This is a genomic window from Parasphingorhabdus sp. (assembly GCF_036568145.1).
Lineage (GTDB): Bacteria > Pseudomonadota > Alphaproteobacteria > Sphingomonadales > Sphingomonadaceae > Parasphingorhabdus.
Genome location: NZ_DATCTC010000039.1, coordinates 115,344 through 173,014 on the forward strand (window position 1 = coordinate 115,344; position 57,671 = coordinate 173,014).

The 57,671-nt window shown below is 53.0% G+C and carries 52 protein-coding genes (2 of these 52 cut by a window edge); 30 read left to right on the plus strand and 22 right to left on the minus strand.

Going from position 1 to position 57,671, the window contains the following annotated elements; all coding sequences use genetic code 11:
- The 3 genes from VIN76_RS15800 to VIN76_RS15810 all read left to right on the plus strand — a co-directional run.
- Nucleotides 1–509, plus strand: the 3' end of a protein-coding gene (locus VIN76_RS15800) for a hypothetical protein (protein WP_332042827.1). 691 nt of this gene lie to the left of the window's left edge; only the last 509 of its 1,200 coding nucleotides appear in the window; its start codon lies off the left edge, out of view; it ends in the stop codon at nt 507–509.
- Between the two features lie 75 nt (nt 510–584).
- The gene (locus VIN76_RS15805) at nt 585–1,634 is read left to right on the plus strand and encodes a hypothetical protein (protein ID WP_332042828.1); all 1,050 of its coding nucleotides are present in this window, start codon (nt 585–587) and stop codon (nt 1,632–1,634) included.
- Entirely contained in the window at nt 1,631–3,031 is a 1,401-nt protein-coding gene (locus VIN76_RS15810) for a HAMP domain-containing sensor histidine kinase (RefSeq protein WP_332042829.1), read from the plus strand. Before VIN76_RS15805 ends, VIN76_RS15810 begins: the two co-directional genes overlap by 4 nt.
- Before the next feature lie 120 nt (nt 3,032–3,151).
- Here VIN76_RS15810 and VIN76_RS15815 read toward each other — a convergent pair whose 3' ends face one another.
- Both VIN76_RS15815 and gltX read right to left on the minus strand, forming a co-directional pair.
- Nucleotides 3,152–4,438: a citrate synthase gene (locus VIN76_RS15815; protein ID WP_332042830.1), complete on the minus strand. Its 1,287-nt coding sequence runs from the start codon at nt 4,436–4,438 to the stop codon at nt 3,152–3,154.
- Between the two features lie 31 nt (nt 4,439–4,469).
- Nucleotides 4,470–5,888 (minus strand): glutamate--tRNA ligase, encoded by a 1,419-nt coding sequence (gene gltX / locus VIN76_RS15820; protein ID WP_332042831.1) that lies wholly within the window; start codon nt 5,886–5,888, stop codon nt 4,470–4,472.
- Between the two features lie 31 nt (nt 5,889–5,919).
- On the opposite strand from gltX, the gene VIN76_RS15825 reads away from it, so the two are divergent.
- A complete protein-coding gene (locus tag VIN76_RS15825; RefSeq protein WP_332042832.1) occupies nt 5,920–8,229 on the plus strand; it encodes a ComEC/Rec2 family competence protein in 2,310 nt (769 codons plus the stop codon).
- A gap of 6 nt (nt 8,230–8,235) precedes the next feature.
- On the opposite strand, the gene lexA is transcribed toward VIN76_RS15825, so the two are convergent.
- The 6 genes from lexA to VIN76_RS15855 form a co-directional block, all read right to left on the minus strand.
- On the minus strand, nt 8,236–8,940 hold the full coding sequence (gene lexA, locus VIN76_RS15830; RefSeq protein ID WP_332042833.1) for a transcriptional repressor LexA: 705 nt from the start codon (nt 8,938–8,940) through the stop codon (nt 8,236–8,238).
- A gap of 80 nt (nt 8,941–9,020) precedes the next feature.
- Complete coding sequence (locus VIN76_RS15835; protein ID WP_332042834.1) at nt 9,021–10,205, minus strand: molybdopterin molybdotransferase MoeA; 1,185 nt, start codon at nt 10,203–10,205, stop codon at nt 9,021–9,023.
- The gene (moaC, locus tag VIN76_RS15840; RefSeq protein ID WP_332042835.1) at nt 10,202–10,684 is read right to left on the minus strand and encodes a cyclic pyranopterin monophosphate synthase MoaC; all 483 of its coding nucleotides are present in this window, start codon (nt 10,682–10,684) and stop codon (nt 10,202–10,204) included. The genes VIN76_RS15835 and moaC overlap by 4 nt, the downstream gene beginning before the upstream one ends.
- Nucleotides 10,684–11,481: an indole-3-glycerol phosphate synthase TrpC gene (trpC, locus tag VIN76_RS15845; protein WP_332042836.1), complete on the minus strand. Its 798-nt coding sequence runs from the start codon at nt 11,479–11,481 to the stop codon at nt 10,684–10,686. The genes moaC and trpC overlap by 1 nt, the downstream gene beginning before the upstream one ends.
- Nucleotides 11,482–11,484: 3 nt before the next feature.
- The gene (trpD, locus tag VIN76_RS15850; RefSeq protein WP_332042837.1) at nt 11,485–12,492 is read right to left on the minus strand and encodes an anthranilate phosphoribosyltransferase; all 1,008 of its coding nucleotides are present in this window, start codon (nt 12,490–12,492) and stop codon (nt 11,485–11,487) included.
- Nucleotides 12,493–12,592: 100 nt separating this feature from the next.
- The gene (locus VIN76_RS15855) at nt 12,593–13,186 is read right to left on the minus strand and encodes an aminodeoxychorismate/anthranilate synthase component II (RefSeq protein WP_332042838.1); all 594 of its coding nucleotides are present in this window, start codon (nt 13,184–13,186) and stop codon (nt 12,593–12,595) included.
- A 114-nt stretch (nt 13,187–13,300) separates the two neighbouring features.
- Between VIN76_RS15855 and VIN76_RS15860 the strand changes: the two genes are divergently transcribed.
- The gene (locus tag VIN76_RS15860; protein ID WP_332042839.1) at nt 13,301–13,603 is read left to right on the plus strand and encodes a polyhydroxyalkanoic acid system family protein; all 303 of its coding nucleotides are present in this window, start codon (nt 13,301–13,303) and stop codon (nt 13,601–13,603) included.
- 35 nt (nt 13,604–13,638) lie between these two features.
- On the opposite strand, the gene trpE is transcribed toward VIN76_RS15860, so the two are convergent.
- Nucleotides 13,639–15,156, minus strand: a complete 1,518-nt coding sequence (gene trpE, locus VIN76_RS15865) for an anthranilate synthase component I (RefSeq protein WP_332042912.1) — start codon at nt 15,154–15,156, stop codon at nt 13,639–13,641.
- Nucleotides 15,157–15,189: 33 nt separating this feature from the next.
- On the minus strand, nt 15,190–17,133 hold the full coding sequence (locus VIN76_RS15870) for a peptidylprolyl isomerase (RefSeq protein ID WP_332042840.1): 1,944 nt from the start codon (nt 17,131–17,133) through the stop codon (nt 15,190–15,192).
- Between the two features lie 297 nt (nt 17,134–17,430).
- On the opposite strand from VIN76_RS15870, the gene tpiA reads away from it, so the two are divergent.
- The 4 genes from tpiA (at nt 17,431) to VIN76_RS15890 (ending at nt 21,273) form a co-directional block, all read left to right on the plus strand.
- Nucleotides 17,431–18,177, plus strand: a complete 747-nt coding sequence (gene tpiA, locus VIN76_RS15875) for a triose-phosphate isomerase (RefSeq protein ID WP_332042841.1) — start codon at nt 17,431–17,433, stop codon at nt 18,175–18,177.
- Nucleotides 18,178–18,308: 131 nt separating this feature from the next.
- Entirely contained in the window at nt 18,309–18,710 is a 402-nt protein-coding gene (gene secG, locus VIN76_RS15880) for a preprotein translocase subunit SecG (RefSeq protein ID WP_332042842.1), read from the plus strand.
- A 139-nt stretch (nt 18,711–18,849) separates the two neighbouring features.
- Nucleotides 18,850–20,481, plus strand: coding sequence for a CTP synthase (locus VIN76_RS15885; RefSeq protein WP_332042843.1), 1,632 nt, complete (start codon nt 18,850–18,852; stop codon nt 20,479–20,481).
- Between the two features lie 105 nt (nt 20,482–20,586).
- Nucleotides 20,587–21,273 carry a Crp/Fnr family transcriptional regulator gene (locus tag VIN76_RS15890; RefSeq protein ID WP_332042844.1) on the plus strand — a complete coding sequence of 229 codons (687 nt, stop codon included), beginning with the start codon at nt 20,587–20,589 and terminating at the stop codon, nt 21,271–21,273.
- A gap of 171 nt (nt 21,274–21,444) precedes the next feature.
- Here the strand turns inward: VIN76_RS15890 and VIN76_RS15895 are convergent, their stop codons facing one another.
- Nucleotides 21,445–21,927: an Hsp20 family protein gene (locus tag VIN76_RS15895; RefSeq protein WP_332042845.1), complete on the minus strand. Its 483-nt coding sequence runs from the start codon at nt 21,925–21,927 to the stop codon at nt 21,445–21,447.
- A 485-nt stretch (nt 21,928–22,412) separates the two neighbouring features.
- Here VIN76_RS15895 and VIN76_RS15900 point away from each other — a divergent pair, with 485 nt between their 5' ends.
- From VIN76_RS15900 to trxB, 6 genes are all read left to right on the plus strand, one after another.
- Nucleotides 22,413–23,663, plus strand: coding sequence for a lipoprotein-releasing ABC transporter permease subunit (locus VIN76_RS15900; RefSeq protein WP_332042846.1), 1,251 nt, complete (start codon nt 22,413–22,415; stop codon nt 23,661–23,663).
- A complete protein-coding gene (locus VIN76_RS15905; RefSeq protein ID WP_332042847.1) occupies nt 23,656–24,339 on the plus strand; it encodes an ABC transporter ATP-binding protein in 684 nt (227 codons plus the stop codon). Before VIN76_RS15900 ends, VIN76_RS15905 begins: the two co-directional genes overlap by 8 nt.
- Before the next feature lie 97 nt (nt 24,340–24,436).
- On the plus strand, nt 24,437–24,910 hold the full coding sequence (locus tag VIN76_RS15910; RefSeq protein ID WP_332042848.1) for a glutathione peroxidase: 474 nt from the start codon (nt 24,437–24,439) through the stop codon (nt 24,908–24,910).
- A 95-nt stretch (nt 24,911–25,005) separates the two neighbouring features.
- The gene (gene dnaE, locus VIN76_RS15915) at nt 25,006–28,515 is read left to right on the plus strand and encodes a DNA polymerase III subunit alpha (RefSeq protein WP_332042849.1); all 3,510 of its coding nucleotides are present in this window, start codon (nt 25,006–25,008) and stop codon (nt 28,513–28,515) included.
- Between the two features lie 44 nt (nt 28,516–28,559).
- Nucleotides 28,560–30,167, plus strand: coding sequence for a long-chain fatty acid--CoA ligase (locus VIN76_RS15920; RefSeq protein WP_332042850.1), 1,608 nt, complete (start codon nt 28,560–28,562; stop codon nt 30,165–30,167).
- A 151-nt stretch (nt 30,168–30,318) separates the two neighbouring features.
- Nucleotides 30,319–31,284 carry a thioredoxin-disulfide reductase gene (trxB, locus tag VIN76_RS15925; RefSeq protein WP_332042851.1) on the plus strand — a complete coding sequence of 322 codons (966 nt, stop codon included), beginning with the start codon at nt 30,319–30,321 and terminating at the stop codon, nt 31,282–31,284.
- 13 nt (nt 31,285–31,297) lie between these two features.
- Here the strand turns inward: trxB and VIN76_RS15930 are convergent, their stop codons facing one another.
- Genes VIN76_RS15930 through VIN76_RS15945 form a run of 4 tightly spaced genes read right to left on the minus strand, consistent with a single transcriptional unit; the run spans nt 31,298 to nt 34,248 of the window.
- Complete coding sequence (locus VIN76_RS15930) at nt 31,298–32,137, minus strand: hydrolase 1, exosortase A system-associated (protein WP_332042852.1); 840 nt, start codon at nt 32,135–32,137, stop codon at nt 31,298–31,300.
- Complete coding sequence (locus VIN76_RS15935; protein ID WP_332042853.1) at nt 32,134–32,853, minus strand: hypothetical protein; 720 nt, start codon at nt 32,851–32,853, stop codon at nt 32,134–32,136. Before VIN76_RS15935 ends, VIN76_RS15930 begins: the two co-directional genes overlap by 4 nt.
- Nucleotides 32,850–33,122, minus strand: coding sequence for an acyl carrier protein (locus tag VIN76_RS15940; RefSeq protein WP_332042854.1), 273 nt, complete (start codon nt 33,120–33,122; stop codon nt 32,850–32,852). The genes VIN76_RS15935 and VIN76_RS15940 overlap by 4 nt, the downstream gene beginning before the upstream one ends.
- 43 nt (nt 33,123–33,165) lie before the next feature.
- Nucleotides 33,166–34,248, minus strand: coding sequence for a GNAT family N-acetyltransferase (locus VIN76_RS15945; RefSeq protein ID WP_332042855.1), 1,083 nt, complete (start codon nt 34,246–34,248; stop codon nt 33,166–33,168).
- Between VIN76_RS15945 and VIN76_RS15950 the strand changes: the two genes are divergently transcribed.
- From VIN76_RS15950 to VIN76_RS16005, 12 genes are all read left to right on the plus strand, one after another.
- Entirely contained in the window at nt 34,249–35,802 is a 1,554-nt protein-coding gene (locus tag VIN76_RS15950; protein ID WP_414696387.1) for an acyl-CoA ligase (AMP-forming), exosortase A system-associated, read from the plus strand.
- On the plus strand, nt 35,799–37,034 hold the full coding sequence (locus tag VIN76_RS15955) for a pyridoxal-dependent decarboxylase, exosortase A system-associated (RefSeq protein WP_332042856.1): 1,236 nt from the start codon (nt 35,799–35,801) through the stop codon (nt 37,032–37,034). The genes VIN76_RS15950 and VIN76_RS15955 overlap by 4 nt, the downstream gene beginning before the upstream one ends.
- A gap of 190 nt (nt 37,035–37,224) precedes the next feature.
- Nucleotides 37,225–37,845: an XrtA/PEP-CTERM system exopolysaccharide export protein gene (locus VIN76_RS15960; protein WP_414696389.1), complete on the plus strand. Its 621-nt coding sequence runs from the start codon at nt 37,225–37,227 to the stop codon at nt 37,843–37,845.
- Nucleotides 37,846–37,863: 18 nt separating this feature from the next.
- A complete protein-coding gene (locus tag VIN76_RS15965) occupies nt 37,864–39,393 on the plus strand; it encodes an XrtA system polysaccharide chain length determinant (protein ID WP_332042858.1) in 1,530 nt (509 codons plus the stop codon).
- A 9-nt stretch (nt 39,394–39,402) separates the two neighbouring features.
- Nucleotides 39,403–40,311 carry an AAA family ATPase gene (locus tag VIN76_RS15970; protein ID WP_332042859.1) on the plus strand — a complete coding sequence of 303 codons (909 nt, stop codon included), beginning with the start codon at nt 39,403–39,405 and terminating at the stop codon, nt 40,309–40,311.
- Nucleotides 40,308–41,930: a hypothetical protein gene (locus VIN76_RS15975; RefSeq protein ID WP_332042860.1), complete on the plus strand. Its 1,623-nt coding sequence runs from the start codon at nt 40,308–40,310 to the stop codon at nt 41,928–41,930. The genes VIN76_RS15970 and VIN76_RS15975 overlap by 4 nt, the downstream gene beginning before the upstream one ends.
- Nucleotides 41,931–41,965: 35 nt before the next feature.
- Nucleotides 41,966–43,135 (plus strand): XrtA/PEP-CTERM system-associated ATPase, encoded by a 1,170-nt coding sequence (locus tag VIN76_RS15980; protein WP_332042861.1) that lies wholly within the window; start codon nt 41,966–41,968, stop codon nt 43,133–43,135.
- The gene (locus VIN76_RS15985) at nt 43,116–44,012 is read left to right on the plus strand and encodes an XrtA system polysaccharide deacetylase (RefSeq protein ID WP_414696390.1); all 897 of its coding nucleotides are present in this window, start codon (nt 43,116–43,118) and stop codon (nt 44,010–44,012) included. Before VIN76_RS15980 ends, VIN76_RS15985 begins: the two co-directional genes overlap by 20 nt.
- Nucleotides 44,009–45,082, plus strand: a complete 1,074-nt coding sequence (locus tag VIN76_RS15990; protein WP_332042863.1) for a FemAB family XrtA/PEP-CTERM system-associated protein — start codon at nt 44,009–44,011, stop codon at nt 45,080–45,082. The genes VIN76_RS15985 and VIN76_RS15990 overlap by 4 nt, the downstream gene beginning before the upstream one ends.
- Entirely contained in the window at nt 45,082–46,305 is a 1,224-nt protein-coding gene (locus VIN76_RS15995; RefSeq protein ID WP_332042864.1) for a TIGR03087 family PEP-CTERM/XrtA system glycosyltransferase, read from the plus strand. The genes VIN76_RS15990 and VIN76_RS15995 overlap by 1 nt, the downstream gene beginning before the upstream one ends.
- Nucleotides 46,302–47,867, plus strand: coding sequence for an exosortase A (gene xrtA, locus VIN76_RS16000; RefSeq protein WP_332042865.1), 1,566 nt, complete (start codon nt 46,302–46,304; stop codon nt 47,865–47,867). The genes VIN76_RS15995 and xrtA overlap by 4 nt, the downstream gene beginning before the upstream one ends.
- A gap of 10 nt (nt 47,868–47,877) precedes the next feature.
- The gene (locus VIN76_RS16005) at nt 47,878–49,773 is read left to right on the plus strand and encodes an XrtA/PEP-CTERM system amidotransferase (protein WP_332042866.1); all 1,896 of its coding nucleotides are present in this window, start codon (nt 47,878–47,880) and stop codon (nt 49,771–49,773) included.
- On the opposite strand, the gene truA is transcribed toward VIN76_RS16005, so the two are convergent.
- Together truA and fmt are read right to left on the minus strand one after the other, a co-directional pair.
- Nucleotides 49,770–50,513, minus strand: a complete 744-nt coding sequence (truA, locus tag VIN76_RS16010) for a tRNA pseudouridine(38-40) synthase TruA (RefSeq protein ID WP_332042867.1) — start codon at nt 50,511–50,513, stop codon at nt 49,770–49,772. The genes VIN76_RS16005 and truA overlap by 4 nt on opposite strands.
- 132 nt (nt 50,514–50,645) lie before the next feature.
- Nucleotides 50,646–51,587 (minus strand): methionyl-tRNA formyltransferase, encoded by a 942-nt coding sequence (gene fmt, locus VIN76_RS16015; RefSeq protein WP_332042914.1) that lies wholly within the window; start codon nt 51,585–51,587, stop codon nt 50,646–50,648.
- Between the two features lie 276 nt (nt 51,588–51,863).
- Here fmt and recR point away from each other — a divergent pair, with 276 nt between their 5' ends.
- The 3 genes from recR to rmuC all read left to right on the plus strand — a co-directional run bounded on the left by recR (nt 51,864) and on the right by rmuC (nt 54,772).
- Nucleotides 51,864–52,469, plus strand: a complete 606-nt coding sequence (gene recR / locus VIN76_RS16020) for a recombination mediator RecR (protein WP_332042868.1) — start codon at nt 51,864–51,866, stop codon at nt 52,467–52,469.
- Nucleotides 52,470–52,514: 45 nt separating this feature from the next.
- Nucleotides 52,515–53,072: a peptide deformylase gene (def, locus tag VIN76_RS16025; RefSeq protein WP_332042869.1), complete on the plus strand. Its 558-nt coding sequence runs from the start codon at nt 52,515–52,517 to the stop codon at nt 53,070–53,072.
- Between the two features lie 179 nt (nt 53,073–53,251).
- On the plus strand, nt 53,252–54,772 hold the full coding sequence (rmuC, locus tag VIN76_RS16030) for a DNA recombination protein RmuC (RefSeq protein ID WP_332042870.1): 1,521 nt from the start codon (nt 53,252–53,254) through the stop codon (nt 54,770–54,772).
- Nucleotides 54,773–54,781: 9 nt separating this feature from the next.
- On the opposite strand, the gene VIN76_RS16035 is transcribed toward rmuC, so the two are convergent.
- The 5 genes in view from VIN76_RS16035 to rapZ are tightly spaced (at most 53 nt apart) and all read right to left on the minus strand, a layout consistent with a single transcriptional unit that may run on beyond the window.
- Nucleotides 54,782–55,243 carry a hypothetical protein gene (locus VIN76_RS16035; RefSeq protein WP_332042871.1) on the minus strand — a complete coding sequence of 154 codons (462 nt, stop codon included), beginning with the start codon at nt 55,241–55,243 and terminating at the stop codon, nt 54,782–54,784.
- Between the two features lie 53 nt (nt 55,244–55,296).
- Entirely contained in the window at nt 55,297–56,121 is an 825-nt protein-coding gene (locus VIN76_RS16040; RefSeq protein ID WP_332042872.1) for an RNA methyltransferase, read from the minus strand.
- A gap of 5 nt (nt 56,122–56,126) precedes the next feature.
- The gene (locus VIN76_RS16045; protein WP_332042873.1) at nt 56,127–56,405 is read right to left on the minus strand and encodes an HPr family phosphocarrier protein; all 279 of its coding nucleotides are present in this window, start codon (nt 56,403–56,405) and stop codon (nt 56,127–56,129) included.
- Nucleotides 56,402–56,806: a PTS sugar transporter subunit IIA gene (locus tag VIN76_RS16050; protein ID WP_332042874.1), complete on the minus strand. Its 405-nt coding sequence runs from the start codon at nt 56,804–56,806 to the stop codon at nt 56,402–56,404. Before VIN76_RS16050 ends, VIN76_RS16045 begins: the two co-directional genes overlap by 4 nt.
- 5 nt (nt 56,807–56,811) lie before the next feature.
- A protein-coding gene (gene rapZ / locus VIN76_RS16055) for an RNase adapter RapZ (protein ID WP_332042915.1) crosses the window boundary here: on the minus strand, nt 56,812–57,671 show its 3' portion. It continues 79 nt past the right edge of the window; only the last 860 of its 939 coding nucleotides appear in the window; the start codon falls outside the window, past its right edge — the gene reads right to left on this strand; its stop codon occupies nt 56,812–56,814.

Consider the following 57,671-nt stretch of genomic DNA (forward strand, 5'->3'; position numbering starts at 1 on the left):
GGGAGGCTCCCGAGGCGAAAAAATATATCAGCGTGGCCAGCCTTGCCTGCGCTGCGATTGCTGTAGGCTTTTCTCTGATTGCCTGGCCAGTCGCCTCGCTGGCCTTTCTGTTCCTCGGCGCGCTGACCTTGCTGCTCCATAGCCGGATTTCCATTTTTTCCTTCGGTAATGGCAAATCCCGTCTGACCGGGCCCATCTTTTATCTGTTGGGGGCGGCTGCACTGGCAGTGACAGTTTACCGGAGCGCGCATTCGGAGGCTTTGGTCGCAGAGATGACGATACTGGCGATCCTGTTTTGCCTGCTATGGGCCATCCGCACGGTGCCCGACATAGCTGCGCTGAATTGGATAAAACCTGATGCCGTCCTGATTTCGGGCATTTTGCTGGCCGCCGGGATTACGGGATATCTTGCGATGGGCTTCTATGCCTCTGCATTATTCTGTGCGGCCTATCTGGCCATTGCCCATAGCCGCCGATTTGCGGCAGATTCACATGTTTTACATCCATAGCATGCGATAAGCCGGTTAGTCAGATATTAACCATCTCAACCTACGACAATTGCTATGGTAAACCGAGAATTTCTATTGCATCAGAATCCGGGCGTTGGTCTTGTCCAGCAAGCTGCTGCGATAGGGGCATCCAGCGCCCATATATCTGACGATTTTGCAGCCGCGCTGTTTCCTAAATCGGAAATAATTTTGTCGGACCGTATCGTTTCCCATGGCCGCCAGTATTTAAAGACTATTGTCCAGCAAATCGAGACTGAAATCTGTGTGATAGCGGCCAAGGATTATGGTCTGACGCACGATATAATCATAGAAATCGGGAATAGTGACAGGGGGCATTGCTATCCACTTCTGCAAAATGCTGGCTTGCTTGAAACCAAAATGCTGCTCGACCATGTCTTCACCTGTTCGCAGCGGGTTGAGCTAGGCGCACGTCTTTTGCGGAAAATATCGCAAACGGATCTGGAATCGGCTCTCATCCGGCATTTGGATAATGAGGATCGGGCCATCGCCGATGCCGCTATGGCGTTGCTTGTGGCGCAAAGCCGCGATATTTCTGCAGGAGCAGGCAGCGGCTCAGGCGCAATAAATGCCCATATCGACAACCTGCCAGCGGAAATATTATTTGCACTGGTCTGGCCCGTTGTCGCCGCAATCCAGAAATTGTCGAGCTATGACGGATCGGAACTTACGAAAGCTGCAGAAAAGCTGCTTGGCCGGCATGACGAAGGGGCAGGAACCCAAAGCCGCGCCCAGCGTCTGGCCCAGCTTGTAGACCAACAGACAGATAGTGAAAATCTTCACCCTCTGCATGACGGTCTGGACCTGTTTCTAGCCCGCTTGGCCAAGCGCTCGGGGCTTACGGTTGACCAGTTGATTCTGTTCACGGCAGAACCGAATATGATGCGGTTTGTTCTGGCTATGCGTGCAATTAACCTGCCCGCCCAGCAGGCGCTGTCAATATTCGCTGTGCTGGAGGGCGGCGGAAAGTTGCTGACGCCCGCATCCTATAACGAGATTGATCACAGGCAAGCAGTGGCCTTAGTCAAAAAATGGTCGAGCAATGCACTGTATCAGGATGCCTTGCATCAGCTCAAAGTTCATTATGCAGGCTTGTCAGAGGAATGATGGCCCCCGGGAATCTGGCCGAGCCGGTTCGCGGGCAATTGGATGCCGATGGTCGTCTGATCTCGGCTGACCCGCCGTTGCTGCACCTGCATTTGCAGGCTGGCGGTTACGAAAAAGGTCCGCTGGCTTTGCCGCAACTGGCTAGTCTATGCCGGTTGTGCCGTAAGCTGGATATGGTGCTGTCACGCCCGGTGCAGGCGGCGGATGATGATTATCTGATCAGCATGTGGGTTGAAATCCGCCCGCAATCCGGTGAGGATCAGGGCGGCGTTGGAATCAGCATCATCGACTGGAAAGAAACCCCCGTGCCCGGAGCCAATATTACATCATTGGACCGGCAACGTGATTTTGGACGGCTAAGCGGGCGGGCATCCATCCGGACGGACGCATCCTTGCGGATCATGGGGCTGGCTTTGCCGGGGGACCTGGCAGCGGTTGAAAAATATATCGGGCAATCCCTACTCGACGTTTTCGACTTTGTGGCCCCGTCCAAACAGACCGTGCTGGTTGAATCCATATCCGAGCGTCAGCCGGTGCGGGCCCAGCATGTCCGTCAGAAATACGGTAAGAAATCCTCCTATATATTGTCGGGTCAGCCCTTAATCGACAATGACGGCCTGTTTTCAGGCTATCGCTTCACGCTTGAACCGGATGAGGATCAAGAGGTGAGGGGCAAGATTAACGAAGTGGAATGTAGCGGGGGGAAAAGCGACCTGATTAGTGACTCCCTCTTCGGGTCGCATTTAGGGCCGGCCTTGCGTCAGCCTTTGGGCAAGATCATCGCCAATGCCGAAACAATTGGCAGCCGCCTGGAAGGACCTTTGCGCGGGGATTATTCCAATTATGCCAAGGATATTGCCTCCGCAGGCCGTCACCTTATGGATCTTGTCAACGACCTGTCTGACTTGGAAGCAATTCAGCGTTCCAGTTTTACGGTTGCCGCAGATGACATTGATCTGGTGGACATGGCGCATCGGGCTGCCGGTTTGCTGGCAGTAAAGGCTGCAGATCATCAGATACGCATTGACCTGCCCGGCAAAGACACAAAAGTACCCGCAAAAGGTGAGTTTCGCAGGGTTTTACAGATATTGGTCAACCTGATCGGCAACGCGATCCGTTATTCTCCCGATGGGTCGGTGATAAAGTTGCAGGTGAAGCAGGAAGGTGAGTTTTCCACGATCACTGTCCGTGATCAAGGGGACGGGATTGCACCCGAGGACCAGCAGAAGATTTTTGAAAAATTTGAAAGGCTGGGCCGTTCCGGTGATGGTGGCAGCGGATTGGGTCTGTTCATATCCCGCCGCCTGGCCGACGCGATGGAAGGTAGCCTGACAGTTGAAAGCGCCGTGGGCAAGGGCGCAAAGTTCAAGCTCACCCTGCCATCACGGGAGTTATAGGGGCGGCTTCAACGCTAAAAGCATTCCTCAATGGGCTTAGTATCAACGGTATTTTTGATAAGCCTCCCGCATAAAAAAGGGAGCATTTAAGCCCCCTTTTTCAACTTATTTCCTACACGCTCACCGTTTGCCGATTTCGACATAATCACGTTGCGTGGGGCCAGTGTAAAGCTGGCGAGGGCGGCCGATACGCTGGCCGGGATCGGAAATCATCTCGTTCCACTGTGCCACCCAGCCAACGGTCCGGGCAAGAGCGAATAGCGCGGTGAACATTGATGTAGGGAAGCCAATGGCCGACAATATGATACCGGAATAGAAATCGACATTCGGGAAGAGTTTCTTTTCGATGAAATACGGATCGTTGAGCGCCATATCTTCCAGTTGCAGCGCAACATCAAAGACCGGATCAGATACTTTCAGCGATTCAAAGACTTCGCGGACGGTTTTCTGCATAACGGTCGCACGCGGGTCGTAATTTTTATAAACGCGGTGGCCAAAGCCCATCAGGCGGAATGGATCGTCTTTGTCTTTTGCACGCTTGATATATTCGGGGATCCGGTCCGGATGGCCGATTTCATGGAGCATATTGAGTGCCGCTTCGTTGGCGCCGCCGTGGGCAGGGCCCCACAGGCACGCGATACCGGCAGCGATACAGGCAAATGGGTTCGCACCCGATGAGCCGGCCAGACGTACGGTTGATGTCGAAGCGTTCTGTTCATGATCGGCATGGAGGATGAATATCCGGTCCATGGCTTTTTCAATAACCGGGTTCACTTCATATGGTTCTGCCGGAACACCAAAGGTCATCCGCAGGAAATTACCTGTATAGCTTAGATTATTGTCTGGATAGAGCGGGGGCTGACCAACCGCATATTTATAGGCCATGGCAGCAATGGTCGGCATTTTTGCGATCAACCGGTGGCTGGCAATCATCCGTTGCTGCGGGTCGTTAATATCGGTGCTGTCATGGTAAAACGCGGAAAGCGCCCCGACTACGCCGCACATAATGGCCATCGGGTGGGCATCCCGGCGGAAACCGTTGTAAAAGCCTCGCAACTGGTCATGCAGCATGGTGTGACGAGTTATCGTATTCGTAAAGTCGTCATATTCTTCCGACGTGGGCAATTCGCCGCGAAGCAGCAAATGGGCAACTTCCATAAAGCTGCTATGTTCGGCCAGCTGCTCGATCGGATAACCGCGGTGCAGCAATACACCCTGGTCGCCGTCAATATAGGTAAGTTCCGATTCGCAGCTTGCTGTGGATGTAAAGCCGGGATCATAGGTGAACGCACCAGTTTGCGCGTAAAGCTTCCGGATATCAATAACATCCGGTCCGACGGTTCCCTTCTTAACTGTAAATTCGTGATCTTTTCCGTTAAAATTCAATCCTGCGCTATTGTTGCCCACAATATTGTCCTTTCTGCCCTGATTGTTCAGGTTATTTTGTCTGGTCTGCTAGACGATTTAATGACTCTTCCTTACCCAAGAGTATCAGCACGTCAAAAATTCCGGGTGAACTGGTGCTACCGGTTAAGGCAGCCCGCATAGGTTGTGCAAGCTTTCCTAACCCCAATTCCGCAGCTTCTGCTATAGCTTTCACCTTTTCTTCTGTTGCCTCGATGGTCCAGTCGTCAAGATCAATCAAAGCAGAATGAATCGATGCAAGCAGTTGCCTTGCGTCAGCATCTAGCAGAGCCTGTGCCTTCTCGTCGAGGTCAAGTGGTCGGTTTTTATACAGAAAAAGGCTATTACTGGCCAATTCGATAAGGTTTTTTGCCCGGCTTTTCAAAACCGGCATGGCCTTGGCCAACAAATCGCGCTGTGCAGTCGATAATTCTTCGTCCAGATCTTTCTCTATCCACGGAGTGGTCAAATCTACCAGCACATTGTCATCGGCTTCGCGAATATATTGGCCGTTCAGATTCTGTAGCTTTTTTGCGTCAAAGCGGGATGGGGATTTGCCCACCCCGGACAGATCAAACCATTCAATAGCCTGCGCGCGCGAAATAATCTCGTCATCGCCGTGGCCCCAGCCAAGCCGCAAGAGATAGTTGAACATCGCATCTGCCATGATCCCCATATCGCGATAGGCATCTACACCCAATGCCCCATGACGTTTGGACAGCTTTGCACCATCATTGCCGTGGATCAGGGGGATATGCGCGTAAACCGGCTCTTTCCAGCCCATTGCGCGGATCATCGCCAGTTGCCGAAAGGCGTTGTTGAGATGATCGTCACCGCGAATCAAGTGGGTGACGCCCATGTCATGGTCATCTACTACCACCGCAAGCATATAGGTTGGTGTGCCGTCGGAGCGCAGAAGGATAAAGTCATCAATCTCGCTATTCTGTACAGAAACTTCACCTTGCACGGCATCGGCAATCGTCATTTTGCCGCTGGTTTCCGTTTTCAGGCGGATAACAAAAGGTGCGCCTTCCGGTGCTTCGGAGGGGTCACGATCCCGCCAGCGGCCATCATAGCGCATCGGCTTTTTCTCTGCCTTTTGCTGCTCGCGCATGGCGGCCAGTTCTTCAGGGGTCGCGAAACATTTATATGCATTGCCGGAAGCGAGTAGTTGATACGCGACCTCTGCATGGCGGGCGGCGCGTTCCGATTGGAAAACCGTTTCGCCGTCCCAGTCCAGGCCGAGCCAGTCCAGTCCTTCGATGATCGCATCAATCGCTTCCTGAGTGGAGCGCGCTTTATCGGTATCTTCGATCCTCAGCAGCGCTTTGCCGCCATGGTGACGGGCGAACAGCCAGTTGAACATTGCCGTACGCGCGCCGCCAATATGCAAAAAGCCGGTGGGTGACGGCGCGAACCGCGTGACGACATGTTCTGTTTCATTAAGAGTCACGCCTGAAATTTTCCTGTGTTAAGTGAATGGGATGCACAGCGGTCTTGACCCGAACAGCCTTGGCACGACTACCGATTCTAACGGCAATACCACCATTTCTGGTTCGGTTGGCAAGGCCCTTAGCACGCTGTTTCATGGACGACAATTCCCCGATTTTATTAGCGATTGGCAAAGTCTACCCTACTGGCTGCGCGGCACTCTTCCCCGGCTTGAGATGCAGTTGGAAAAAGAGCGTGACCGGCTGGCTTTATGGGTACCGGTTGGCGTAGGCATGGGCATCGCTGCATGGTTTTGGCTTGCTAATTCCGCATTCTGGATAGGATTTATCGCTCTGTGTGCGGGTTTGGCCCTATTTGTCAAATCACTGGACCGGGGCGGCAGGGCCAGCAATGCGTTGATCTGGTACCTGATGCTTATGGCTATCGGTTGCGCGGTGATGTGGATGCGCTGCTGGGCCGTTGCCGCACCGGTTTTGGAGCGACCAATGGTGCTATCCTTTTACGCGGAAGTTGAAAAGACAGAGTTGGTGAGCGCACGGGAGGTTGTCCGGTTGACCTTGGCAACGCACGAGAAGCAGGATTTGCCATCGCTGGTGCGTATTAATGTGCCGATAGATAATGCCGTGACTGGCTTGCAATCTACTAATTTGCGGGTGGGAGATTTACGGGCTGGCACGGTCATACAGTTACGCGCTCGGTTAATGCCGCCGTCCATGCCAAGCCTGCCCGGAGCTTATGATTTTTCACGACGCGCGTGGTTCATGGGGCTGGGGGCTACCGGGCGATTATTGGGGGACATACGAATCGTACAAGCACCGCCGCCGCCGTTATGGGGGCCGCTTTCATCCATGCCGCAATATCGACAGATGCTTTCCAGTCATGTCCAAGCGCGGATGACGGGCGGAGCAGGGGCCATAGGCGCGACGCTGGCAACCGGAGATCGCGGTGCGATAAGTGATGAAGATGCGGAAGCCATGCGCCGCAGCGGATTGGCGCATCTTTTGTCGATAAGCGGACTGCACGTCACCGCCATTGTCGGAGCGATCTATCTTCTGGTGTTGCGCGCGCTGGCGCTTTTTCCGCCGCTGGCACTGCGCTTTCGATTGCCGTTATTTGCTGCGGGTTGTGCGGCTGTCGGGGCGCTGGGTTATACATTGCTGACGGGGGCTGAAGTGCCGACTATCCGTTCGTGTGCAGCAGCGCTGCTGGTGCTTGCAGCGTTAATCATGGGGCGCAGCGCGATTACATTGCGTATGGTTGCGGCGGGGGCATTGTTCGTACTCATCCTGTGGCCGGAATCGCTGGTGGGGCCGAGTTTCCAGCTTAGTTTTGCCGCAGTGACCGCGATCATTGCATTGCACGAACATCCCAAGGTGCAGGCTTTGCTGGCCCGGCGGGAGGAAAAGTGGCTCAAGCGCCTTTGCCGGGTGATAGCAGGACTGTTCCTGACCGGTCTGGTCGTTGAATTGGCGCTGATACCAATTGCCTTATTCCATTTTCACAAAACAGGCATCTACGGCGCTTTCGCAAATATCATTGCCATCCCACTGACAACATTTGTGATTATGCCATTGGAGGCATTGGCTCTGTTGCTCGATAGTGTCGGCCTTGGCGCACCTGTCTGGTGGCTATGTGAAAAGGCGCTCAGCTTTCTTCTAGTCATTGCTCATTATGTCTCCAATCGCCCCGGATCTGTGACCATGATTCCAACCATGCCGCAGGCGGCGTTCGGGTTGCTCGTTATCGGGGGATTGTGGCTATGCATATGGAGCCAGCGTTGGCGTATCTGGGGTCTTGTCCCCGTAATCATTGGCATAGTGGTAATCGGCTCGATCCGCGCCCCCGATCTTTATATCACGGGGGATGGCCGCCATGTTGCAATTCGTGATGAAGGGGGAGAGCTTGCGATGCTACGCACCCGCAGCGGGGATTTTATCCGTACCATGATTACGGAAAATGCCGGTATCGAGGGGGAGACAATGCCTCTGGAGCATTGGCGCGGTGCGGATTGCAACGTGGATAGCTGTTCGGTCACAATAGAAACAGCCGGCCGGAGCTGGGTAATCCTCGCCACGCGCAGTTCTTATTATATCCCGGCGCTTGCTCTGTCCGCAGCTTGCCGCCGCGCCGATATAGTCATCAGCGAACGCCGCCTGCCGCATAGTTGCCAGCCGCGATGGATCAAAGCGGACCGCACTTTGTTAAACCAGACGGGGGGCATGACGATAGATCTGGAAAACCAGCGGGTCGAGACGGTGTTGGATCGCTCCGGACGGCATCACTGGACACGCTTTACCCTGCCAGAAAGGCAGGAAAACCAGCGAATCCAAAAGCTGAACTAGAAGATATTAGTTATAACGCCGCAAAAGCCCGGCCATTTTACCCTGTATTTGCACTTCATCAGGACCGAATATCTGTGGTTCATAGGCACTATTGGCCGGATCAAGACGAACCGAAGAGCCTTCCTTGAACAGATATTTGAGAGTTGCCTCTTCATTATGGACCAGTGCCACAACAATTTCGCCGTTTCGTGCGGTTTCTGTGCGCTGTATCAGGGCATAGTCGCCGTCCAATATGCCGGCCTCAATCATGGAATCGCCGGATACTTCCAACGCATAATGTTCGCCGGGGCCAAGCAAAGCTGCTGGCACACTAAGCGCTGTCTGGCCTTCCAGGGCTTCAATCGGCGCTCCGGCCGCAATGCGACCATGGAGCGGGATTTCGATCACGTCATTAGCGACGACCGAAAGCTCTTTCACACGCTTTGGCCTTGAGGAGCCGGAGCCAATATTGACTACATTGGATGCCGTTTCGGCATGTTGCGGTGTCAGATTTCCGCCTTCAGGCAATTTGGTCACTTCCAAGGCGCGGGCCCGGTTGGGGAGCCGCCGCAAAAAGCCGCGTTCTTCCAAAGCGCTAATCAGCCTATGGATGCCGGATTTGGATTTCAGTCCCAAAGCGTCTTTCATCTCTTCAAAAGAAGGGGATACGCCGCTTTCCTCCAAACGATTATGAATGAAGCATAGCAGTTCATGTTGTTTAGGGGTCAGCATATTCCATGTCCTTATCGGGAACGAATAAAGAACAATTATGAAACATATGAAAGCGAGTCAAGCATTATTCATATGAGAATTCATATGGCAATGTAGGAAACTGACGCGCCTTTGGGTTGTTCGGGACTGTGGGGCGGGCGAAAAAGCAGGGCGTTGGCGGCGGACAAAATTGAAAGTTTAGCGCTATCCTGACTGTCGAAAACGGATATCCCGCTTTCATCGACTTTTGCGCGCAGCCATTCTGCGCGCTGCGTTGTCGGGGGCAGGAGGCTGCGCGTTTTTGCGACCTGCATGACGGGCATGGGCGAGCGGGCACCAGCTAGATGGCGGACCAGAGGCAGCAGGAATAATGTCGCGGTAACAAAGGCGGACACCGGATTGCCGGGCAGCGCAAGAACGATACTGTCGCCCAGCCTTCCGGCCATTAAGGGCTTTCCCGGCTTCATCGCGATTTTCCAGAAATCTATCTGACCACCCAAACGTTCAAAAGCGGGGGCGACCAGATCGTGATCGCCAACCGATGCACCGCCGATAGTCACGATGACATCGCAGTCGGCGGCGCTTTCTAGCGCTTCACACAGACTATCCATATTGTCTTTTATTCTGCTTATAGAGCGGGTTATAGCAGGTAGTTGTAAAAGCATTGAAAGAATCATGAGGTCATTGCTGGCCGGTATCTGGTGCGGCAATGCCTCTGTGCCAGGGGCGACCAGTTCATCGCCGGTGGAGAGGATCGCCACCTTTGGTCGCTGACCCGTGTTGAGACTACCCAGACCTGCCATAACGCCGTGGGCCAATGCTGGGGGGTTGAGGTAGGTCCCGGCCTGAACTGTTATATCGCCAGCCTCAAAATCACCACCCTTGTGGCGGACATGATGGCCTTTGGAGGGAGGAGGGTCGCCAATAAGCCGGATGCTGTCGCCATCGCACGAGATATTTTCCTGCATCACCACAGTATCCGCCCCGTCCGGCATCAGCGCACCCGTAAAAATCCGAGCCGCTTGCCCGGCTTTGATCGGTGGGCAGGGTGGGCTTCCGGCTTTGCATTCTCCGGCAATTTGCCAAGGCCCGCGGCGGTCTTCAAAGCAGATTGAATAGCCGTCCATAGCTGACATATCTGCCGCCGGTTGGCTGCGTCTGGCGATCATATCTTCGGCAAGATAACGGCCCAGTGCATCGCCGATAGGAAGCGTCTCTGACGGTAAGGGCCGGGCCATGGAAATCAGACGCTGCTGTGCGTCTTCCAAAGGCAATAACGGTGTCAAGCCAGGCTTTCGGCTGCGGTCCAGTGCCCTGACTTGCCGCCTGTTTTGGATAGCAGTCGTATATCGCGAATGACCATATCTTTCTGCATAGCCTTGGACATATCGTAAATCGTTAAAAGAGCTATGGAAACTGCTGTTAATGCTTCCATTTCTACGCCAGTTTTTCCAGTTAAACGGGCCGTTGACTGCACCCTGATACCGTCATCCCGAAACTCGAAATCCACCGCTACTTTGCTAAGTGCCAAAGGGTGACACAGCGGAATCATGTCGCTGGTTTTTTTGGCCGCCATGATCCCGGCAATGCGGGCGGTGGCAAGCACATCACCCTTTTTCATGCTATTGGCTTTGATCGCTTCCAGAACGTCCGGTCCCATGCCGATATACCCTTCGGCTTTTGCCTCCCGCACGCTATTTTCCTTGGCCGATATATCAACCATATGTGCGGCGCCTTTGCCATCAATATGGGTGAGTTTGCTCATCAGCCTTCCGACCTGCCGGTCAACAGCAAACGGGTTGCGGTCTCTATGTCATTTTGGCTCATCAACGACTCTCCGACCAGAAATGCGCGGGCGCCCGACTGCGACAGTCTCTGGCAATCATCATGCGTAAAAATTCCGCTTTCCGATACCATGACCCGGTCATCGGGGACAAGTTTTGACAGCCGCTCGGTTTGCTCAAGGCTGGTTTCGAACGTCTTCAGGTCGCGGTTATTGATCCCCAAAAGCCGGGACTTAAGTGCCAGTGCACGTTCCAGTTCTGTTTCGTCATGAACCTCGACCAGGACATCCATTCCCAGTTCCATCGCCGCCGCCTCAATCTCCATGGCAAGGGCATCGTCCAGAGCGGCCATGATGATTAGAACCGCATCTGCGCCTAGCGCACGCGATTCGGTGACCTGCCACGGATCAACCATGAAATCCTTGCGCAAACAGGGCAGGTTGCAGGCTGCGCGCGCCGCAACAAGAAATTCGTCCGCACCCTGAAAATAGGGCGTATCGGTAAGGACTGACAGACACGCCGCTCCCCCGGCTTCATAGGACCGGGCATGGGTGGGCGGACCAAAATCCTTTCGAATCAATCCCTTAGACGGACTTGCTTTCTTAATTTCTGCAATAAGGGCAAATCCGCTCGCTGATTTCTGTTCGATAGCGCGGATAAAGCCCCGTGGAGGAGATTGCTGCTGCGCCTGATCTTGCAGGGCAGAAGAGGAAACAGCGGACCGGCGTTCGCGGACATGCTCGCGCTTTGCCTCACAAATTTCGGTGAGTTTATTCATTTCCTATTCGGCCATCTCTTGTTGGTTAGCGATCCAGCAATCCAGTATGGCATTGGCCAATCCCTTGTCCAGCGCTTCGGCTGCTTCTTCGACGCCTTCTTCCCAGCTTTCGGCCGCACCTGCGACCATCAAGGCCGCAGCGCTATTGAGCAGGACCGCATCGCGGTAAGCGGATTTTTCGCCCTGTAACAATCTTCTGAGTGCCGCGGCGTTAAATTCAGCGTCTCCCCCCTCGACCGCACCGGCATTATGTATGGGCAGGCCGATATCTTCGGGGGTAATCCGGCTGTAGGTAATTGTTTGCCCTTCGACCACGGCTACTTTGGACGGGCCGGAAATGCTTAACTCATCCAACCCCTCTTCGCCCGAAACAATCATGATCTTCTCATAATCGAGTTGGGCCGCCGCTTCGGCAAAGGTTTCCACAAGGCCGGGGGTGGAAACGCCGATTAATTGCCGCCGGACCCGTGCGGGATTACAGAGCGGGCCAAGCAGATTAAAGATCGTCCTGCGGCCAATATCCTTGCGAATGGCGGCAATCGGCCCGAGCGCGGGATGATGATGGGGCGCAAAGAAAAACGCGATGCCAATCTCGCGCAGGGATTGCTCTCCGCCCTCCGATGCCTTGGCAAGATCAAGGCCTAGGGCTTCCAGCGTGTCAGCCGCCCCAGATTTGCTGGATGCGGCGCGGTTGCCGTGCTTGGCCATTGGTATATCACATGCGGCTATAATCAACGATGTTGCGGTTGATATATTCAGGCTGTTGCTCCCGTCGCCGCCGGTTCCGCATACGTCAATGGCTCCGGCAGGGGCTTCGACAGGGACCATACGCGCGCGCATTTCCTTTGCCGCCGCCGCAATTTCGGTAGGAGTCTCGCCGCGATCGGCCAGCGCGATCAAAAAGGATTTGATATTGCTGGCATCAACCTTGCCATCCAATATGGCAGCAAAGGCCGTCCGGGCCTCTTCGGCGGATAGCGGAGCGACCGGATCGGGAAGGGTTTTTGTCATCGTCTTTCTCCTGGCGCTACGACGGGGTGAAGCGGCCGTTTCAGTTCGTCCATAGCGGAGCGGGGCCCCTCCATGCCGGGTATAATGACCAGTATCTGTATCATGCGAGTTCTTTGAGAGCTTTTGGTGTCAATCCAGCCACACGCATGAAGTTGGCGAGCAGATCATGGCCATATTCGGTGGCTATGCTTTCGGGGTGAAACTGGACCCCGTGGATGGGCAGGCTTTGGTGGCGGAAACCCATGACAGAACCATCCCCGGCAGTGGCGTTGACGATCAGGCAGTCGGGAATATCCTCAACAATCAAGGAGTGGTAGCGGGTGGCATTATAGGGTGAGGGGATCCCTTGAAACACACCGCTATTATCGTGGGTTATCGGGGATGTTTTTCCGTGCATCAGCCCGCCGCGCACAACGGTTCCGCCAAAATACTGGCCAATGCTTTGATGGCCCAGACAAACGCCAAGCAGCGGTTTTTCTGCATCCGCGCAGGCGGCGACCAGGTCAATCGAAATGCCTGCCTGATCGGGTGTGCAGGGGCCGGGAGAGATAAGGAATGCATCCGCTCCGCTGGCCAATGCCTCCCCCGCGCTCAGCGCATCGTTGCGTTCAACACGGACCTCTGCACCCAATTCCATAAGATAATGGACGAGGTTGAAGGTAAAGCTGTCATAATTGTCGATAACCAGGATCATGAAGTGCTGCCTAATCATAAAATCATCACAGGCCAAGTGTTTCTGCTGTCTGCTGAGCAGATCGTTTGACGAAGAGAATCGGGGTGATATTGAAAGGAGCAAGGAGTTTAGAACATGGGTGAACCGGTTACCATTACCATTCCGCATAAATTGGGCCTGTCAGAAGCCCGCCGCCGTATCGCGAGCGGTATCCACACGCTAAGCGACGCCGTGCCGGGAGCGACCCTGACAGAGCATCATTGGGAAGGCGACACGATATTCTGCACATTGGAAGCGCTGGGTCAGCGGATTGGCGGCGAAATGCATGTGCGCGAGGACGAAGTACAGGCCACTTTCGATCTGCCACCCATGCTCGCGATGTTTGCGAACAAGATTAAGGAAAAGCTCCAGCAAAAAGCACCGAAAATGCTGGAATAGAGCTGGTCTTTATTAACCGAACCTAATGTCCGGAGCTATTGCCCGAAACCCGCTTCTTGCGCTCTTCGTACAGCTTCTTTCGCAGCGGCTAATAACGCACCCGATTTCGCTTCGCACTCACGCTGTTCATTCAGCGGGATGCTGTCGGCGACGATACCGGCCCCGGCTTGAACATGAAGCGTTCCGTCTTTTACGATACCGGTGCGTAGAACGATACAACTGTCCATGCTGCCGTCGGGGGAGAAATAGCCAACGCCGCCAGCATAAGCGCCGCGCGTTTCCGGCTCCAGTTCGGCTATGATCTGGCAAGCGCGTACTTTTGGCGCGCCGCTTACGGTTCCTGCGGGAAAGCCCGCGAACAGAGCATCAAGGGCGTCTTTATCTGGGGCCAGCGTACCGACAACATTAGAAACAATGTGCATGACATGGCTGTATAATTCGATTGTATAGCTGTCGGTGACTTCCACGCTACCGGCTGTGCTGACCCGGCCCACATCGTTGCGGCCGAGGTCAAGCAACATCAAATGCTCCGCTCGCTCTTTGGGATCTGCGAGAAGGCTTTCGCGATTGGCTTTGTCTTCCGCCGCATTGGCCCCGCGGGGGCGGGTTCCGGCAATGGGACGGATTGTGACCTCACCACCGCGCGCGCGGACCAGAATCTCCGGACTTGAGCCGATGACCGCAAATCCCGGCAGGTCGAGGAAAAACAGAAAGGGTGAGGGGTTTATCCGGCGCAGCGCCCGGTACAGTTCCACCGGGGGCAGGGCAAAAGGCGCGGTGAAGCGCTGTGCCAGCACCACCTGAAAAATATCACCCGCCTCGATATAATCCTTGGCGCGCAGCACCATATCTTCATATTGGCCGGGTTTCAGTTTAGATTCAAAAACAATATCGTCCGGGTCGAGGTCAGCCGCCTGGAGGCTTTGCGCAGGGACTTTTGCGGCTATATGCCTCTCCACTTCGTCCAGTCTTTCTTCCGCCGCTACTATCTTGCTCTGTGCATCACCGGTCGTTTCGGGCCAGATCGGAGCGACAAGAAACATCTCGTCCGCCAATCGGTCAAATATCACGATTACGGTGGGCCGAACAAACAGCATGTCCGGCAAATCTAGTTCGGATTGCGGAGCTCTTGGCAGCTTTTCGACAAGACCGATGGTTTCATAACCAAAATAACCGACAAGACAGGCAAGCGCTCCGGGCAAGCCTTCGGGAACATCCATCTGGCAACGCTTGACCAACTGCCGCAAGGCATCAAGGCTTCCTGTTTGCTCTGGTTCGAATGCCTCTCGATCGATCAGCCAGCGCGGATTGATAGACGCCCCGTGGCCATCGGCCCGAAACACAAGGTCAGGGGCCAATCCAATATAGCTATAGCGCCCGCGTGTTTCGCCGCCTTCGACGGATTCGAGTAAAAAGTCACCGCGCCCCGCATCCATCAGTTTCAGTGCAGCAGATACCGGCGTTTCGGTATCTGCGACCTGTTTGCGCCAGATGAGTGACGGTTTCCCGTCAGTAAGGGTTTCATGTGCCGACCGCACGTCAAAGCTTCGCATCATTTATCCCGAATGGATTGAAACAGGATCATATTACTGCTGACCCATTAACTGGTTTCGCAGCGCAGTAAGCGCTTTATCGTTTTTCTTGACGCCGACATCAGCTTTCATAGCGTTGATAAACTGATCGGTATATTCGTTACCAAAGACGTTTTTGAATTGCGTGCTTGTCGCTTTCAGTAAATCGGTCTGGTCCGAAGCATCTCCGGGATCGATGTTAGTCAGGCTAACGACAAACCAACCCTGATTCTGAGGGGCTTTCAAAGTTTTTGCACTGCCTTCCGCCATGCTGAACATAAGTGTCAGCGGCGGCGGAACCTGTCCTTTTTGGCTTTGTGTGGCTAGATTGGCCCGCGTACTGTTAATAGATTCAACTGCTGGCAGCCTCACATTCGTATCGGCAAGCGCCTTGGAAAGGGCGACACCGCTACTGACCTGCTTGGCTATTTTGTCGGCCACGGTTTTGGCCTTCTTGGAGCCTTGTTCGAGGATATAATCGCGGGCCACTGCCTGTTTGATGGACTTGAGCGGCGGCGGAGCTGCTGCTGCAATCTGGTTCACAGCCATGATCGCATATTGCTGGCCGGGAATAATCTCTACCACTTGGGGATCGGAATCTTCCTCTAATGAAAAGGCGATGGGAAGTATGCGTTCCATTTCCGGTATGGGTTGATAGTTCGGATCTTCCGGATTTTGCCCATTGGCGAGCAGCATCGGGGTTGCCTGAATCGTAAGCTGTTCAGCTTTCGCGACATCTTCCAATGTGGATCCGGAAGCAAATTCATCTTCCATTTCCATGGTTAATTCCGCCATCGCATCGGCGACCTTGTCGCGAGTCAGCTCGGCAATGATAGCAGGGCGGACCTGCTCCAAAGTCTGCGCCGGGACACTTGTAATGTCTTTGACGATGGCGATATGCCAGCCTAGCGCGCTTTGTGCCGGCGCTGAGATTCCACCGGATGGAGCCGCGAAAACGGCATCGGCAACCGCTTGGGAAGCTGTGTTTGCAAGGGTGCTTTTGCTTACCGATCCAACTTCCGCAACGGAGAGACCGACCGATTGCGCGGCCGCTGCAATGGTTGTGCCGCTTTTTATTTTATCAGCTAGTGCCTTGGCCGCGGCCTGAGTTGGTACGATGACCTGATCGATATTGCGGGTTTCGCTGGCCGCATATTTGGCTTTATCGAGATTATATTTACCCTGAATTTCCTTTTCCGTGGGTTTGATTGTCTCGTTAAACCTGTCTTTTGAGAACAGAGCATAGCTGATCATCCGGCGTTCCGGGATCGTGTAGCGTGACCCGTTTTTGCTATAATAGGCAGAAAGGGCCGCATCACTTGGCTCTACATTTTCTACAAAAGCCGCAGAAGGAATGATGGCGACCTGTCCCTGCCGCGATTCCAGAAGTAGCGATGCATAAGGCATGACCAGCTTTTGCGGAACAAATGCGCCAAAGCCGCTAACCGGAAGCAATTGATCGGCGATCAGGTTGCGGGAAAAGTCTTCGCGAAGCTGCTTTTCCTTAATTCCTTGCTGTTGAAGCGCCCGGCGGAAATTTTCTTCGCTGAAGCGACCGTCAGCCCCCTGGAAAGAGGGGATGCTCGCAATCTCGCTATCAACAAGGCGTTTGCCAGCAGCCATCCCGTATTTATCACCAAATTCGGCAATCGAGAAACTGTTGATCAGGCGCTCCAATATACCGTCAAATCCGCCGCCCTCGACAAAGCTTTTCAGATCCAGCCCCGTATTTTCACGCTGTTCCGCCCGGAAGGCGTTGTTGATCGACATATTGAGGTCGGATGTCGTGATTTTTGAATCCCCGACCTTAACCGCCGTGCCAGAACTTGTCACACCGCCAAACGCACCGCTGCCGGTCACGTCAGCAGAGGCAAAGGCAATCGCGATCAGGCCGACAAAACACATGGTTAGGAAAAGGCCAAGTTTCGACGAAAAGATTTTGCGGAAAAATGAGATCATGAAAATGCTGCAATTCTGTTGGAATAAAGATTAATCACAGGCTTTAGGCGGCTTGCGTTTTTCGTTCAAGCAAAAGGGAGCGGCAGGGTCTAAAGTGTATAATGATTATGGCTTTGTTACCCATTACATTGGCGCACATTCTACATGCCGTCATCCTCATATAGGCAGGAATGAGGTTCAGTTTGATTTGAAAACCCTCATCACAACCCGCATGAACAAACTTGTTTGGCAGGCGCGAACTTATTTGATAGCGCGAGATCAAATCCAGACACAATCCATATAAGAGGCAGAATCACTATGGCTAATCGCAAATATATTGTCGGCAATTGGAAAATGAATGGACTGCGCGCGCAGCTATCCGATATCGCTGACATTGCCGCACTGGCCGAAACGCATGAAGGCGTAGATGTCGCAATATGCCCACCCGTAACGCTCATCGCGCAGGCCGCCGAAAACACGCAGGGCTTCAAGATCGGAGCGCAGGACTGCCATTTTGCTATCAGCGGCGCACACACAGGCTGCTTGTCCGCCGAAATGATCCGGGAGGCTGGGGCGACATTGACGATATTGGGTCATAGCGAACGCCGCACCGACCAGCATGAAACAGATGCCGAGGTAAAGGCAAAGGCGCAGGCCGCGCATTCAGCTGGGCTGGGGGCCATTATCTGTGTAGGGGAAACTGAACAGGAACGCGATGCCGGAAAGGCCATAGATATTGTTTGCGGTCAGTTGGCTGGCTCATTCCCCGAGGGTGCAGATGCGGACTGGCTGACCATTGCCTATGAACCCGTATGGGCAATCGGAACTGGCCGGGTGCCCGAAGTATCGGATGTCGAGGAGATGCACGCAGCCATTCGCAGCCAGCTGGCCCAGCTGATGGGGGACGGTGCAGGGGCAGTGCGTATCCTTTACGGCGGGTCAATGAACGGCTCAAATGCTGCGCAATTGCTTGCCGTTGCCAATGTCGATGGCGGCCTTGTCGGCGGGGCCAGCCTGACAGCAGAAAAGTTCGGCCCGATCATCAAGGCTGCTGCCGAAGCCTGAGAGTGAACTTTAGCCATGTATTTCCTTTCCACATAGAGAGGGGGTATTGGGGCGTTTCACCGCTTGAACTCGCGGCATCCAATCGCTATGTGCGCTGCTCATAAGTAAATTATCAGGTTCGGACCTTTTGCATGTTTCTATTTCTCACCGTTGTTCAGGCGATTGTCGCAGCCGCTCTTGTTGGCGTTATACTAATGCAGCGGTCGGAAGGCGGCGGACTGGGCGTCGGTGGAAGTGCTTCGGGAATGATGTCCGCACGCGGTGCAGCTGATCTGCTGACTCGCACGACCACGGTCTTGGCTGTCCTGTTTGTTATATTGTCGATTTCACTGGCATTTCTGGCGGCATCCGAAGGGCAGCCGACAACAATTGACCAATCGCTGGACCGCAATGCTGGCGCAGTGGTTGCTCCGGCGGAACCGGCCAATGATGTGCCATTGGTAGATGGTGATCCTTTGGCTGCTGCGGCGGCACAGGCGGATGCCGCGAAAGAGCAGGCTCCTGCCGACAGCGCCGTTCCGCTCGACCAATAATTTCCCTTTAACCTTGGCTGCGTGCCGAGCAGAATATATGTGAACAGTCCGATAATTAGTTCGGATTGAAAATATATTTCGCTTTTTCGGATTCGCACGCTTGCCATTTTGATCAGACAGGTCTTAAGCCTCTACTCCCATGGCGCGATATATTTTTATAACAGGCGGTGTGGTTTCCTCACTTGGCAAAGGTCTTATGGCAGCGAGCCTCGGCGCGCTTCTTCAGGCCCGTGGATATAATGTGCGGATCCGCAAGCTGGACCCCTATCTCAACGTTGATCCGGGCACGATGTCGCCTTATCAGCATGGCGAAGTCTATGTGACCGATGACGGAGCGGAAACCGATCTGGATCTGGGTCATTACGAGCGATTTACCGGCGTACCTTCACAACAGTCCGACAATGTGACCTCCGGCAGGATTTACCAGTCGATCATCACAAAAGAACGTCGGGGCGATTATCTTGGCGCAACAGTGCAAGTCATTCCGCATGTTACCGATGCGATTCAGGAATTTGCCCAGGCGAAATTGGACGGCATAGATTTTGTGCTGTGCGAAATTGGCGGCACCGTGGGCGATATAGAAAGCTTGCCATTTATCGAGGCGCTACGACAACTTCGCAACAAGGTTGGCCGTGCCAACGCGATCTCGGTGCATGTAACGCTAGTGCCCTATATTGCCGCAGCGGGTGAGCTGAAGACAAAGCCGACACAACATAGCGTACGGGAATTGACCTCGCTGGGAATACAGCCGGATATATTGCTTTGCCGCTGTGAACATGATTTGCCAGACACTGAGCGTGCCAAGATCGCACAATTCTGCAACGTCCGCAAAGAAGCGGTTATCCCCGCACTGGATGCCAGCAGCATATATAATGTTCCGCTACAATATCACGAAGAGGGGCTGGATCGCGAAGTCCTCAACGCATTCGGGATTATCAATGCTCCGGAACCGGATCTGACTCGCTGGATCGATGTGATGGACCGCATCGAAAATCCTGAAGGAGAGGTTATCGTTGGCGTTGTCGGCAAATATGTCGGGCTTCAGGATGCTTATAAATCCCTGCAAGAGGCTTTGTTTCATGGCGGCCTCGCGAATCGGGTCAAAGTGCAGGTGCGCTGGCTGGATGCAGAGCTTTTTGAGGATGACAACGATTTGGCAGCCAAATTGGAACCGCTGCATGCGATTTTAGTGCCTGGCGGTTTTGGCGAACGCGGAAGCGAAGGCAAGATTGGCTCGGTCAAGTTTGCCCGGGAACGTAACGTACCATTTTTTGGCATTTGTCTGGGCATGCAGATGGCCTGTATCGAAGCGGCTCGAAACCTTGCGGGCATTGATGCCGCATCGACTACGGAATTTGGTGAAACAGAGGAGCCGGTTGTTGGTCTGATTACCGAATGGATGAGCGAAGAGGGCTTGCAAAAGCGCGAATCCGGCGGCGATCTTGGCGGAACCATGCGCCTTGGCGCTTATGACGCCTGTTTGAAGCCGGGCTCTCTGGTGCATAATCTTTATGGCACTGACACGATTAGCGAACGGCACCGTCACCGCTATGAAGTGAATAAAGGCTATGTTGAAAGACTGGAGAAAACAGGTCTGATATTTTCTGGAATGTCACCGGACGGAGAGCTTCCAGAAATTGTTGAACGGCCCGATCATAGTTGGTTTGTCGGCGTGCAATATCACCCTGAGCTAAAGAGCAAGCCTTTTGATCCGCACCCTCTGTTTGCTTCTTTCATTGCTGCTGCGGTAGAACAAAGCCGGCTTGTCTAATTTATCCAATCCTTTTCCGTCTAAAGAGCTATAGTCACTTTCAAGCAATGCAGATCGGTTAACATTGGTTAATTGATGCGGGTAATTTGGGATGGGGCGACGTACGTGAAAGCCGAAGAACTTGCAGAAATATTAGCCGAGCACAGTTTATTCGCCGACTGCGATGAAGCAGAATTGGCTGACTTGATATTGCGTGGGCATTTTATGCAATATAAAAAAGGGGATGATTTAATCAGGCAGGGCGATCCTGGAGACTCGTTGCTGATATTATTATCAGGTAATGCGCGAACCAGTATGATCGCCAGTAATGGGCATGAAATTGTTCTGGATTATGCAGAACCCGGCGATGTTCTGGGGGAAATCGCATTGCTTGATGGTGGTGAAAGAACCGCAAGCGTGACTGCGATAGAACCGACGACAGCCTTAACCATTACCCGCGCTGCATTTGAAGAGATTTTGAATAACCACAAGGCGATGGCGTTACGGCTGCTCAAGGTCATGGCAAATCGTATCCGGACGGCTAATACGATGATTGAGGGCGACAGGGCTTATACATCAGGGCCGCGGTTGGCGCGCTATCTATTGAGGCTATCCGTCGTCGGCGCTGAAGAGGGGCGTTTGAAGCTGGATCTAAGTCAAAGCGAGCTTGGCAACTTTGCCGGGATGTCGCGAGAACATATTAATAGGCAACTTTCAACTTGGTCAGAAGATAATATAGTATCGGTTGAAAGCGGGAAGGTGCGGATATTAAATCATGCCATTCTTTCCAATATAGCCAATGCGGATTCTTGAATGAAATTGGTCTTTTGCGACCCGGGCTAATTTCATCAAGAGTGACACCACGCGGGTGTCAGGGGCAGTCGGATCCTCATCTGGCTGCCTCTTTTTTTAGTTATAATCGGGTGCAGAATTAAAAAGGCAGCCAATGACACTTGGCTGCCTCGTATCATAATCGGCTACGGCTTAAGCTGCCTTATCCTCGGATTTTTTAGGCTTGTGATCAATTTTGGTGACGTTATCGTCCCCGGAATTGATGGTAATTTTCCGTGGTTTCATCGCATCGGGAATTTCACGGACCAGATCGATGACCAGCAAACCATCGCGCAATATAGCGTTGTCTACCCGAACGAAATCGGCAAGTTCAAACCGGCGTTCAAAATTGCGGTTGGCGATTCCCATATGCAGGAATTGCTTTCCTTCATTCTCATCACTGTCCTTGCTTCCGGCTACCAGCAAAAAGTTCTGCTGGGCGGTGATTTCGATTTCACTTTCTTTGAAGCCTGCGACGGCAAGTGTGATTCGATAATGGTCATCACCATTACGTTCGATGTTAAACGGGGGGTAATTTTCAGTTTGCTGAGCACGGGCATTATTCTCAAGCAAATCAAAAAGCCGATCAAAACCGACGGTTGAACGGCGGTAGGGGGTAAAATCAAAACGGTTCATATCTTCATCCTCATATTGAGCAATTAAAATTGTGGACCCAAATAGCTGGCGTCCGGTTCTGTATCGCGAAATCCTGAGTGGCATCTCGCTAGATTGAGATATTATCTTGTTACGCGATTTCAAGAGGACGTTTATGCCGTAACAGATAGCAGCACAAAAAAACGCCCGGAGCCATTGCTGACCCCGGGCGAAATATGGTGACGATAGTATCGCCCCCTGTTTTCCTGTCTTATTCAACGTCGATTGTCCCCCAACATCCGACGGAACCAGAAAGGATCCCTGAACCATGACCATTAAACGGTAATTGATTCTGTAACTAACAGTGATCGGGATAGTCGCTATTGTCATGCAAAATTTCACATATATGCAATATCGGTTCAGGCTTGTGTTATTATGGCAACAGTAGAATAGCCTGCATGCGCTCTTGCTTGCTGCGCTCCACGACCCTAAAGTCGCTTTAGTTTTTTCAGGAAGATCAAGCCTCTATGCTCCTATCCCGTTACGAATGGGTCATCGCAAAACGATATCTTTTACCTGGGAAGGGCGAAGGTTTTATTTTTCTTGTTGCCAGCATCAGCCTGATTGCAGTCATGCTGGGCGTTGCAGCACTTATCGTTGTGATGAGCGTGATGAACGGTTTTCGTGCAGAGCTATTCGACAAAATTGTCGGGTTGAACGGCCACGCCGTGATCCAAGGGTATGGTGGGCGTCTTCCAGATTGGCGTGATTTGCTTGAAGATACACGAAATACAAAAGGGGTGGTATCGGCTTCCCCTTTAATCGAGCAACCGCTTTTAACGACATTTAACGGCCGTGTTGAGGCAATTCTTGTCCGGGGCATGCTGGTTCCCGATATTCTGGAAAATGAGACACTGGACGGGAAAACCGTCGCGGGCGATCTAAAACGTTTGGAGCCCGGTGCGGGCCGTGTAGCAATTGGCAGCAGGTTGGCGATGACGCTGGGCGCTCAGGTCGGTAGCCGGATTACAGTGATTAATCCGCAGGGAAGATCGACTCCTTTTGGGACCGTGCCGCGCGAAATATCTTATGAGGTTGCAGCCATATTTGAAGTTGGTGTCTATGATTATGACAAAGCATTCGTGATCATGCCGCTGGAGGATGCCCAGACGTTAATGCTATTGGGTGACCAGATTGGCATGATTGAAATCAAAACCGTAAATGCGGATAAAGTTACCGATATTCTTGCTCCCCTTTACCCAAAAGTGGCGGATCGCGGGGTGATAACCGATTGGAAATCAATGAATGCTTCCTTGTTTGAGACCCTACAAGTCGAACGGGTGGTGATGTTTGTAATCCTGTCGATCATCATATTGGTCGCGGTTTTCAATATCCTGTCGTCATTAATCATGCTGGTCCGCGCCAAGACAAGGGATATTGCAATATTGCGAACAATGGGAGCATCACGGGCTGCGTTGACCAGAATATTTGTCACAGTCGGCACGTCTATCGGGGCGCTGGGAATAGGTGCAGGGATTATTTTGGGACTGATCGCAATATATTTCAGACAAAATGTCATCAATTTTGTTCAGATCATCACCGGACAAAATCTTTGGGATCCGTCTATTCGCTTCCTGACGGAATTACCTGCCCGAACAGATCCTATGGAGGTATTGGGGATAGCGGTTATGGCCATTGTTTTCAGTTTTCTGGCGACTTTATACCCTGCGTTTAAAGCGGCCAGCACCGACCCAGTTCAGGTTCTTCGCTATGAATGATACAGGAAATAAGGTCGTTGAGCTGCGCGGCGTAAAGCGGAGTTTCAAACAGGGAGATGTACGGATTGATGTGCTGAAAGGCGTTGATCTGGACATTCGCCCAAATGAAATTGTCGCGCTGCTAGGCCCCTCTGGTTCAGGCAAATCCACTTTGTTGCAGGCCGTGGGGCTATTGGAAGGCGGGTTTGAAGGTTCCATTAAGCTTGATGGGGAACAAACCGCGCATATGTCATCCAGCGGTCACACACGCATCCGGCGGGAACTGCTGGGATTTGTATACCAGTTCCACCATTTGCTTCCTGATTTTTCGGCCGTTGAAAATGTCATAATGCCGCAACTTATTGCCGGTACTTCTCAAAAGGAGGCCGAGGAGCGGGCAAAATCCTTGCTGTCAAGTTTGGGCCTAGGTGATCGTCTGGATCATAAACCGAGCAAATTATCCGGCGGAGAGCAGCAGCGTGTTGCGGTAGCCAGAGCGCTAGCCAACGCGCCGAAACTTGTACTGGCAGATGAGCCGACGGGCAATCTGGACGAAGCGACCGCAGACATAGTATTGGCCGAACTTATGACGCTTGTGCGGCAACAGGGGAGTGCGGCGTTGATAGCGACCCATAATGAAAGACTGGCGGGAAAGATGGACCGGATTGTCCGACTTCACGACGGCGTTTTAAACTAAAGTTGTCTAAGTGACGCGCGTTTGGCTTTGAGGTTTATCAATTCGGCCTTGATTTGATATAATTTTATGGGGCGAATATAAAATATGGGGTGGCTCAATGCAGATTACGGAGTTTGAAGTTAAGCGGGCAGATGGCTCAAAGTCAGACCTGTCCGAATACAAGGGCAAGGTATTATTGATCGTGAACACAGCGTCAAAATGTGGTTTCACTCCCCAATATGCGGGCCTTGAAAAGCTTCACCGGGAATATGCTGATCGGGGGTTCGAAGTGCTGGCGTTTCCCTGTAACCAGTTCGGCAATCAGGAGCCGGGCGATGCGGAAGAGATTAAAAATTTCTGCACTCTCAATTATGATGTCAGCTTTCCGTTGATGGAAAAAATTGATGTGAACGGCAAGGATGCTGATCCGTTATGGAAATATCTGAAGTCTGAAAAGTCCGGTTTGTTAGGGGCGCGAATCAAGTGGAATTTCACCAAGTTTCTCGTTGACCGCGACGGCAAAGTGATCAGTCGATACGGGCCGGCGGTGAAACCAGAACAGCTAAAAAGCGATATTGAGGCGCTTCTCTGACAAAAACCGCAACTAGTTGTGGAAAACCGGTAGATAGATGTTCGCCCAATAATGTGGTCATGGCCAAAACTGTGGAATCGCGATAAGCGTCAGTGATGCCACAGATTCCATTTGTCCACCTTCGCTCTTTTTCAGCATATACGATATTGGACGGCGCAATGGAGCCGAAGGCAATCGGTGCGGTTGCCAAGGAACGAGGTTTTCCGGCCATAGCATTGGCAGACCGGATTGGCTTGTTTGCTTCTATGGCATTTGATGATGGTTGCCGCGCCAACGGGGTGCAGCCAATTACGGGATGCTTCCTGCGAGTTGCGCGCCCGGGTGTTTCTGCAAGTGAGAATCCGGTTCTGGACTGGATCGCCGTATATGCGCAAAATGAGCAGGGTTATCAGAACCTGTGCCGCTTGGTATCCGCGTCCCATCTGGAACGGCCAGTGGAGCAGGATGCCCATATCCCGCTTGAAATGTTTGAGCGGCATAACGAAGGGCTTTTGGCATTGACTGGCGGAGGTGAGGGGGCCGTTGCGAGATTGCTGGCAGAAGAACAGAAATCCGATGCAGAAGCCTATCTCTCCCTTCTTCAGAAATATTTTCCGGATCGACTGTATATCGAACTGTCGCGTCGTGATGACCCAGTAGAAACGGCTGCGGAATCCGGGCTGATTTCTTTGGCTATGGCTCGCAATATTCCGCTGGTCGCAACAAATCCCAGTTGTTTCGCGGATCCGGATTTCCATGAAGCGCATGATGCGATGAGGTGCATCGCAAGCTCGGCTTATCTGGAGAATGATGACCGGGATAAGCCTTCGCCGCATTTGTGGATAAAAAGCGCAATGGTGATGGAGGAACTGTTCTCCGACATACCCGAAGCGCTCGAAAATACTTTGGTGATAGCGAAGCGCTGCGCTTATTCGCCGCCCCGGCGTAAGCCGATTTTGCCAAGTCTGGCCGGCGATTTAGCAGGCGAGGCGGAGCAACTGCGCCGGGATGCCAAAGCCGGGCTGGAAGAGCGACTTAGTTATCTTGGAATACGAGACGCGTCAGAACGTCAGGAATATTTTGACCGGCTTGATTTTGAAATCAACGTGATCGTAAGTATGGGATTTCCTGGTTATTTTCTGATCGTTGCGGACTTTATAAAATGGGCAAAGGACCATGATATACCGGTGGGGCCGGGGCGTGGTTCTGGGGCTGGCTCTGTGGTTGCATGGGCGCTGACCATTACCGATCTTGACCCGATCAAGCTTGGTCTTCTTTTTGAGCGGTTTTTGAATCCTGAACGTGTTTCGATGCCTGACTTCGATATCGACTTCTGCGAAACCCGTCGCGGAGAGGTTATCCGCTATGTGCAGGAAAAATATGGCACAGGGCAGGTTGCGCAGATTATCACGTTCGGGAAACTGAAAGCCCGCGCTGTTCTTCGCGATGTGGGCCGCGTGTTGCAAATGCCTTATGGTCAGGTTGACCGGCTTACAAAGCTGGTACCCAACCATCCCACAGATCCCTGGGATTTGAAAAGAGCCTTGAATGGTGTTTCCGAATTGGCGCAGGAGCATAAACAGTCGGACGTGAAGCGCCTGTTTGATCTGGCCATGAAGCTGGAAGGCCTACCACGTCATAGCTCAACCCATGCCGCTGGCGTAGTGATTGGTGACAGGCCGCTTGACCAGTTGGTGCCTCTATATCGCGATCCGCGTTCAGATTTGCCGGTAACGCAATTTGATATGAAGTTTGTCGAGCAAGCCGGTCTGGTGAAGTTCGACTTTTTGGGTCTAAAGACTTTGTCTGTCCTGAAAAAAGCGGTGGAACTGCTCGCCGAGCGTAATATCGTAGTCGACCTAGCGTCCCTTTCGTGGGATGATCCCAAAGTTTTCGAGTTGCTGCAACGTGGTGAAACTGTCGGAGTGTTCCAGCTTGAATCCGAAGGTATGCGCAGAACGCTAGCGGCAGTTAAGCCCACCAATTTCGGTGATATTATTGCACTTGTCTCGCTATACCGGCCAGGACCAATGGACAATATTCCATTATTTGGCGACCGTAAAAATGGCCGGGCAGAGCTGGCCTATCCGCATCCGCTGCTCGAGGATATCCTGAAAGAGACTTACGGCATCATTGTTTATCAGGAACAGGTGATGCAGGCCGCGCAGGTTATCGCGGGCTATTCACTTGGCGAAGCGGATATGCTGCGCCGCGCAATGGGTAAAAAGATCCAATCGGAAATGGATGCACAGCGCAATATTTTTGTCGAAGGCGCCGCCAAAAACGGTGTGAATAGCAAGCAGGCTAATGAGCTGTTTGACTTGATCGACAAATTCGCTGGTTATGGTTTTAACAAAAGCCACGCTGCCGCTTATGCCCTTCTGGCCTATCAGACCGCGTGGCTGAAAGCGCATTATCCACACGAATTTTACGCAGCTTCCATGTGTTTTGATATGCATCAGAGCGATAAGCTCAGCATATTTGTGGATGATATGAAGCGGCTCGGCGTGACGATCTTGCCGCCATCTATCAACAAAAGCCGGCCCACTTTTGCGGTTGAGGAGCAAGAGAATGGCTCGCACGCCGTACGCTATGCTTTAGCGGGGCTGAAAAACGTCGGTGAGAAGGCGATGCAGGCGCTTGTGGCGGAACGTGCCCAAAGCGGGCCGTTCCAATCTATGGACGATTTTGCAAACCGTGTCGATCCGTCCGGCATGAACAAGAGGCAGATTGAAAGTCTTGCCGCTGCAGGTGCGTTTGATGCGCTGGAACCGAACCGTACGGCAGTTTATGGAGGGGCGGATATGTTGCTTTCAGTCGCCAATAGCGCTGCGGATGCGCGCAAAAGCGGGCAGGGTGGTCTTTTCGGTGAAGGCTCTGTCGGAGATATGCAGGCCATTCGACTACCCGCAAATAGCGGTTGGAACCTGAGCGAGATTATGACGCGCGAACGGGATGCCTTCGGTTTTTACTTTGCTTCCCATCCTGTGACGCAGTTTCAAGCGGTGACCTCTTCCCATGGCGCAATGACCTATGCTGCTTTATGTAAAGAGGGGCCAATCCCTGAAGGGCAGCGTAAACCGGCAGTTATGGCGGCTTTGATCGAAGGCGTTCGTTGGCGGGAGAGCAAGCGGGGCAACCGCTTCGTTCTGGTCGATCTTTCAGACAGCAGCGGCCAGTTTTCCGGCAGCTGTTTTGAAGATGATCAGTGTGCGATCTTGGCTGATATGGCCAAGGAAGGAAGCTGCTCCCTCTTGAATGTCGAATTGGACCAGCGTTCCGGGGACGAAAGTCCGCGAGTTTCAATCCGCCGGGCACAGGCCATGGACGGACTGGAGAAGACAACCCGCACACGGATGGAGTTGGATATTCTTTCGCTCGATGGCCTCCAGGAACTGAAGAACTTCCTTGCACCTTTGACAGGCGGGAAGAGCGAACTGATCGCCCGTATGCCAAGTATTGACGGGCAAATGGCTCATATTTGCCTTGGCCGTTCTTTCCAGTTTGACGCTCAGGTAGCTGAGACACTGGGACATTTTTCGGGACTTGCCAACATACGACTGGGTGCGGCAACCGGATCAAGGCCTGTCCGGCACCGCAAGCCTAAATTAAGACTTGTAAGCTGAGCCATTTCAGCCGACAAAATAGCGATACCATACGGGAGAAACTAATGGCTGGAGCTATGCAGGCTAGTCCACTTTTAATAACCAATTTGCTTGACCATGCCGCGCGTGAACACACGGCACAAGAGATTGTCACATATTGGGCTGACGGAACACTGACCCGAACCAATTGGGGAGAAGTGAGTAAAGATTCGCGCAAGTTTGCCCAGGCTATGCAGCGTCTTGGCATGAAAAAGGGCGATCGCATCGCCACTATGGCGATGAACCACGCGCATCACGTCATAAGCTGGTATGGCTCTGCTGGCATGGGGGGCATTCTCCATACCGTAAACCCTCGTCTGTTCGAGGAACAGCTGGTTTACATCATGAACCATGCCGAAGACCGGGTATTGATCTTCGACAAGGCTTTTGCGCCGATTGTTGAGTCGTTGAAGCCTAAGTTGAAAACGATTGAGCATTATATCCAATTTGACGGTGAGAAAGGCGATTATCCAACCTTTAAGGAACTGCTCGACGCCGAAGACGGTAACTTCAACTGGGTTGAGGTGGATGAGAATGATGCCTGTGGCCTTTGCTATACTAGTGGCACGACCGGTAATCCTAAAGGGGTGCTGTATGAAAACCGCTCCAATGTGCTTCATGCCATAACCGCAATACAGCCGGACGTAATGAATTTGACGACCCGTTCGGTCATGCTGCCCGTGGTACCTATGTTCCATGCCAATGCGTGGGGTGTGCCTTATGCCTGCGCTACAGTTGGGGCCAAAATGGTTTTTTCAGCAAGCAATGAACCGGCGATTTTATGGAAGATGATCCGCGAAGAAGGCGTTACCCATAGCGCAGGCGTGCCGACAGTCTGGCTGGGTCTGTTTGCCGATATGGATCAGAATGGCGGTGATTATGGCAAGATGCAGGTAGCGATTATCGGCGGTTCGGCCTGTCCGCGATCCATGATTGTGCGTATGATGGAAAATGACATTCATGTCGCGCATGCGTGGGGTATGACGGAAACCTCCCCCATTGGGACCGCAGGTTCGCGGCCAGCCAATTGGGATGATCTAGATTTCGACGAGCAGGTGGATGCTATTTCCAAACAGGGGCGGCCGCCCTTTGGGGTAGAGATGCGGGTGGTGGATGATGAGGGCAACGTCCTGCCACGTGACGGCGTGACCAGCGGGGCGCTACAAGTTCGTGGTCCGTGGATCATCCAGCGCTATTACCGTGCCGATGAAGATGCTGTGGAAGATGATCTGTGGTTCGATACAGGTGATGTCGCTGTGTTACACCCCGACGGCGTGATGCAGATTACCGACCGTGCGAAGGATGTGATAAAATCAGGTGGTGAGTGGATCAGTTCTATCGAATTGGAAAATGCAGCGGTTGGCTGTCCGGGCGTTGCCGAAGCAGCGGCTGTAGGCGTTTCTCACCCGAAATGGGAAGAACGGCCCTTGCTTATCATCGTCAAGAAACCTGGCGCAGATTTGACTAGTGAAGATATTATCGACTTCCTGTCTGACAAGGTCGCTAAATGGTGGCTTCCCGATGAAATAAAATTCGTCGACGAACTGCCGCACACTGGGACTGGTAAAGTCCTGAAACGTACGTTGCGCGATGAGTATAAGGACTATCAGCTGAAGTCACTCAGCGAGGGTTGACCTTGCTCCATTGCATTTGGGGGGAAGCCTCAATGTGGGGAAAGCTGGATTATCTGCCCCAACAGGGTTTCTTCTTGCTTCTCCACTTGCCGAGTACGGCCTTCCATCCTTATGTGAGATCAAACGAATCTGGTAATCCCGGAGTGAAAGAATGACTGAGATACATCGTACAAAAATGCTGATCCTTGGCTCTGGTCCTGCGGGGTTAAGCGCAGCCATTTATGGTGCGCGCGCTGGGTTGGAGCCGATTGTGGTCCAAGGGCTGCAACCTGGTGGTCAATTGACCATAACGACCGATGTGGAGAATTATCCCGGTTTCCGCGATGTCGTGCAAGGGCCGTGGTTAATGGAAGAAATGCAAGCTCAGGCGGAAAATGTCGGCACGCGGATGATGTTTGATACGATTGTAGATGTCGATCTGTCTCAGCGCCCATTCCGTATGACGGGCGATGGCGGGACCATTTATGAAGGCGATACACTGGTTATTGCAACCGGAGCGCAGGCTAAATGGCTGGGCGTACCCGGCGAGGAAGAGTTGAGCGGTAAAGGCGTTTCAGCCTGTGCGACGTGCGACGGTTTTTTCTATCGCGGTAAAAAAGTGGTTGTGATCGGCGGAGGTAACACGGCGGTTGAAGAAGCGCTCTACATGACCAACCACAGCGACGATGTTACACTGATCCACCGGCGCGATAGTCTGCGCTCGGAAAAGATTTTGGAGGAGCGGTTACTTGCAAACCCCAAAATCAGCGTGCTGTGGAATAAAGCGGTCGAAAGGTTTGTAGGCGGAGGCGAACCTGCCGGGTTGGTGGGCGTTGATCTGGTCGATACGCAGACTGGCGAGAAAAGTCATCTGGCGACCGACGGCGCTTTTGTGGCTATTGGCCATGCTCCGGCGACTGAGATTTTCAAGGGCCATCTCGACCTGATAGACGGCGGCTATATTGAAGTCGAACCGGGAACGCCGAAGACTAAAATCCCGGGTGTTTTTGCATGCGGCGATGTGATGGACCAGATATACCGTCAAGCAGTCACGGCAGCCGGAACCGGTTGTATGGCGGCTTTGGATGCAGAGCGTTTTTTGGCGGAACAAGAGTTTGAATTGGTGGCTGCCGAATAGAAGTCCCGAATGGTCAGCTATTTTTTAGCGCCTTGAGAAGCTGGTCTTCGAGCCATTTTCCTGAACGGTCATCGGCAAAGCTATGGCTCGCACTGTCGATAGTTTTTAGAGCGATATCCGGCAACGCTCGCGCCTGTGCAAAGTCTGCGCTGTTCCATGCGGCAAGAAAGGCGAGGGCGGTGGTGTCGCGATCAGCAAGTAATATAGTGCAAGGCTTGTTCAGTGCGGCTAGTCCGTCTCTTAATTGCAGCGAAAGAGGGGTGTTTTCCTGTTTCCTGCTGGCTTGCTTAAGCCCGCTGAGAAGTTTTTTCAGATCAATCTTGCCGGTTAAAAGGTCCGCGATCGACTTTGGTTTCTTAAGCCGCTGCCAATAGCGCGACCGAATGGCGGATGGTGGCAGAGTCGCAGCGCTCTGTCCGGTAAGACCGGTTTGTTCAATAACCCACGGATTGGCGAGGATGGCCTCGTCTATGGCAATTTCCTTACCAAATAATACGAGGGCGGAGGCTGCGTCACAATTTCCAAAGGCCACTATTTTTTCCATGCTCGGGCGTGCCTTGCGGAAATATTCTGCCGCCGCGTTGATATCGTCCTTGGCCCCTAAAAACCCTTGATTGGTACCGCTGCTGTCACCAATTCCTCTGCGATCATAGCGGAAAACAGGGAAGCCATTTTCGGCAATTTTGTGGGCCAGCCTTGCTATTCCCGCATGGGCGCCGGATCTGATTTCATTGCCGCCGCTAACTATTAGAAGTCCGGTGGAATTATAAGGGGCGTCACCCACCGATGCATCGTCCAATGTTCCGGCGAGCAGGTCGTCATGGCAGTGAAATTGATGGAAGGACCGCTTCATGCATCCATCCATGATAACAAATCATTAGCGATAGCTGCGGATAATCTGGCATCGTCACCCGGCTCTGCACGTAACCACAGGGCAGTACCGGGAAGGCCAATATCCGCACCTTGGGCTTTATTTTCCAGCTGGGCAGTTCGCACATTCTCTGCGCTATCAGGCTCGGCAGACTGAAGCTCGCTGAACATAGAGGAGCTAATGGCATTGCCCGCCAGATTGACTTGGCCGCTTTCTGCCTCGGCTGTCAGTTGCGCGATATCGGTTGATAAACCGGCCTCTTTGTCAGATGCGATGCGCGTTCGCATCATCGTTCGTAGCAAGGCAGAGCCTTTGACTGGGGCAAAGCGCCATTTCTTGTTGTCGCCATCTATTTTATCGGCAAAATCGTCAATCAGGCATCCGCCGCGAAAAGACGCGCTATATCGGGTATTAAATGTGTCCCGGCAATTTACCAGAGCCTCTTTCCATAGCGTCAGGCTGGCTTGCTCTTGCGGAAAATGGCTCTCGTTCATGCCTGGAAGATCCGGCATGACACTGCCAAGCCCTCCCTTGTCCAGATGTCGCATGACATCGACCAGCATCCGCCGCATGCGGTTCATTTCATCGAACAAGGGTGGTATTAGTAAGACTTTTTTTAGATGACCCGATCCTGCCCTAAGGCAAAGCTCGTCATTTTCACAAAACGCATAGCTCGCAAGTTCGAGCTTTGCCGTCACGCAGAGACTTTCATCTCGGCAAAGGCGACAAGATTACCGAATGTTTCAAACAGCTCCCCGTCAATCTCTTCATCCTCAATCATAATGCCGAGCTGGTCTTCAAGCTCTGTCAGAAGACTGGCAACGGCCATGCTATCCAATTCCGGCAATGCACCGAAAAGCTCGGTATCTGCGGTGAAAGCACTGACTTGCTCAGCGCTAAGCCCCAATATGTCTTGAAGCACGGCACGCACGGCGGCTTCTGGTATCAAATCGAGATTTTCCGACATCAATTAACCCCCGAATCCGGACAACCGCGCTTCCCTAAAGCGATCAGCGCTTTCCTACAAGGGTAGAGATGGTGTTCCGCAGTATCGGAAGCCATGAAAGAGGGGACTTGGGCCAAAACATTTCCAGACGATATCTTGGACGTACGTCTTCCATCCATTCACGCTTATACGAATCGTTGCCAGTGCCAAAATCAATTAACTTAACGCCGTCTACATCAATGACGTGCCGAAACATGGCGACGGAAAGTAGAGTCCCTGGCGATGATTTGGTGGCGTCTTCGACATGGGCGAGTTTGTGGATAAGAGCTTCGCCATTTTCAACTGTCCAGAACTGTGCTGCGACTGGAACATTATCAATATAAGCTAGGCCAAGCCGTAAACATCCGGCGCTCCCTTCCTGTTTCGCAAGATTTTTCAGAAAATCGGGATTGCCTTCTTCCGGTTTCCAGCTTTGGGCGTAAACATCAAGATAATGGTTCCAATGTTCATCAGAAAATATGGTTTCAATGCGGATGGAAACGAGGTTTTTCTTTGCCTTGCGGCGAACGGTGTTGCGAAGTTTTCCGGGACGACCTGACCAATATTCTTCAAAAGTGCGGCCATTCACGGACAAGATATGGTTGTCGTCAGCCTTTGCTTTGAACACAATCCAGCCCGCTTGCCTAAAGGCCTGTTCAGTCAGGCTTGCCGCCTGATCCTCATCCGGAACGGGTGCAATTTCGATGCGGTGGCAATGGAAAGGCAGTTTCCGCGCGATGGAAGTCAGCAGGGCCAATTTGACGTTTTTGTCATAGTCGTCTGCGAAAATGGGACGATATGTAAAATTATACCAGTTGGCGAGGGCGGTATAGCTTCCTGCGCCTTTTTTCATCAGGAACAGCCATGCCTCTGCGCTACTTTCAGCACTATGAACAATCAGGGGCTGATTCCCGGGCAAGCATAATGCATGTAACTGGGCCAGCCATTCCAGCCGGTCAAAGAGGGACTTTTGATATGCTCTACCAAGTTTTTCACCTGCCACAGCTTGCGCAGACTGAAAATTATCATGATATTCACTGTTCCCGAGTATATTTCTGGCTACGGTCATGTCCGTCACAATTTCGTTCTTTCCCATAGGCTCAAACATTTGAACATTTATTCCGATAACGCCGCATTTCCTTTGGACTGGCTTGCTGTTGGCAAGGATCCGGAAGCACCGGCATTGGTTACGCGCTCCGGCTCTCTTAGCTATGAAATGTTAAATCATCGTGTTGGTTCGCTGGCTCGCTGGTTGATGGACCAGAGATTGGAAAAAGGTGACCGGGTTGCAAGCTGGCTACCAAAGACGGAACTGGCCTGCATCATGCCCTTGGCAGCGGTCAGGGCTGGCTTGGTTCATGTGCCGGTTAACCCTGTTTTGAAACCGGCACAAGTGCGCCATATTATCGTGGATAGCGGTGCCAAGTTGATGATTACAAATGCTGGGCGGATAAAATCTATTGAGGAATCCACGCCGGATCCTGCGCTGAATCAAGAATGTGCAATCTGGAATGATGCCGTGGTTTCTAATGCTATGGACGGGATAAGAAACCCGCTGGCACCGGGTGAAATACAAACAGATGTAGAGGCTTTGGCAGCTATTTTATATACCAGCGGTTCTACCGGCCGTCCAAAAGGGGTCATGCTTAGCAACGCAAATCTTAGCCTTGGTGCGATCAGCGTTGCGCAATATCTGAAACTGGAAAAGGACGACCGCACTTTATGTGTGCTTCCCCTCAGCTTTGATTATGGCCAGAACCAGTTGTTTTCGACGTGGTATGTTGGGGGATGTGCTTATCCGCTGGATTATCTTACCCCACGTGATGTTATTAAAGCCTGCTCCCGCGACCAGATCACGACCTTGGCGGCTGTACCGCCGCTTTGGGTTCAACTGGTCGATCAGGATTGGCCAGAGGACGCCGTGACATCAATGCGGCGACTGACAAATAGCGGAGGGGCTTTAACTCCCACGTTAGTAACAAAGTTACGAGCAATTTTTGGCGTAAAGACGGATATATATGCCATGTATGGCCTGACCGAAGCTTTTCGCTCCACTTATCTTGATCCAGCGATGATTGACAATAATCCCACAAGCATGGGTAAGGCCATTCCCTTTGCTGAGATCATGGTGGTTCGCGCGGATGGTAAAATTGCGGCTGTTGGTGAAGAGGGAGAGCTCGTCCATGCCGGTCCACTGGTCGCGCAAGGATATTGGCAGGATGCAGATCGCACGGCCGAGCGTTTTAAGCCGGCTCCATCGGCGTCGGAATATGGCGGAATAGCGGTCTGGTCGGGCGACACGGTTCGCCGGGAACAGGATGGACTACTCTATTTTGTCGGCCGGACTGATAATATGATAAAAAGTTCCGGCAATCGCATCAGCCCCACGGAAATTGAGGAAGTCGCAGTGGAATCGGGGCTTGCGGCGGAGGCCGTTGCAGTCGGTGTTCCGGACGAACGGTTAGGCCATGCGATTTGCCTTTATATCCGTCCCGCAGAATCGCAGGAAAACCGAGATATTGGGAAGGACCTGGGCCAATATCTGAAGCGCAATTTACCGAATTTCATGCACCCACGTGATATTATAGTGCTGAAAGAGATTCCCATTAATCCCAATGGTAAACTGGATCGTAACGCTTTGGCAAAGAATGAGAAACCATGAGTAAAGTAAAACCAATCGGCCCGATACCCGCTGGCTATGAAAGCCGGGATGGAGAGCTTTCTATCGGTGGCACGCCAGCCAGAGCATTGGTGGCTGAACATGGTTCCCCGCTGTTCGTTTATGACAGAGGCCTTTTGCATTCGCGCATTCAGGCTTTACGCGCGGCTATGCCGCCACAATTGCATATCCATTATGCCATGAAAGCCAATCCCTTTGCGCCGTTGCTTGCTGAGATGGTCAGCCTTGTTGACGGTATTGATATTGCGTCAGGCGGTGAATTGGTCATGGCTTTACAGGCCGGAGCGGATGCTGAACAGATCAGTTTTGCTGGCCCTGGGAAGCGCGACGAAGAGCTGCTTTCAGCCATGCAAGTGGGCGTTACCATTAATATTGAATCACCTAATGAATGTGAACGCGCCTTGGCAATCGCCGCAAGCGAAGGGCTTCAACCGCATCTAGCGGCGCGCGTAAATCCCGATTTTGACTTGAAAGGATCGGGGATGAAAATGGGAGGGGGCGCAAAACAGTTCGGCATGGATGTCGATCTTGTTGCCGCTTCTGTTCAGAAAATATTGGATGCGGGCGCTCATTGGCGCGGCTTTCATATTTTCGCCGGTTCACAGGCGCTAAAGGCCGAGGCAATTATTGAAACTCAGGCGCAGACCATTGCACTGGCGGCGCGATTGGCTGAACAAATCGGCCACAGACCGGAGCATGTCAATTTAGGCGGGGGTTTCGGGATACCATATTTTCCCGGTGATAAGCCTGTAGATATCGGGCAAGTCGGCACGGCATTGAAGCAGCAGTTATCCGCTTTGCCGGAAATATTGTCGGAGACGCAATTTGCCGTGGAACTAGGGCGCTATCTTGTTGGCGAGGCAGGGGTCTATCTGACCCGGATCATTGATCGCAAAACCAGCCAGGGTGAGACGTTTCTGGTTACTGATGGTGGTCTTCATCACCAACTAGCAGCCAGTGGTAATTTCGGAACGGTCATTCGCCGCAACTATCCGGCTGCGATTGCCACCCGATATGGCATGCCGTCCCAAGAAATTGTGTCAATTGTTGGATGCCTTTGCACACCGCTGGACCTTTTGAGCGACCATGTCGAAATGCCAAAGGCCGAGGTCGGTGATATTGTCGCAATATTCTGCGCCGGTGCTTATGGTGCAACAGCAAGTCCCGCTAATTTTTTGGGGCAGGGGCCTGCCAAGGAGATATTGATCGGCTAATACCTAGGCAATGCTGTATATTGGCTGCATAGTTTTCAGTCATTACTAACGCTATCTTCACTATTTTCTCCGATAGCCTTCTCGTGATTATGTGAATCGGTCTGTTTCCTCTTGAAACCGGCAGATTGACGGAGACTGCTGCGAGGAAAATGAAATGACTGCCGCCTTTGAAAAAGTGAATCTAGCTAAAATGGCGATCGGTGCCGGTATGGTTTCTCTTGCGCTTGCGGGATGTTCCAGCACCTCTTCTGCACCGGAGCTCCCCCCGGCATCTTTTGTTTCGGAGCAGCAAGGTCCCAGTGAAGAATATGTTATCGGACCGCTGGATGAACTGACGATATTTGTCTGGCGCAACCCGGAATTGGGCGCAAAGGTTCAGGTGCGTCCCGATGGGCGAATTACGACCCCGCTGATTACGGATATGCCTGCCGTGGGCAAAACCCCTGCGGTACTTGCTGAAGACCTGACGAAGCAATTATCGCAATATATCAACGAGCCGCTGGTGTCGGTTATCGTGAATAATTTTTCCGGAACATTTTCCCAGCAAATCCGAATTGTCGGTGCGACCGAGAAACCGGCGGCCATACCTTATCGCGCCAATATGACTTTGCTTGATGCCATGATCGCTGTGGGCGGTCTTTCCGAATTTGCGGCCGGTAATAAGGCACGCCTGATCCGTTACAACAACGCAACGGGCACACAAAAAGAATACGCGCTGCGTATCGATGACCTGCTTCATCGCGGTCAAACCAGAGCAAATGTGATGCTGAGCCCCGGTGATGTCATCATAATTCCAAAGAGCATGTTTTAACAGGAATCGAAAAGATCCATGAACGGCCTTTACGACGAATTTAGAATAGCATTACACAGCGTCTGGAACAGGCGCTGGCTTGCTTTGGCTGTTGCATGGGGCATTTGTGTGTTGGGCTGGCTGGTGGTGGCGCTGATCCCGAACAGCTATGAATCAAAAGCACGTATCTCTGTCGATATGCAATCTATTTTATCCGACAAGGTCGGCATCGAATCCCGTGACCGGAAAAGGCAGATGGACAGGATTCAGGAAACACTGATTTCAACGATAAATCTGGAAAAAGTTGTCCGCGCTACGGACCTGAATCTCTCGGTTGCCAGTGATCGCGAATTAGCGGGCAAAGTCGAGGTGCTGCGAAAAAAAATCGAGATTAAATCTGACAAGGATAATATTTTTGAAATAACTGCCAATGCATCCGCGGGGAATCTCTCGGACGCGGAAAATGCCGTTCTGGCACGCGAAATTGTTCAAAAGCTGATTGATATTTTTATTGAAACGAACCTTGCCGGTGACCGCGTAGAGACAGATCAAACGCTGAAATTTCTGGATGAACAACTCGCGAAGCGTGAAAAATCATTGCGAGAAGCAGAGCAGAAACGTGTGCAGTTCGAAACAGAAAATCTGGGTCTATTACCCGGCGTCGGTTCGATTAGCCAACGCTTGGAAGCATCACGCGCAGAGTTGAACCAGATTGATGCGCAATTGGCCTCGGCATCCACCAGCCTTGCGTCTTTGAACGGCCAGTTGGCGGGCACACCGCCAACAATTGCAACGCCGGGAGTAGCCGGTGGCGGTGTTAGCGGCCAGTTAGCACAGGCAGAGGCGGAATTGGCGTCGGCACGTGCGAGGGGATGGACTGACAGTCATCCGGATATCATCGCTATGAAGAACCAGATAGCTGCACTACGAAGACAAGTTGATACAAAATCCGGGGGGCCAAGCTATGGGGCGCCAAACCCGGCCTATAGTTCGCTGCAAAGCATGCGGGCCGAACGACAAGCTTCTGTCGCGGCGCTGCAAGCGCGGAAAAATACCATTGAGGGCGATCTGGCGCAGCTTGTATCGAAACAGTCTCTGGAACCAGCTGTGGTTGCCGAGATGGCGCAAATCAACCGTGATTATGATGTTCTGAAAGCTCAATATGACAAATTGTTGCAGGACAGGGAACAGATCAAATTGCGCGGAGAAGTGGAAACGGAAACAGATGCGGTAAAGATCAAGGTTCTTGATCCTCCCTCCAGCCCGCGTTCACCTGCAGCGCCGAACCGGCCACTTTTACTTGCGGCGGTTTTGTTCGTCGGTCTGGGTGGCGGCATTGGTGCTGCCTTTGCAATGGGACAGGTGCAGACTACTTATCCAACCGCAGGGAAGCTTGAAAAGGCCAGTGGACTTCCGGTCATTGGATCGGTTTCACAGGTTTTGACGAGCAGCCAGCGCGCCATCGGACAAAAGAAAATGCGGCTGTTCTACAGCACTGCAGGAGCATTATTCGGGGTCTTCACTCTGCTGATGATCGTTGAATTTATCCAGCGTGGCATGGTTGCCTGAGGAAAAAAGATGAACAAACACAACCCTCTTAGCAAATCCGGCTCATTGCTTGAACGTGCAGCACAGATATATGATTATGTTCCGTCAAAAATGGCTGGTTCGGTGCAAAAATACGGGCCGGAAATTTTACTCCCTGAGGAGAACACACAGCAGGCTGTTCCTACCGTGGCACAAACATCTCATTATGATGGCCCACGTGTAATTGTTGATCGAGAAAAATTACGAGAAGCTGGCTTCGTGGTGCCAGATGGTCCGGTTACAGCTTTATCAGAGGAATTCCGCATCATAAAGCGTCAGTTGCTATTGACGGCCAAACAGCCGTACGTGCAGCATGGTGAGCGAATATTGATTTGTTCCGCCCATCCAAATGAAGGAAAGACATTCTGTGCTTTGAATCTGGCGCTTTCCATCGCGGCAGAGAAAGATAATGAAGTTCTGCTTGTCGATGCTGATTTTGCAAAGCCAAGTATCTTGTCCAGCCTAGGTCTGGAAGGCAGCAGAGGTCTGATGGATGCGCTGGTAGACCCGAAAATATCGGTTGAGGATTGTATTATCCACACAGATATTTCCGGTTTGGCAATCTTGCCTGCCGGGGAGCAAACGAATGCAGATACAGAATATCTGGCGTCATCGCGGACGCAAGAGGTGCTCAACCGGTTAACCCGTAATAACCCTAACCGGCTTGTTATTTTTGACTCGCCGCCTGCTCTATCGGCTTCGCCGGCTTCGGTTCTGGCTTCTCATGCAGGGCAAGTGCTGATGGTTGTTAAGGCGGACGAGACGACTGAATCAGCTCTACGTGATGCACTGGGTCTTCTGGCTGGCTGTGACAATATTCAACTCGTTTTGAACGGCACGAAATTCTCTCCGACAGGGCGGAACTTTGGCTCCTATTATGGATATGGGGCTCAATCATGAGCAGTCCTGGATTTTCGCGCTTATCGGAAATCGGAGCGTTTGTGCTATTCTTGAATGCTGCGTTAGCGCAACCGGCGCAGGCGCGTGACAGCAATATTGAAGTGACGCCCTATCTGGAAGTGCAACAAGTGCTGGTTGCGGACCTGAAGCATGGCTCTGATGTTCTGACCTACAGCACCATTGCTGCCGGGGTAGAGTCATCAGTTCAAACCCGTCAAGCGGAAGCACAGGTCAATATACGTTATGAGCGACGCTTTTTCTATGAGGATGATATCGGGGACGATGATATTCTCAGTGGGCTAGCCCGTGGCCGTGTTCAGGTTGTGCCAGATGTTCTGGCTATGGAGGCGGGAGGTATTGCTACACGTAGCCGCGTTGACCTTCGCGGAGGTGCGCCGACCAATATAGTAGGTAATATCGACAATGTTACACAAGTTTACTCGGTTTACACCGGACCATCTTTGGCAACCAATATCGGGAAGCTGAGGGTTAATGCCAATTACCGGATAGGCTATTCTAAAGTAGAAAGTGGAGATTCTGGTACATTGCCTCCCGGCCAGTCACCGATCGACATTTTCGACGATAGTGTCAGCCATTCGGCCAGTGCCGCTGTCGGCATGAGACCCGGCGATTTGCCTTTCGGCTGGACTGCTGGTGCGGGCTATGAGCGGGAAGATGCCGGTCAACTGGACCAACGGTTCGAGGGTAAATATGTTCACGTAGATATCACGGTCCCGGTGGCACCGACTGTCGCGCTTGTGGGCAGTGCCGGTTATGAGGATATAGAAATTTCCGAACGCGATGCTTTGCGAGATATCAATGGCGATCCGGTTATCGATGACGATGGCCGCTTAGTAACCGATAAGACGTCCCCGCGATTGCTGTCTTACGATCAGGACGGATTAATCTGGGATGCCGGAGTTTTGTGGCGACCAAGCCGCAGGACATCCCTGGAAGCGCGCATCGGTCGACGTTATGGTAGTACGACCTACACGGGTAATTTCAGTTATCGGCCCAATGAGAATACATCTTTGAACGTGCTGATCTATGACACTGTGTCGGGCTTTGGCAATTTGCTGAATGATAACCTGGCACTATTGGGGACCAGTTTTACAAGTGACCGCAATCCCCTCAGCGGTGAGCTCAACGGATGTGCCTTTGGCCAAACGAACAGCCTGTGTCTCAACGATGCATTGCAATCGGCAGCTTCCTCGGCATTCCGTGCACGCGGCGTAAATGCCCAATATGTTTACAGCTATAATGGCTGGAATAGCGCCTTCGCCGCCGGATATTCCCGCCGCCGCTTCTTTGCATCGCAACTGGGCGGAGTGGCTATCATTGATGGGCTAGTGGACGAAAATTACTATGCCAACCTGTCAATAGGCCGACAGCTTGATATGCGGTCGAATATTGTCACCAATGTTTATGCCAACCTTCTGGATAGCGGCTTTGCCGATGCTGCCAATGTGCTCGCTCTGGGTGTGAACGCGGCTTATCATCGCCAGATCATTCCTCGGCTCAACGGAACCGCGGCAGTTGGCCTTGATAGCTATAGGCAGGATGGTTTTTACAGTGACCTAACGGCTTCGGCGCTGCTTGGATTGCAATATGAATTTTAACCAGATCACCGCAAGCGCAAGTGGGAGATATCAGCATGTATGAAACATTCTATGGACTGAACAGTCGGCCATTCCAACTGACTCCGGACCCGCATTACTATTTTGAAAGTCTGACCCACAGAAAAGCATTGTCCTATCTGGGTTATGGCCTGGCACAGGGAGAGGGTTTTATTGTCATAACCGGCGATGTGGGTGCTGGCAAAACAACCTTGGTCAGCCACCTGATGGCAACAATCGATCGTGCGCGATTGACCGCTGGCAGTATTGTGACGACCCGCCTTGACAGTAAGGACATTGTCCGTGTCGCAGCGACCAATTTTGATATTGATACAAAGGGCATGGACAAGGCGCAGTTACTCAGCGCTTTCGAAGAATTCCTGCATAGTGAGGCACGGGCCGGACGCCGGTGTCTGCTGATTGTAGATGAGGCGCAGAATCTGCCGACGGATTCTTTGGAAGAGCTGCGTATGCTATCCAATTTTCAACTGGGTGGTCAGGCGCTGCTGCAAATATTCTTGCTCGGTCAGCCTGAATTTCGGGATATGTTGCAACAATCCGACCGGCTGGAACAATTACGTCAAAGGGTAATCGCACATCATCATCTGGATCCAATGGAGTCGCAAGAAGTAGAGCCTTATATCATGCACCGGCTTACCAAGAGCGGATGGGCGGGGCGGCCTCAAATTACCTCGGATATATTTTCTCTGCTTTTTGATGAAACAGGCGGTGTACCGCGCAAGATCAACACTCTTATGAGCCGTGTGATGTTGATGGGCGCGGTTGAACAGGCCGAATTGATAGACTTGTCACTGGTACGCCGTGTTTTGGCTGACTTGAAAGGTGAGGAAGTCGAAATCGCGGACCCCGACGCGGCGGCTGGCCGAGTTACTGAAGAACGCCCAGTATGGGAGAATTCTAACAGAGATGTATCTGTGAAAGAACAACCGCAGACGCAGGTAGAAGGCCACTCGGAGCCCGTATCTGAAAAGCGCGAAGAAACGATCTCTTCGCCAAATGCTGAAGCTGAATCGAACCACAGGCTGTTAGCCCATATCGATATGATGACCAGCAAGCTTGCTGCGTTAGAATCCCGTTTGGACAACCATGAGGAGAGCGTTCACCGCGTGTTGTCGATGCTTGTCGAATGGGTCGAAAATGATATCCGCAGCAAAGAAAGCTATGTCAATGCAGGACGGGCGGCTTGAAACATTAGATAAGGCGAGGAAGGGCAATGCTTTGCTCAACGCCATGTCGGTGGATATTGAAGACTGGTTTCAGGTTGGTGCCTTCGAAACAGTAATCGACCGTACCGATTGGGATGGTCTGGAGCACCGCGTCGAGCGAAATAGTCATGCCGTTCTCGATCTGTTTGATGAGACGGGAATCAAGGCAACTTTCTTTACGTTGGGCTGGGTGGCGGAACGCTATCCCAAACTTATGCAGCGCATCGTTTCGGCAGGGCATGAAGTAGCCAGCCATGGCTATGATCATGCGCGCGTTTTCACAATGACCGCAGATCAGTTCCGTGATGATCTAGACCGTAGCCGCAAGCTTTTGGAGGATTGTACCGGACAGACCGTAACAGGTTACCGTGCGCCCAGCTTTTCAATAGATGCACGCACGCCGTGGGCGCATGAAATATTGGCGGAACAAGGGTATCATTACTCTTCAAGCGTCGCGCCAATCAGGCATGACCATTATGGCTGGGCTGGGTCACCGCGTTTTGCATGGAAACCGGTTGCAGGATCAGATTTGATTGAATTGCCTGTTACAACGGTAAAAGTCGGAAACCGGATTTTCGCCGCGGGTGGTGGCGGTTTTTTCCGCCTGCTTCCCTATGCATTTTATGATCGGGCTATCCGCAAAATGCAGAAAGATGACGGCCGCAGCGCGATATTCTATTTCCATCCATGGGAAATTGACCCGGATCAACCACGCGTCGGCAATGCGCCTTTGAAATCAAAGCTGCGCCATTATAGCAGACTGGGCGTGATGCGCTCCAAGCTAGTGCGTGTTGGCAAAGACTATGCGTGGGGCAGGGTAGATGAACTGGCTGCGATGGAATGTGGGCTAGTGCAATGAATATGCCCTTCACTCCGCAGTCTCTGACCATCCGTATATTGGACCGGGAAGACCCGGAAGAATTGACGCAGATAGACGGGTTTGTCGACGACCACTCAGGCGGCTTGGCTTTTCACCGTCCAGCTTGGTTATTGAGCACTTCAAAGGCTTGCGGCCACGAATGGCGTTATATGCTGGCCAAAGACCGAGAAGGAAAGTTGCAGGCAATCCTCCCGTTCACCCTGATCCACTCGGCATTATTTGGACGTGCATTGGTTTCATCGGGTTTTGCGGTTGGTGGGGGGATACTGAGTCGGAGCGAACAGGCAACAGAAATACTGGCAGATGCCATATGGAAATTTGCCGAGGAGTATAGTTTCCCGACTGTTGAACTGCGCGGTGGCCCGATGCCATGCGGGGAATGGCAGAATGTGGACGGTGTCTATGCGGGTTTTGTGGCAGATTTAGCGCACGATGATGAAAGCCAGTTACTGGCTATCCCGCGAAAGCAGCGGGCAGAAATCCGCAAAGGATTGAAAAGCGATCTGGAAGTTCGCGTCGGGGTAAGTGAAGAGGAAAGGGCGGATCATTACCGCGTGTATGCGGAAAGTGTCCGCAATTTGGGCACTCCAGTATTCCCTAAGGCGCTATTTGATGAGGTTTTGGACGCTTTTGGCTCGGATGCGGATATTCTTACCATATTGAACGGCGGGAAGCCGGTGGCCAGCGTGTTGAGCCTATATCATGGTGGGACCGTTATGCCTTATTGGGGCGGTGGAAGCTATGATGCACGGCGGCTGCGTGCCAATGATGTGATGTATTATGAGTTGATGAAGCATGCCCGGCGGCGCGGGTGCAAGCGGTTTGATTTCGGCCGCTCAAAGGTCGGAACGGGGGCCTATGCGTTTAAAAAAAACTGGGGTTTTAACCCGGAGCCTCTTTCCTATACCATACGCACCGAGGACGGAGAGACCGCGCGTGATATCAACCCGATGAGTCCGAAATACCGGCTGCAAGTCGCTTTATGGAAAAGACTGCCCCTTTCCCTGGCAAATTTGCTGGGACCGGTAATTGCCAAAGGATTGGGCTGATGGGTGAGATATTATTCCTGAGCCACCGTGTTCCCTGGCCGCCAAACCGGGGCGATAAAATCCGCTCGCACCATATTTTGCGCAAACTGATAGACCATGTGCCGGTGCATTTGGTTTGTTTTGCCGATGATGAAGCAGAGGCAACGGAAAGGTGCGACATTAAGCCGTCCTTGGCGTCTGTACAGATAGTTCAGCGAACAAAGCCCAACTGGCAGGCGGGGATAGAGGGCATTATTACCGGAAAGCCGGTTTCGCTGACTTCTTTTGATAGTGGCGAGATAAGAGAATATGTCGAAAATATTCTCGCAACCCGCCCGATTGATTGCATTTTCGTGTTTTCCGGACAGATGGCGCAATTTGTTCCTGAGGATTATTCGGGCCGGTTGGTCATGGATTTTGTCGATGTCGATAGCGCAAAATTTGAAAGCTATGCGGATGCTGGTTCGGGGCCGATGGCTTGGATAAACCGGCGTGAAGGTAAACTGCTCCGTGCTTTTGAGCAAAAAGTGGCCGTTCGGTCCGATTTCGCACTTTTTGTAAGCGAAGCGGAGGCGCAGTTATTCCGGCAGCGATCTGGTCTGGATGCCCGGAAGATTAGGGCTGTAGGTAACGGTATAGATCTTGATTTCTATGACCCTGATAAGGCCTGCGCCGTCACCAGTCATATGGACGGTCCGCTAATTATTTTTACGGGGCAAATGGATTATCGCCCGAACGTGGATGCTGTTGTCAGCTTTTCGGGTGAGGTTATGCCCGAAATCCTCAAACATTATCCCTACGCGCAATTTGCTATAGTCGGGCGTGCACCCAAAGACGAAGTTTTGCTGCTGGACGGAGTGAACGGCACGATTGTCACTGGAAGCGTTGATGATATTCGCACTTGGATGAAGGCGGCTGATATTGTCGTCGCCCCGCTGCGTATCGCACGGGGTATCCAGAACAAGGTTCTGGAAGCCATGGCTATGGCAAAGCCCGTTGTGGCGTCCGTCGCTGCGGCGCAGGGTATAGAAGCTGTCGATGGGCAGCATTTTCATATCGCCAAAGATCCGCGGCATGAGGCAGAGCTGGTATGTACCCTGTTGGCAGATCCCAAAAAAGCCAAGGCGCTTGGTGAAAGTGCGCGGAGGCTTATCCGCTCGGCATATAGCTGGGAAACACAGCTTACAGATATAGCGGAACTTTGCGGCCTTGGTGCGCGTAAATTGACCGAGGCGGCAGAATGAGCAGCGGGGTTATAGATCCTGCGGCGAATATCACAGCAACTAAGCCGGTTTCGCAGTTGTGGAAAAAACATTTGCGTCTTTTGGGTTTGGCGATGGCCGCGATCATCCTGATGTTCTGGCGTGATGGCTTGGCGATGGTGGACACATGGTGGAATGTCTCTACCTACAATCACTGCCTGTTGATCCTACCGATCATTTTTTGGCTGGTGCATCAGCGCCGCGAAGAGCTGGCAAAAATCACGCCGGTAATCTGGGTGCCGGGAATGCTGTGGATTGTTGCTGCATCTACCGGCTGGATGCTGGGCGAAGCAGCTGGTGTTTCCTTTGCCCGTCAGCTTGGTCTTGTCATGATGCTGCAAGGCACTGTCATGACATTGCTTGGCCCCAGAGTCTTGCGAGGCTTGATCTTTCCTTTGTTTTACAGTTTTTTCCTGGTGCCTGTCGGGGAAGAACTTGTCCCGTTCCTGCAAACGATCACTGCAAAAATGTCGATGGTCTTTCTGGGATGGGCAGATATTCCCGCCTTTATCGACGGTATTTTTATCTCCACCCCGACGGGCTATTTTGAAGTTGCGGAGGCTTGCTCCGGTGTAAAGTTCCTGATTGCGATGGTTGCTTATGGCGCATTGGTCAGCAACATCTGTTTCAAAAGCTGGCCACGGCGTATATTGTTCATGATTGCAGCGGTCGTCGTGCCGGTTATCGCCAATGGCATCCGGGCATTCGGTACAATCTATATCGCGCACCATACCAGCACGGACTTTGCGACCGGTTTTGATCATATCTTTTACGGTTGGTTCTTCTTTGCGTTTGTACTGGTGTTGGTGATGGCAATCGGCTGGCCCTTTTTTGATCGAAAGATTGATGAGCAGATGATTGATGGGGAAGCTATCGAGCATAGTAATTTCCTTCTCCCCAGATCCGGTCAATCAAAATTGCACCCCGGTGCCGTGATGATGGCCATGGCGGTGATTGTGACAGCACCGGTGCTCTGGACCAGTGCGCTGGCCGCACAAAGCTCTCCGGTTCCTGATAAGATTGCATTGCCCGAGGTCGCGGGATGGGATCGTGTCGACTATCGACCGCGATATGACTGGCAGCCGCGCTTTGACGGTGCGAACCATCGATTGCTGGGCCGGTACCGTAGCGTGGAAAACGGGGCAGAGGTTGATCTCGCCATCGCCGTTTATGACCGGCAAGCGGATGACCGCGAGATTGTGGGATATGGGCAGGGCGCTTTTGATCCCGGCACCCGGTGGTCGTGGACGCGAAATTTGCCCGGCCCTCCTTCTGGAAGTGCGATACAGATAACCGCACCCGGCCCGGTTGTTCGTGATGTGCAGTCTTATTTCCGGGTGGGGGGCATATTGACGGGAAGCGCATCTGCCGTAAAGTTTGAAACGCTGAAGTCACGCTTGCTTGGCGGCAACCAGCAAGCGGTGGCTGTGCTGATCTCTGCCGAGAAAGTCGATGAAGCCGGGCCTGGGCGAGCGATGAACGATTTTCGGCGGGCACTTGGACCGATTGATAAATTGGCTGACGAAATGGCGGGCCTGCGCTAGGGCGCATTTCATGTGCGGCATTACAGGAATATTTCATCTCGAAACGGCCAAGCCGGTTGATCCGGCGCGCCTGCGTAAAATGACCGATAGCTTGAGGCACCGTGGTCCCGATGGCTCTGGTATCTGGACTGCGCCTGGCGTTGGTCTGGGCCACCGCCGCCTGTCGATCATCGATCTGGAGGGCGGAGCACAGCCGATGCTGACCGCCGACGAGGCGCAGGTTATTAGCTATAATGGCGAGATTTATAATTTTCAGGATGTGCGCGCCGAACTGGAATTGCTTGGCCACCGGTTCATAACGAGCAGCGATACCGAAGTCATTCTCTATGCCTGGCGGCAATGGGGCACCGACTGCCTGAAACGGCTGAACGGCATGTTCGCTTTCGCGATATTTGACCAGCGCACCAAACAGATGTTTCTGGCGCGGGACAGGCTGGGCGTAAAACCGCTTTTCTATGCGCCGGTGTCGGACGGCAGCATAGTGTTCGGATCCGAGTTGAAGGCACTGCTCGCCAATCCCCTGCTGCGGCGGGAACCAAATATCCGGGCGGTCGATGACTATCTGGCATTTGGATATGTGCCGGACCAGACTTCGCTTTTGAAGGGCGTAAAGAAACTTCCCGCTGGCCATTATCTGCTCTTGGAGCAAGGAAAGCGCGAACCCGACCCGATCCAGTATTGGGATATGGATTTCAGCCAGCGGAGTAAAGATTCTGCGGCGGCGCTTGAGGAGGAGTTGATCGCGTTGATGCGCGATGCGGTGGGATCGCGGATGATTGCAGATGTGCCGCTGGGCGCGTTCCTGTCCGGCGGCGTTGATAGCAGTTCGGTCGTGGCCCTGATGTCGGAGAAAAGCCGTCATCCCGTCAAAACCTGTTCTATCGGTTTTGACCAGTCCACCCTGGACGAGACAGGCTATGCCGAGCAAGTGGCGCAGCGGTTCCGGACAGACCACCGCTCGCGCATCGTCGCTGCGGATGATTTCGGATTGATCGACACGCTGGCCGACCATTTTGACGAGCCCTTTGCCGATGCTTCGGCATTGCCGACATACCGCGTGGCGCAGCTGGCCCGTGAGAATGTGACCGTAGCTTTGTCAGGCGACGGAGCGGATGAGGCGTTGGCCGGATATCGCCGCCATGTCTTTCACCATGCAGAGGAGCGGGTAAGGGCGTTGGTTCCCCAGTCCATTCGCGGTCCCGCCTTGGGTTGGCTCGGCCGGGTATATCCCAAGGCCGATTGGGCACCGCGGCCCCTGCGGGCCAAATCGACGTTGATGTCGCTGGGCCGCACCGGAGCCCAAGGCTATACCGATGCCGTTGGCGTGACAACGGCGGCGCGTAGGCAGGCGATCTATTCCGATAATATGATGCGGCAGCTTGCCGGTTATCAGGGGGAGGATCGGATGATTGCGCTGATGGAACAGGCGCCGGCACGCAACGGGTTGGATCAGGCGCAATATGCCGATATGAAAATGTGGCTTCCCGGTGATATATTGACCAAAGTGGACCGTACCAGCATGGCGGTGAGCCTTGAGGCGCGGGAGCCTTTGCTGGATTACAGGTTGATGGAATTTGCCGCCCGGTTGCCGACTAACCTCCGGATACGGGGTGGAACCGGCAAATATCTAATGAAAAAGTCGATGGAACGATATTTGCCGAAGGACATACTTTATCGTCCGAAAATGGGCTTTGTAACGCCCATAGCGCAGTGGTTTCGCGGGCCTCTGGCGCATGAAGCGCGGAAGGTTGCCGGGGCTGGCACGCTATCCCGGACGGGCTGGTTTGACCAACAAGCGCTGCACAGGATTGCCGATGACCATATTACTGGAAAGTCCGATAATAGCCGCTTGCTTTGGCAACTTTTAATGCTCGATAGATCACTCTCCAGATTGTTCCAGCTTTAATCGGGATACACGGCTTCAACAAAATACAGACCATCCGGCGGCGCATTAAAGCCCAGCGCGCGGCGGTCCCTGGCTTCCAGTGATTTGCGTAAATCATCGCTGTTCCATTTGCCGGTTCCGACCAGTTTAAGGGAACCGACCATCGAACGCACCTGATGATGGAGGAAGGAGCGCGCTGCGACTTCGACCTCTATCTCTTCGTCAAAGCGGGTGACGGATATGCTGTCCAGCGTCTTGACCGGATTTTGAGACTGACAGTGGACTGAACGAAATGTCGTGAAATCATGCTGCCCGACCAATATCTGCGCCGCATCGTGCATTGCGCCCGCATCCAATGGCGGGGCGACCTGCCAGCTATGCCCCTTGTCGAGGGTCAGCGGGGCACGGCGGTTGGTAATCTTGTAAACATAGCGCCGGCCGATACAGGCAAAGCGTGCGTGCCAGTCATCAGCCACAATATCGCAGGCCAGAACGGCTACCGGATGTGGCCTTAGCCCCGCGTTAATCCCTTCCATCAGGCGAAAAGGCGTTAATCTGGTTTCCAGATCAAAATGCGCCCGCATACCCAGGGCGTGAACCCCGGCATCGGTGCGGCCTGTGGCGTGGACGCGCACGTCCTGCTGCGTGATAGACAAGATGGATTGCTCGACCACCTGCTGAACGCTGGGGCCGTGATCCTGCCGCTGCCAGCCCATGAACGGGCGGCCATCATATTCAATGGTCAGGGCAAAACGGGTCATAAGTTCTGTCCGTTAGCCTTCAAATCCGTTAGGCCTGAGCTTGTCGAAGGGTGTTCCCAGGTCGAGGAGCGAGGTTCGACAGGCTCACCACTAACGGAGAGGCCAATAACGGATGGCGTAATCTGGTTAGGATCAGCCAAGTTTCGCGCCTTCCGGAATAGTCGTGCCGCGCAGGAAGTCAGCCAATGCCATTTTGGGCTTTCCGGCCTTCTGGATCAGGGCCGGAGTGATCGCGCCCGTGCCGCATATTATGGTCAGCTTGTCATTTATCACGGTGCCCGGCTCCACATCCGGGGAGATGTCTTCGCTGTCCCTGGGATGGGGCGGTGCACCGTGGATTATGGCGCTGTGTATTCTGTAGCGTTCGCCGTCATATTCAAAAAATGCGCCCGGTACCGGATTAAAGGCGCGAATCTGCCGCACCACCTGTTCCGCCGGTTGTGCAAAGTCGATCCGCGCTTCTTCCTTCGTGATTTTCTTGGCATAGGTAGCCATTGCATCATCCTGGATTTCGGGAGGATGGTCACGCGGAATTGCGAGATATTGCACCATCATTTCCGCGCCGGTTTGAGCCAGCTCGTCGGTCAGTTCGCCAGCGGTTTTCGTCCCGACCTCGGTGGTGGATTTCAGTAGCATCGGCCCGGTATCCAGCCCGCGTTCCATCTGCATAATGGTAATGCCGGTTTGTTCGTCGCCTGCCAAAATGGCCCTCTGAACCGGGGCCGCACCGCGCCAGCGCGGCAATAGCGAACCGTGAATGTTAAGACATCCCATGCGCGGCGCATCCAATATCGCCTGGGGCAGGATAAGTCCGTAAGCCGCAACAATGGCTGCATCCAGATCTAGAGCGGCAAACTCTGCCTGTGTCTCTTCGTCCTTCAAGGACGTTGGCACGCGAACGGTAAGGCCCAGTTCCTCCGCAGCCTGCTGAACGGGCGAGGGGGTCAGTTTCTTTCCGCGACCGGCGCGGCGCGGTGGCTGTGAATAGACGGCGACAATCTCATGACCGGCTGCGTGTAGCGCGCGCAGGGCGGGAACCGCAAAATCGGGCGTGCCCATGAACGCAAGGCGCAGTTTTTCGGGAGATAATGTGGTCATAGGATCGCCTGATTTCTGGCTTCGCTGGTTTCAAAGTTCACAAAGTTCACACCAAGACGCGTTTTTTGCGCCCCACGGAAATCCGGTTCCGGCCCAAGGGGTTTTGCGGATATGCAGATACAGCGAGTCATGGGGCCTCCCTACCGAAACTCGGCCATGTAGGACAGCAATTTCCGGCTTATGATCCTCTAATGATCTGGAAGAACATGTTTATGGTAGCAGCGCGCGCGGCTTGGCTTTAAAGATCAGGGCATGGCATCACAAGAGATCGAAAATCTGGTTCAGGTTCTTTCCAAACTTCCCGGTTTGGGGCCACGCTCGGCCCGGCGGGCGGTGTTGCACCTGCTCAAGCGTCCGGAAACGACGATGAAGCCGATCATGGCTGCGATGGAGCAGGTGAGCGCCAATCTTGTCACTTGCGAGGTTTGCGGCAATGTCGATACACAAAATCCCTGCCAGATATGTCAGGACCCGCGCCGGGATGAAAAATCGCTCTGCGTGGTTGAGGAAGTATCGGACCTTTGGGCGCTCGATAAATCCCGGCTGTTTCCCGGCAAATTCCATGTGCTGGGCGGGCGGTTATCGGCGCTGGATGGCGTGCGGCCCGAAGATATTGCAATCGACAAGCTTATTGCCCGCGTGGAAAAGGGCGGCATTGATGAAGTCGTGCTGGCCATGAATGCGACGCTTGAGGGGCAGGCAACGGCGCATTATATTGCCGAACGGCTTGAAAACTATCCGCTGCGGCTCAGCCAGCTTTCCCATGGTATACCTGTTGGCGGAGAGCTGGATTATCTCGACGAGGGCACATTGGCACAGGCGCTGCGCTCACGTAGGCCAATAAACAGCGATAGATGAATTCGGGCGCTTGACGTTTTCGGGCAAAATACCTAAATTTAGGACATGGCTATTTTACCGATCCTTGAGGTTCCCGACCCGCGTCTGAAAACTGTTTCAGAGCCGGTTACTGTGTTTGATGATGAGCTGAAAACGCTGATCGCGGACATGTTTGAAACCATGTATGACGCGCCGGGCATTGGCCTTGCCGCGATACAGGTCGGTGTGCCCAAACGGATTTTGGTAATCGACCTTCAGGAACCCGTGGAACATGACCATGAACATGGCGAGCATTGCAACCATGACCATGAAGTCATCCGCGACCCGCGCGTGTTTATCAATCCCGAAATCCTGAACCCTTCGGAAGACCTTTCGGTTTATAGCGAAGGCTGCCTCTCTGTGCCGGACCAATATGCCGATGTCGAACGGCCATCCGCGATCACGGCCCGTTGGCAGGATGAAGACGGCAACAGCCATGAAGAACAGATTGACGGCCTGCTCGCAACCTGTTTGCAGCATGAGATGGACCATCTGGAAGGTATATTGTTCATCGACCACCTGTCCCGCCTGAAACGCCAGATGGTTCTGAAAAAGCTGGCGAAACTACGTAAAGAAGCGGCGTAAGCGATCACCCCCTAATCCGTCATTCCCGCGCAGGCGGGAATCCAGCTTGATTGTCTGGAAGGCTCCGCTTTGTGTATAAGACACCGGCTGCTGCTGAAATTACGACATAAAAAAGCCAACTTGCAACTCGCCTGACTCCAGTGTAAGTTCCTGTTTCGTTCTATCTGGAGGGGCTTGTCTTGGACGCTATCACCGCACTGACTGTTGTTATCGCATTATTTTTGGGACTGGGCCTGGGCTGGTTTGCCGGTGTGCGCGTGGGAAAAGGAGCGGCCAAGGCTGCGGAGGAGGCCACCGCGTCCCTGCGGATGATGCTGGATAGCGTGACGGCGGAGCGGGAAGAAGCGCGATCGGAGCGCGATAACTTGCGTGAAGAGCGCGATACTGCGCGTCAATCCTTGGCTTCGGTGGAGGCCAGCGCCCGCAATTTGACGGAGGAACGCGACAGCGCGCGCTCCGAACGCGATACGCTTCGTCAGGACCGCGATATGGCACGGCAATCACTGGCGACGCTGGAAGCGGATGCCCGCAATCATGAAAAGCAGTTGAAGCAGTTGATTGAAGCGAAAGAGGCGCTGTCCGCGCAATTTTCCGAAATCGGAGCAAAAATGCTCGATGAAGCGCAGGACAAGTTCCTGAAGCGCGCCAACCAGCGGTTTGAAGAAGCCAATGAAAAGGGCGGCGCGAAAATTGAAAAACTGCTCCAGCCGGTGAATGAGCGGCTTTCTGCTTACGAGAAAAGCGTTCACCAGATCGAGAAGGAACGGACCGAGGCATATGCCGGGATCACTGCGACGATCGAACAGGTGCGTTTGGGGCAGGACAGGGTGCAGCAAGAGGCCGCACGGCTTGTAAACAGTTTGCGTAACGCCCCGAAATCGCGTGGCCGCTGGGGGGAGCAACAGCTCAAAAATGTGCTCGAAACCTGCGGATTGTCGGAACATACGGATTTTGTCACAGAGCAAAGCATCGACACGGAAGACGGGCGGTTAAGGCCGGATGCAGTGATCAGCGTGCCGGGTGGCCGCAAGCTGGTGATCGATGCGAAAGTGTCGCTTAATGATTATCAGGACGCCTTTGCAGCGGAGGATGATGCGGCGCGCGACCATGCGATGGGGCGGCATTGCATTTCCATGAAGGCGCATATCGATGGCTTGTCGAAAAAGGCTTATTGGGACCAGTTTGAAAATGCGCCCGATTATGTGATCATGTTCGTGCCGGGTGAGCATTTTCTTTCCGCCGCTTTGGAGCATGAACCGGCGCTGTGGGATCATGCTTTTGAGAAAAAGGTCCTGCTCGCCACGCCGACCAATCTGGTCGCTATCGCCCGCACGGTGGCTGGCGTCTGGCGGCAAGAGAAAATGGCCGCAGAAGCCAAGCAGATCGGGCAATTGGGCAAGGAAATGTATGATCGGCTTGCCGTGGCCGGGGAACATCTGAAACGCATGGGAACGGGACTGGGCAGTGCGGTTGGCAATTATAACAAATTTGTCGGCAGCTTTGAACGCAATGTCATGGCGACAGGCCGCAAATTTGCGGAGCTGAACATTGAAACGGGCAAGAAAAATCTCGACCCCGTGGCAGAGATAGAAGCCCTGCCGCGCTATTCCGCCTCTGAGGAAACAGCGATGCTTGAAGATGATAGCATTAAAGCAAATGACGGGGCGAATAAGAACCCAACAGAAGAAGCAGCGGAATAGAGTCCTTATTCAGGCACCGTCGCTTGCATTGTCTTCGCCAGCACTGCCTTCGCTCACGCTGGCTTCGGTTGCCGGACCGGATAATATATCGCCGCCGCAGCCGGTTTGATAACCGGCATTGCTGACGGCCACTTTTACGGTGTCCGCATATTCGTTGTCGCTCATGCCATCATTGCATTTTTGGGCGGATGCTACGGTTACGGTAATATTATGCTGGTCGTTAAAGCCCTTTATTTCCCAGCCCGTCGGTGTCTTCTTCATCCTCTGGATGGGGAGAGTAAAGTCATTGGTGGCTTCCGGCGATGAGTAGGCAATCTGGTCATCCTTGATTTCAATGGACCAGAAGGGTTCTGTACCGATGGCTTTATATTCGGCCAGTTTTTCTTCTACTGGAGGCGCTTCGGGCGGTTCGGAATTGCAGGCCGTTAATAATAAAGGCAATGCTGCTATGGGCAATATTATGTTTTTCATGTCTCTCTCCCTAAGAGCATGATAGCATATTGATAAATATTACAGAATAGGAATTATTTCCGGCGCTGGTTAAGCACTTCATAAGCCATGACAGCGCCCGCAACTGCGGCGTTCAGACTGTCTGCCTTGCCCATCATCGGCATTTTGACCAGATGATCGCAAGCCGCTTCATATTCCGGGGGAAGGCCCTGGGCTTCGTTGCCGATCAACAGGAATGTCGGCGCTTCATAACGGACGGACTGGTAATCCTTGTCGGTGTTCAGGCTGGTGCCGATCAGTTGTCCGTCACCAGCGCGCAGCCACTCCAGAAAGTCACTCCACGAAGCCTGCGCTATTTTCTGCGTGAATATCGCGCCCATGCTGGCCCGCACGGCTTCGACCGAAAAGGGATCGACGCAGTCGTCAATCAATATCAAACCGCCAGCCCCCACGGCATCGCCAGTGCGTAATATGGTGCCAAGATTTCCGGGGTCACGCAGCGACTGGGCAACCATCCAGATGCCCGATGCACTGCGGTCAAGGTCAGCCAGCGCGGTCGGATGATCCTCATAAATGCCGATGATGGATTGCGGATTGGATTTGCCGGACAGCTTGGCTATAATCGCTTCGCTGGTTTCAATCACTTCGCCGCCATTTTCAAAAACCGCCTGTTCGATTTTCCGGGCGAGGGGGTGCAGATCGGTATCTTCGACGACCACCAGCAATTTCGGTGTTATCCCGGCGTCCAGCGCCTCTGTCAGGATCCGCAGACCTTCGGCGAGAAAATGGCCTTCGCGTTTGCGATGCTTTTTCTCGCGCAGGCTTTTGAGTCGTTTGATTGTCGGGTTGGAAAATCCGGTTATCTGGCGTCGTTCAAAGGTGGAATTTTCGGAAGGCATGGTTTTTAATCCTCGCCAAAGCCGTCAACGACCAGTCCGGCGAGTTTTTCCAATGCGCTTGCGGCCTGATCGCCTGCCACGATAATCTCGATATTGTCGCCTTTGGCCGCGCCCAGCATCATCAGGCCCATGATCGACGTGCCGGTTACTTCAACACCGTCTTTGGCAACTTTGACCGACAGATGCGCAGGCAATTTGCTGACATAGGTGACGAATTTTGCACTGGCTCTGGCATGAAGGCCGCGGTTATTGGTGATGGCGACGGTCTTGCGATACTCGCTCACGCATCTGTTCCCAGGATTTCCGATGCAACGCTGATATATTTTTGCCCGGCTTCCTTGGCAGCAGCCACGGCGTCATTCACGTTCATGCATTTGCGCGCGCCATCCAGACGGATGAGCATGGGCAAATTCACCCCTGCGATAACTTCGACCTTGCGCTTTTCCATCAAGGAAATGGCAAGGTTGGACGGCGTGCCGCCAAACAGGTCGGTCAGGATGATAACGCCTTCGCCATCATCAACCTTCGCAATGGAATTGGCAATTTCCTCCCGCCGCTGCTCCATGTCATCATGGGGCCCGATGCAAACGGATAGAATCCCTTTTTGCGGGCCAACAACATGTTCCATGGCCGTTATAAATTCCACGGCCAAGCGGCCATGGGTAACAAGAACCAAACCGATCATTGCTATTAAATACCCTTATTTCTTCCGTTTAAATCCTGAATCGCCTCAAATGCTTCCATAGGGCGGGATGTCAGATTGCGATGGACGACAGTGGGCGAAAATCCGGCCCCATGCAACCTTTTGCTAAGCACTTCGGCAATATGTACCGATCTGTGACGCCCGCCGGTGCAACCTATGCCGATATTGACATAGGCTTTGCCCGCCTTGATATATTTTGGCAGCAGGAATGTCAGCGTATCCTCAAACTTGTCCAAGGCTTCGGCATAGGCGGAATCCTTGGCAATATACTCCCCAACCGGTTCATCCAGCCCCGTCAGCATTTTCAAATCGGGGTCCCAGAACGGGTTGGACAAAAACCGCACATCGAAAAGCAGATCGATATTATTGGGCAGGCCGCGTGAAAAGCCGAAACTGGTTATGGTCACTGTCGTAGTTTCAGTGTTTTGCAGGCTGAACTCTGCGCGAATCCGCTTTTGCAGGTCGTTGGTGGAAAGCGTGGTTGTATCAATAACATGGTCTGCCCATCGGCGGATGGAATCGAATGTGTTGCGTTCTGCCGCAATGCCTTCTTTTGCCGGACGATCAAGGGCGAGGGGATGCCGCCGCCGCGTTTCGCTATAGCGGCGCTCCAGCTCGCTCCCCGCGCAATCCAGATAGAGCATGGAGATATGATAATTGTCAGTTTCCTGCAGTTTCTTGATGCCCTTGATCAGGTTGTCATGATTGAAACCGCGGGTCCGGCTGTCAAATCCAATGGCCAGCGGAGGATCTGCATCACCGTGTGAGCGGGACGGCGGTGTTTTCAGAAGACGCTCGACAAGACGGATGGGGAAATTGTCGATGGTTTCCCAGCCAATATCCTCAA

Coding starts and splice junctions, on each gene's coding strand:
- VIN76_RS15810 (WP_332042829.1), top strand. CDS start 1,631: ATGATGGCCCCCGGGAATCTGGCCGAGCCGGTTCGCGGGCAATTGGAT.
- VIN76_RS15825 (WP_332042832.1), top strand. CDS start 5,920: ATGCACAGCGGTCTTGACCCGAACAGCCTTGGCACGACTACCGATTCT.
- lexA (WP_332042833.1), bottom strand. CDS start 8,940: ATGCTGACCCCTAAACAACATGAACTGCTATGCTTCATTCATAATCGT.
- moaC (WP_332042835.1), bottom strand. CDS start 10,684: ATGAGCAAACTCACCCATATTGATGGCAAAGGCGCCGCACATATGGTT.
- trpC (WP_332042836.1), bottom strand. CDS start 11,481: ATGAATAAACTCACCGAAATTTGTGAGGCAAAGCGCGAGCATGTCCGC.
- trpD (WP_332042837.1), bottom strand. CDS start 12,492: ATGACAAAAACCCTTCCCGATCCGGTCGCTCCGCTATCCGCCGAAGAG.
- VIN76_RS15855 (WP_332042838.1), bottom strand. CDS start 13,186: ATGATCCTGGTTATCGACAATTATGACAGCTTTACCTTCAACCTCGTC.
- VIN76_RS15860 (WP_332042839.1), top strand. CDS start 13,301: ATGGGTGAACCGGTTACCATTACCATTCCGCATAAATTGGGCCTGTCA.
- trpE (WP_332042912.1), bottom strand. CDS start 15,156: ATGCGAAGCTTTGACGTGCGGTCGGCACATGAAACCCTTACTGACGGG.
- VIN76_RS15870 (WP_332042840.1), bottom strand. CDS start 17,133: ATGATCTCATTTTTCCGCAAAATCTTTTCGTCGAAACTTGGCCTTTTC.
- tpiA (WP_332042841.1), top strand. CDS start 17,431: ATGGCTAATCGCAAATATATTGTCGGCAATTGGAAAATGAATGGACTG.
- secG (WP_332042842.1), top strand. CDS start 18,309: ATGTTTCTATTTCTCACCGTTGTTCAGGCGATTGTCGCAGCCGCTCTT.
- VIN76_RS15885 (WP_332042843.1), top strand. CDS start 18,850: ATGGCGCGATATATTTTTATAACAGGCGGTGTGGTTTCCTCACTTGGC.
- VIN76_RS15895 (WP_332042845.1), bottom strand. CDS start 21,927: ATGAACCGTTTTGATTTTACCCCCTACCGCCGTTCAACCGTCGGTTTT.
- VIN76_RS15900 (WP_332042846.1), top strand. CDS start 22,413: ATGCTCCTATCCCGTTACGAATGGGTCATCGCAAAACGATATCTTTTA.
- VIN76_RS15905 (WP_332042847.1), top strand. CDS start 23,656: ATGAATGATACAGGAAATAAGGTCGTTGAGCTGCGCGGCGTAAAGCGG.
- VIN76_RS15910 (WP_332042848.1), top strand. CDS start 24,437: ATGCAGATTACGGAGTTTGAAGTTAAGCGGGCAGATGGCTCAAAGTCA.
- dnaE (WP_332042849.1), top strand. CDS start 25,006: ATGCCACAGATTCCATTTGTCCACCTTCGCTCTTTTTCAGCATATACG.
- VIN76_RS15920 (WP_332042850.1), top strand. CDS start 28,560: ATGGCTGGAGCTATGCAGGCTAGTCCACTTTTAATAACCAATTTGCTT.
- trxB (WP_332042851.1), top strand. CDS start 30,319: ATGACTGAGATACATCGTACAAAAATGCTGATCCTTGGCTCTGGTCCT.
- VIN76_RS15930 (WP_332042852.1), bottom strand. CDS start 32,137: ATGAAGCGGTCCTTCCATCAATTTCACTGCCATGACGACCTGCTCGCC.
- VIN76_RS15940 (WP_332042854.1), bottom strand. CDS start 33,122: ATGTCGGAAAATCTCGATTTGATACCAGAAGCCGCCGTGCGTGCCGTG.
- VIN76_RS15945 (WP_332042855.1), bottom strand. CDS start 34,248: ATGTTTGAGCCTATGGGAAAGAACGAAATTGTGACGGACATGACCGTA.
- VIN76_RS15955 (WP_332042856.1), top strand. CDS start 35,799: ATGAGTAAAGTAAAACCAATCGGCCCGATACCCGCTGGCTATGAAAGC.
- VIN76_RS15960 (WP_414696389.1), top strand. CDS start 37,225: ATGGCGATCGGTGCCGGTATGGTTTCTCTTGCGCTTGCGGGATGTTCC.
- VIN76_RS15965 (WP_332042858.1), top strand. CDS start 37,864: ATGAACGGCCTTTACGACGAATTTAGAATAGCATTACACAGCGTCTGG.
- VIN76_RS15970 (WP_332042859.1), top strand. CDS start 39,403: ATGAACAAACACAACCCTCTTAGCAAATCCGGCTCATTGCTTGAACGT.
- VIN76_RS15975 (WP_332042860.1), top strand. CDS start 40,308: ATGAGCAGTCCTGGATTTTCGCGCTTATCGGAAATCGGAGCGTTTGTG.
- VIN76_RS15980 (WP_332042861.1), top strand. CDS start 41,966: ATGTATGAAACATTCTATGGACTGAACAGTCGGCCATTCCAACTGACT.
- VIN76_RS15985 (WP_414696390.1), top strand. CDS start 43,116: ATGCAGGACGGGCGGCTTGAAACATTAGATAAGGCGAGGAAGGGCAAT.
- VIN76_RS15990 (WP_332042863.1), top strand. CDS start 44,009: ATGAATATGCCCTTCACTCCGCAGTCTCTGACCATCCGTATATTGGAC.
- VIN76_RS15995 (WP_332042864.1), top strand. CDS start 45,082: ATGGGTGAGATATTATTCCTGAGCCACCGTGTTCCCTGGCCGCCAAAC.
- xrtA (WP_332042865.1), top strand. CDS start 46,302: ATGAGCAGCGGGGTTATAGATCCTGCGGCGAATATCACAGCAACTAAG.
- VIN76_RS16005 (WP_332042866.1), top strand. CDS start 47,878: ATGTGCGGCATTACAGGAATATTTCATCTCGAAACGGCCAAGCCGGTT.
- truA (WP_332042867.1), bottom strand. CDS start 50,513: ATGACCCGTTTTGCCCTGACCATTGAATATGATGGCCGCCCGTTCATG.
- recR (WP_332042868.1), top strand. CDS start 51,864: ATGGCATCACAAGAGATCGAAAATCTGGTTCAGGTTCTTTCCAAACTT.
- def (WP_332042869.1), top strand. CDS start 52,515: ATGGCTATTTTACCGATCCTTGAGGTTCCCGACCCGCGTCTGAAAACT.
- VIN76_RS16035 (WP_332042871.1), bottom strand. CDS start 55,243: ATGAAAAACATAATATTGCCCATAGCAGCATTGCCTTTATTATTAACG.
- VIN76_RS16040 (WP_332042872.1), bottom strand. CDS start 56,121: ATGCCTTCCGAAAATTCCACCTTTGAACGACGCCAGATAACCGGATTT.
- VIN76_RS16050 (WP_332042874.1), bottom strand. CDS start 56,806: ATGATCGGTTTGGTTCTTGTTACCCATGGCCGCTTGGCCGTGGAATTT.